The 55756-nt window shown below is 72.1% G+C and carries 54 protein-coding genes, 1 pseudogene and 2 riboswitches (1 of these 57 cut by a window edge); of the genes and pseudogenes, 35 read left to right on the forward strand and 20 right to left on the reverse strand.

Annotation, left to right across the window (positions count from 1 at the left end; all coding sequences use genetic code 11):
• From ACFYP4_RS33250 to ACFYP4_RS33260, 3 genes and pseudogenes are all read left to right on the forward strand, one after another.
• Positions 1 to 177: pseudogene (locus tag ACFYP4_RS33250) on the forward strand (cytochrome ubiquinol oxidase subunit I); the annotation flags it as partial.
• Entirely contained in the window at positions 174 to 572 is a 399-nt protein-coding gene (locus tag ACFYP4_RS33255) for a cytochrome c oxidase subunit 4 (protein WP_358853541.1), read from the forward strand. The pseudogene ACFYP4_RS33250 and the gene ACFYP4_RS33255, both read left to right, overlap by 4 nt.
• A 130-nt stretch (positions 573 to 702) precedes the next feature.
• Entirely contained in the window at positions 703 to 2058 is a 1356-nt protein-coding gene (locus tag ACFYP4_RS33260; protein ID WP_388790547.1) for an Ig-like domain-containing protein, read from the forward strand.
• Between the two features lie 115 nt (positions 2059 to 2173).
• Here ACFYP4_RS33260 and ACFYP4_RS33265 read toward each other — a convergent pair whose 3' ends face one another.
• Entirely contained in the window at positions 2174 to 2575 is a 402-nt protein-coding gene (locus tag ACFYP4_RS33265) for a hypothetical protein (protein WP_358853539.1), read from the reverse strand.
• Between the two features lie 178 nt (positions 2576 to 2753).
• Between ACFYP4_RS33265 and ACFYP4_RS33270 the strand changes: the two genes are divergently transcribed.
• From ACFYP4_RS33270 to ACFYP4_RS33295, 6 genes are all read left to right on the forward strand, one after another.
• The gene (locus ACFYP4_RS33270) at positions 2754 to 3374 is read left to right on the forward strand and encodes a heme-copper oxidase subunit III (protein WP_355781457.1); all 621 of its coding nucleotides are present in this window, start codon (positions 2754 to 2756) and stop codon (positions 3372 to 3374) included.
• 72 nt (positions 3375 to 3446) lie between these two features.
• The gene (locus tag ACFYP4_RS33275; protein ID WP_358853538.1) at positions 3447 to 4256 is read left to right on the forward strand and encodes a c-type cytochrome; all 810 of its coding nucleotides are present in this window, start codon (positions 3447 to 3449) and stop codon (positions 4254 to 4256) included.
• Positions 4253 to 5314: a Rieske 2Fe-2S domain-containing protein gene (locus ACFYP4_RS33280; protein WP_358853537.1), complete on the forward strand. Its 1062-nt coding sequence runs from the start codon at positions 4253 to 4255 to the stop codon at positions 5312 to 5314. Before ACFYP4_RS33275 ends, ACFYP4_RS33280 begins: the two co-directional genes overlap by 4 nt.
• The gene (locus tag ACFYP4_RS33285; RefSeq protein WP_358853536.1) at positions 5311 to 6942 is read left to right on the forward strand and encodes a cytochrome bc complex cytochrome b subunit; all 1632 of its coding nucleotides are present in this window, start codon (positions 5311 to 5313) and stop codon (positions 6940 to 6942) included. The genes ACFYP4_RS33280 and ACFYP4_RS33285 overlap by 4 nt, the downstream gene beginning before the upstream one ends.
• Before the next feature lie 157 nt (positions 6943 to 7099).
• Positions 7100 to 8164 carry an anthranilate phosphoribosyltransferase gene (gene trpD, locus ACFYP4_RS33290; protein ID WP_388790552.1) on the forward strand — a complete coding sequence of 355 codons (1065 nt, stop codon included), beginning with the start codon at positions 7100 to 7102 and terminating at the stop codon, positions 8162 to 8164.
• A gap of 83 nt (positions 8165 to 8247) precedes the next feature.
• Positions 8248 to 8364: riboswitch (SAM riboswitch) on the forward strand.
• Positions 8365 to 8536: 172 nt separating this feature from the next.
• Entirely contained in the window at positions 8537 to 9898 is a 1362-nt protein-coding gene (locus tag ACFYP4_RS33295) for an aminotransferase class V-fold PLP-dependent enzyme (protein ID WP_358853534.1), read from the forward strand.
• A 56-nt stretch (positions 9899 to 9954) separates the two neighbouring features.
• Here ACFYP4_RS33295 and ACFYP4_RS33300 read toward each other — a convergent pair whose 3' ends face one another.
• Together ACFYP4_RS33300 and ACFYP4_RS33305 are read right to left on the reverse strand one after the other, a co-directional pair.
• Positions 9955 to 10236 (reverse strand): Lrp/AsnC ligand binding domain-containing protein, encoded by a 282-nt coding sequence (locus ACFYP4_RS33300; RefSeq protein ID WP_355781475.1) that lies wholly within the window; start codon positions 10234 to 10236, stop codon positions 9955 to 9957.
• The gene (locus ACFYP4_RS33305) at positions 10233 to 10964 is read right to left on the reverse strand and encodes a rhomboid family intramembrane serine protease (protein WP_388790556.1); all 732 of its coding nucleotides are present in this window, start codon (positions 10962 to 10964) and stop codon (positions 10233 to 10235) included. The genes ACFYP4_RS33300 and ACFYP4_RS33305 overlap by 4 nt, the downstream gene beginning before the upstream one ends.
• A gap of 155 nt (positions 10965 to 11119) precedes the next feature.
• On the opposite strand from ACFYP4_RS33305, the gene ACFYP4_RS33310 reads away from it, so the two are divergent.
• The 5 genes from ACFYP4_RS33310 (at position 11120) to ACFYP4_RS33330 (ending at position 16724) form a co-directional block, all read left to right on the forward strand.
• Positions 11120 to 11359 (forward strand): hypothetical protein, encoded by a 240-nt coding sequence (locus tag ACFYP4_RS33310; protein WP_358853532.1) that lies wholly within the window; start codon positions 11120 to 11122, stop codon positions 11357 to 11359.
• Positions 11360 to 11430: 71 nt separating this feature from the next.
• Positions 11431 to 12780 (forward strand): NYN domain-containing protein, encoded by a 1350-nt coding sequence (locus ACFYP4_RS33315; protein ID WP_388790559.1) that lies wholly within the window; start codon positions 11431 to 11433, stop codon positions 12778 to 12780.
• A 350-nt stretch (positions 12781 to 13130) separates the two neighbouring features.
• Complete coding sequence (locus tag ACFYP4_RS33320) at positions 13131 to 14177, forward strand: NlpC/P60 family protein (protein WP_358853530.1); 1047 nt, start codon at positions 13131 to 13133, stop codon at positions 14175 to 14177.
• 236 nt (positions 14178 to 14413) lie between these two features.
• Positions 14414 to 15430, forward strand: coding sequence for an NlpC/P60 family protein (locus tag ACFYP4_RS33325; RefSeq protein WP_358853529.1), 1017 nt, complete (start codon positions 14414 to 14416; stop codon positions 15428 to 15430).
• 109 nt (positions 15431 to 15539) lie between these two features.
• Positions 15540 to 16724 carry a hypothetical protein gene (locus ACFYP4_RS33330; RefSeq protein ID WP_388790563.1) on the forward strand — a complete coding sequence of 395 codons (1185 nt, stop codon included), beginning with the start codon at positions 15540 to 15542 and terminating at the stop codon, positions 16722 to 16724.
• Positions 16725 to 16756: 32 nt separating this feature from the next.
• On the opposite strand, the gene ACFYP4_RS33335 is transcribed toward ACFYP4_RS33330, so the two are convergent.
• Positions 16757 to 17998 carry a glycosyltransferase family 87 protein gene (locus ACFYP4_RS33335; RefSeq protein WP_358853527.1) on the reverse strand — a complete coding sequence of 414 codons (1242 nt, stop codon included), beginning with the start codon at positions 17996 to 17998 and terminating at the stop codon, positions 16757 to 16759.
• A gap of 139 nt (positions 17999 to 18137) precedes the next feature.
• Between ACFYP4_RS33335 and ACFYP4_RS33340 the strand changes: the two genes are divergently transcribed.
• A complete protein-coding gene (locus tag ACFYP4_RS33340; protein WP_388790566.1) occupies positions 18138 to 19280 on the forward strand; it encodes a glycosyltransferase family 4 protein in 1143 nt (380 codons plus the stop codon).
• Positions 19281 to 19885: 605 nt separating this feature from the next.
• Here ACFYP4_RS33340 and ACFYP4_RS33345 read toward each other — a convergent pair.
• Positions 19886 to 21682: an AMP-dependent synthetase/ligase gene (locus ACFYP4_RS33345; RefSeq protein ID WP_388790569.1), complete on the reverse strand. Its 1797-nt coding sequence runs from the start codon at positions 21680 to 21682 to the stop codon at positions 19886 to 19888.
• 295 nt (positions 21683 to 21977) lie between these two features.
• Here ACFYP4_RS33345 and ACFYP4_RS33350 point away from each other — a divergent pair, with 295 nt between their 5' ends.
• The 6 genes from ACFYP4_RS33350 (at position 21978) to ACFYP4_RS33375 (ending at position 27481) form a co-directional block, all read left to right on the forward strand.
• Positions 21978 to 22775, forward strand: a complete 798-nt coding sequence (locus tag ACFYP4_RS33350; RefSeq protein WP_388790572.1) for a metallophosphoesterase — start codon at positions 21978 to 21980, stop codon at positions 22773 to 22775.
• A 118-nt stretch (positions 22776 to 22893) separates the two neighbouring features.
• Positions 22894 to 23337 (forward strand): SRPBCC family protein, encoded by a 444-nt coding sequence (locus ACFYP4_RS33355; RefSeq protein WP_388790575.1) that lies wholly within the window; start codon positions 22894 to 22896, stop codon positions 23335 to 23337.
• Between the two features lie 437 nt (positions 23338 to 23774).
• Entirely contained in the window at positions 23775 to 24944 is a 1170-nt protein-coding gene (locus ACFYP4_RS33360) for an ArsA family ATPase (RefSeq protein ID WP_388790577.1), read from the forward strand.
• 101 nt (positions 24945 to 25045) lie between these two features.
• A complete protein-coding gene (locus ACFYP4_RS33365) occupies positions 25046 to 25513 on the forward strand; it encodes a DUF5304 domain-containing protein (RefSeq protein WP_358853521.1) in 468 nt (155 codons plus the stop codon).
• A 54-nt stretch (positions 25514 to 25567) separates the two neighbouring features.
• The gene (locus ACFYP4_RS33370; RefSeq protein ID WP_358853520.1) at positions 25568 to 26521 is read left to right on the forward strand and encodes an ROK family glucokinase; all 954 of its coding nucleotides are present in this window, start codon (positions 25568 to 25570) and stop codon (positions 26519 to 26521) included.
• Between the two features lie 189 nt (positions 26522 to 26710).
• Positions 26711 to 27481, forward strand: a complete 771-nt coding sequence (locus tag ACFYP4_RS33375; protein ID WP_358853519.1) for an endonuclease/exonuclease/phosphatase family protein — start codon at positions 26711 to 26713, stop codon at positions 27479 to 27481.
• A gap of 66 nt (positions 27482 to 27547) precedes the next feature.
• Here the strand turns inward: ACFYP4_RS33375 and ACFYP4_RS33380 are convergent, their stop codons facing one another.
• Positions 27548 to 28195 carry a hypothetical protein gene (locus ACFYP4_RS33380; RefSeq protein ID WP_358853518.1) on the reverse strand — a complete coding sequence of 216 codons (648 nt, stop codon included), beginning with the start codon at positions 28193 to 28195 and terminating at the stop codon, positions 27548 to 27550.
• Positions 28188 to 28997, reverse strand: coding sequence for an alpha/beta fold hydrolase (locus ACFYP4_RS33385; RefSeq protein WP_358853517.1), 810 nt, complete (start codon positions 28995 to 28997; stop codon positions 28188 to 28190). The genes ACFYP4_RS33380 and ACFYP4_RS33385 overlap by 8 nt, the downstream gene beginning before the upstream one ends.
• Positions 28998 to 29218: 221 nt before the next feature.
• Here ACFYP4_RS33385 and ACFYP4_RS33390 point away from each other — a divergent pair, with 221 nt between their 5' ends.
• The 4 genes from ACFYP4_RS33390 to ACFYP4_RS33405 all read left to right on the forward strand — a co-directional run bounded on the left by ACFYP4_RS33390 (position 29219) and on the right by ACFYP4_RS33405 (position 33313).
• A complete protein-coding gene (locus ACFYP4_RS33390) occupies positions 29219 to 30031 on the forward strand; it encodes a lysophospholipid acyltransferase family protein (protein WP_358853516.1) in 813 nt (270 codons plus the stop codon).
• A gap of 28 nt (positions 30032 to 30059) precedes the next feature.
• Positions 30060 to 31283 (forward strand): MacS family sensor histidine kinase, encoded by a 1224-nt coding sequence (gene macS, locus ACFYP4_RS33395; protein WP_388790583.1) that lies wholly within the window; start codon positions 30060 to 30062, stop codon positions 31281 to 31283.
• A gap of 140 nt (positions 31284 to 31423) precedes the next feature.
• Positions 31424 to 32131 carry a response regulator gene (locus tag ACFYP4_RS33400; protein WP_388790586.1) on the forward strand — a complete coding sequence of 236 codons (708 nt, stop codon included), beginning with the start codon at positions 31424 to 31426 and terminating at the stop codon, positions 32129 to 32131.
• 153 nt (positions 32132 to 32284) lie between these two features.
• Entirely contained in the window at positions 32285 to 33313 is a 1029-nt protein-coding gene (locus ACFYP4_RS33405) for a 6-phosphofructokinase (protein WP_358853513.1), read from the forward strand.
• 109 nt (positions 33314 to 33422) lie between these two features.
• Here ACFYP4_RS33405 and ACFYP4_RS33410 read toward each other — a convergent pair whose 3' ends face one another.
• Complete coding sequence (locus tag ACFYP4_RS33410) at positions 33423 to 35321, reverse strand: anthranilate synthase family protein (RefSeq protein ID WP_388790589.1); 1899 nt, start codon at positions 35319 to 35321, stop codon at positions 33423 to 33425.
• 113 nt (positions 35322 to 35434) lie between these two features.
• On the reverse strand, positions 35435 to 35491 hold the full coding sequence (locus ACFYP4_RS33415) for a trp operon leader peptide (RefSeq protein WP_071528813.1): 57 nt from the start codon (positions 35489 to 35491) through the stop codon (positions 35435 to 35437).
• A 162-nt stretch (positions 35492 to 35653) separates the two neighbouring features.
• On the opposite strand from ACFYP4_RS33415, the gene ACFYP4_RS33420 reads away from it, so the two are divergent.
• The 3 genes from ACFYP4_RS33420 to ACFYP4_RS33430 all read left to right on the forward strand — a co-directional run bounded on the left by ACFYP4_RS33420 (position 35654) and on the right by ACFYP4_RS33430 (position 38737).
• On the forward strand, positions 35654 to 36817 hold the full coding sequence (locus tag ACFYP4_RS33420) for a glycoside hydrolase domain-containing protein (RefSeq protein WP_358853511.1): 1164 nt from the start codon (positions 35654 to 35656) through the stop codon (positions 36815 to 36817).
• A gap of 147 nt (positions 36818 to 36964) precedes the next feature.
• Positions 36965 to 38317, forward strand: a complete 1353-nt coding sequence (locus tag ACFYP4_RS33425) for a class II 3-deoxy-7-phosphoheptulonate synthase (RefSeq protein ID WP_358853510.1) — start codon at positions 36965 to 36967, stop codon at positions 38315 to 38317.
• Positions 38318 to 38479: 162 nt separating this feature from the next.
• Positions 38480 to 38737, forward strand: a complete 258-nt coding sequence (locus ACFYP4_RS33430) for a (2Fe-2S)-binding protein (protein ID WP_358853509.1) — start codon at positions 38480 to 38482, stop codon at positions 38735 to 38737.
• 22 nt (positions 38738 to 38759) lie between these two features.
• Here ACFYP4_RS33430 and bfr read toward each other — a convergent pair whose 3' ends face one another.
• Entirely contained in the window at positions 38760 to 39239 is a 480-nt protein-coding gene (bfr, locus tag ACFYP4_RS33435) for a bacterioferritin (RefSeq protein ID WP_358853508.1), read from the reverse strand.
• Between the two features lie 154 nt (positions 39240 to 39393).
• On the opposite strand from bfr, the gene ACFYP4_RS33440 reads away from it, so the two are divergent.
• The gene (locus ACFYP4_RS33440; RefSeq protein WP_358853507.1) at positions 39394 to 40026 is read left to right on the forward strand and encodes a sulfite oxidase-like oxidoreductase; all 633 of its coding nucleotides are present in this window, start codon (positions 39394 to 39396) and stop codon (positions 40024 to 40026) included.
• 17 nt (positions 40027 to 40043) lie between these two features.
• On the opposite strand, the gene ACFYP4_RS33445 is transcribed toward ACFYP4_RS33440, so the two are convergent.
• From ACFYP4_RS33445 to thiO, 6 genes are all read right to left on the reverse strand, one after another.
• Positions 40044 to 40550 (reverse strand): DUF4396 domain-containing protein, encoded by a 507-nt coding sequence (locus ACFYP4_RS33445; RefSeq protein ID WP_388790595.1) that lies wholly within the window; start codon positions 40548 to 40550, stop codon positions 40044 to 40046.
• Between the two features lie 69 nt (positions 40551 to 40619).
• Positions 40620 to 41498 carry a deoxyribonuclease IV gene (locus tag ACFYP4_RS33450; protein ID WP_388790599.1) on the reverse strand — a complete coding sequence of 293 codons (879 nt, stop codon included), beginning with the start codon at positions 41496 to 41498 and terminating at the stop codon, positions 40620 to 40622.
• A gap of 91 nt (positions 41499 to 41589) precedes the next feature.
• Complete coding sequence (gene pknB / locus ACFYP4_RS33455) at positions 41590 to 43518, reverse strand: Stk1 family PASTA domain-containing Ser/Thr kinase (protein WP_388790602.1); 1929 nt, start codon at positions 43516 to 43518, stop codon at positions 41590 to 41592.
• A gap of 121 nt (positions 43519 to 43639) precedes the next feature.
• Positions 43640 to 44434 carry a thiazole synthase gene (locus ACFYP4_RS33460; protein ID WP_358853503.1) on the reverse strand — a complete coding sequence of 265 codons (795 nt, stop codon included), beginning with the start codon at positions 44432 to 44434 and terminating at the stop codon, positions 43640 to 43642.
• 4 nt (positions 44435 to 44438) lie between these two features.
• On the reverse strand, positions 44439 to 44639 hold the full coding sequence (thiS, locus tag ACFYP4_RS33465) for a sulfur carrier protein ThiS (protein ID WP_388790606.1): 201 nt from the start codon (positions 44637 to 44639) through the stop codon (positions 44439 to 44441).
• A complete protein-coding gene (gene thiO, locus ACFYP4_RS33470) occupies positions 44636 to 45832 on the reverse strand; it encodes a glycine oxidase ThiO (protein ID WP_388790609.1) in 1197 nt (398 codons plus the stop codon). The genes thiS and thiO overlap by 4 nt, the downstream gene beginning before the upstream one ends.
• Positions 45830 to 45942, reverse strand: a riboswitch (TPP riboswitch). (Overlaps the previous gene by 3 nt.)
• 52 nt (positions 45943 to 45994) lie before the next feature.
• On the opposite strand from thiO, the gene ACFYP4_RS33475 reads away from it, so the two are divergent.
• The 6 genes from ACFYP4_RS33475 (at position 45995) to ACFYP4_RS33500 (ending at position 50800) form a co-directional block, all read left to right on the forward strand.
• On the forward strand, positions 45995 to 46345 hold the full coding sequence (locus tag ACFYP4_RS33475; protein ID WP_388790612.1) for a hypothetical protein: 351 nt from the start codon (positions 45995 to 45997) through the stop codon (positions 46343 to 46345).
• A 32-nt stretch (positions 46346 to 46377) separates the two neighbouring features.
• Positions 46378 to 47604, forward strand: coding sequence for an NAD(P)/FAD-dependent oxidoreductase (locus ACFYP4_RS33480; RefSeq protein ID WP_388790615.1), 1227 nt, complete (start codon positions 46378 to 46380; stop codon positions 47602 to 47604).
• An 88-nt stretch (positions 47605 to 47692) separates the two neighbouring features.
• Positions 47693 to 48064 carry an Rv2175c family DNA-binding protein gene (locus tag ACFYP4_RS33485; protein WP_358853498.1) on the forward strand — a complete coding sequence of 124 codons (372 nt, stop codon included), beginning with the start codon at positions 47693 to 47695 and terminating at the stop codon, positions 48062 to 48064.
• A 91-nt stretch (positions 48065 to 48155) separates the two neighbouring features.
• Positions 48156 to 48842 (forward strand): thiamine phosphate synthase, encoded by a 687-nt coding sequence (thiE, locus tag ACFYP4_RS33490; protein ID WP_388790618.1) that lies wholly within the window; start codon positions 48156 to 48158, stop codon positions 48840 to 48842.
• Between the two features lie 96 nt (positions 48843 to 48938).
• Complete coding sequence (gene metF / locus ACFYP4_RS33495; protein WP_358853496.1) at positions 48939 to 49895, forward strand: methylenetetrahydrofolate reductase [NAD(P)H]; 957 nt, start codon at positions 48939 to 48941, stop codon at positions 49893 to 49895.
• 23 nt (positions 49896 to 49918) lie between these two features.
• Complete coding sequence (locus ACFYP4_RS33500) at positions 49919 to 50800, forward strand: hypothetical protein (RefSeq protein WP_358853495.1); 882 nt, start codon at positions 49919 to 49921, stop codon at positions 50798 to 50800.
• 91 nt (positions 50801 to 50891) lie between these two features.
• Here ACFYP4_RS33500 and ACFYP4_RS33505 read toward each other — a convergent pair whose 3' ends face one another.
• From ACFYP4_RS33505 to ACFYP4_RS33520, 4 genes are all read right to left on the reverse strand, one after another.
• Entirely contained in the window at positions 50892 to 52394 is a 1503-nt protein-coding gene (locus tag ACFYP4_RS33505; RefSeq protein WP_358853494.1) for an NAD(P)/FAD-dependent oxidoreductase, read from the reverse strand.
• A 45-nt stretch (positions 52395 to 52439) separates the two neighbouring features.
• Positions 52440 to 53054, reverse strand: a complete 615-nt coding sequence (locus ACFYP4_RS33510) for a DUF4126 domain-containing protein (protein ID WP_358853493.1) — start codon at positions 53052 to 53054, stop codon at positions 52440 to 52442.
• Between the two features lie 362 nt (positions 53055 to 53416).
• The gene (locus ACFYP4_RS33515) at positions 53417 to 54046 is read right to left on the reverse strand and encodes a TetR/AcrR family transcriptional regulator (RefSeq protein WP_388790623.1); all 630 of its coding nucleotides are present in this window, start codon (positions 54044 to 54046) and stop codon (positions 53417 to 53419) included.
• Between the two features lie 23 nt (positions 54047 to 54069).
• A protein-coding gene (locus ACFYP4_RS33520) for a YhgE/Pip family protein (protein WP_388790626.1) crosses the window boundary here: on the reverse strand, positions 54070 to 55756 show its 3' portion. It continues 398 nt past the right edge of the window; 1687 of the gene's 2085 nt are visible here — the last part of the coding sequence; its start codon lies off the right edge, out of view — the gene reads right to left on this strand; its stop codon occupies positions 54070 to 54072.

Here is a 55756-nt window from a genome sequence, read left to right on the forward strand (position 1 = left end):
CTCGAGTGGGCGACCTCCTGCCCGCCGCCGCGGCACAACTTCCTCACCCTGCCGCGGATCCGCTCCGAATCCCCGGCGTTCGACCTGCACCACCCCGAGATCGCCGCTCTCGAGCAGCTCGGTCACGGCGGGCAGGGTGCCAGCGCCCTCGCGGGTAGCAAGGAGGCCGGCAAGTGAAGATCCAGGGCAAGATGTTCATCTGGCTCGCCGTCTTCATCCTCGTCATGGCGATCGTCTACGGCGTGTGGTCGAAGGAGCCGGCCGGTACCACGGCACTGTTCCTCGGCTTCGGCCTGAGCATCATGATCGGCTACTACCTGGCCTTCACGGCCCGGCGTGTCGACCAGCTCGCGCAGGACAACAAGGAGGCCGACGTCGCGGACGAGGCCGGCGAGGTGGGCTTCTTCAGCCCGCACAGCTGGCAGCCGCTCGCCCTCGGCATCGGTGGCGCCTTCGCCTTCATGGGCGTCGTCTTCGGCTGGTGGCTGCTCTACTTCTCGGCTCCGATCATCTTCATCGGTCTGTGGGGCTGGGTCTTCGAGTACTACCGCGGTGAGAACCGCACCCAGTAGCACGCGCCAAGCGCCCGGGAGCCCGGACACTCCGTCAGGAGGGTCCGGGCTCCCTCGTTTGCCGTACACCGTGTCCCCCGCACGGCTCACTCGCCGCGCCGTGGCCGACGGTGGTTCATAGCGTGAGGCCATGAACCACACAGTGTTCTTCCGCGGCGCAGGAGCCGGTGTCGAGAGGCCGACCGTGTTCCATCCTTCGGGCCCGCGCGCGCTCGGCCTCTCCGCGCCGCCACGCCGGCCCGTCCGTACGGCCGTGAGCTGTGCCCTGCTGGTGGCCGCCCTCGGCGCGGGTTCCGTCGCGTGCAGCGCGGACGACAGGGCGCTGTCGGCCGAGCCGTACGACGCGGCCGACCAGATCGCCTTCAACGGCCCCGCCGGCGACAGCGGGAAGGCCGACCCGGACAAGCCCCTGGAGATCACCACCAGAGGCTCCGAGGGGCGCATCACGGACGTCACGGCCGTGGACGCGACCGGCAGGTACCTGGCCGGGGAACTGGCCGCCGACGGCCGCCGCTGGCACAGCACCTCCCCGCTGGCCGCCGAGGCCCACTACACGGTCCGCGTGAGCACCGAGGACGAGGACGGCGCGCCCGGCCGCAAGATGCTCTCCTTCGACACCGGCAAGCCCACCGCGAAGAAACGCCTGGACGTCACCTTCGGGCCGAAGGCGGGCGAGTACGGCGTCGGCCAGCCCGTCACCGCCGAGCTGAGCGCCCCCGTCAAGGACAAGGCCTCCCGGGCCGTCGTCGAGCGCGCGCTCAAGGTCGACTCGACGCCCGCCGTCGAGGGCGCCTGGCACTGGGTGGACGACAAGGAGCTGCACTACCGCCCCAAGGAGTACTGGCCCGCGGACGCGGCCGTACAGGCGCACGCCAACCTCGCCGGCATCAAGATCGGTGACCGGCTCTGGGGCGGCAACGCCAAACCCCTGAGCCTCACCACGGGTGACCGGGTGGTGGCCGTGACCGACGCCGCCGCGCACTCGATGCGGGTCTACCGCAACGACGAGGAGATCAAGCAGATCCCCGTCACCACCGGCAAGCCGGGCTTCGAGACCCGCAACGGCGTCAAGGTCGTGCTCGGCAAGGAGTACTTCGTACGCATGCGCGGCACCAGCATCGGCATATCCGAGGGCAGCGCCGACTCCTACGACCTGCCGGTCTACTACGCGACCCGGGTGACCTGGAGCGGCGAGTACGTGCACGCGGCCCCCTGGTCCACCGGCTCCCAGGGCTCCGCCAACGTCAGCCACGGCTGCACCGGCATGAGCACCGCCAACGCCGAGTGGTTCTTCAAGAACTTCCGCGCCGGGGACATCGTCAAGGTCGAGAACTCAGGCGGCGACACCATGGCCCCGTTCGGCAACGGCTTCGGGGACTGGAACCTCGACTGGGAGAAGTGGCGCACCGGAAGCGCGCTGCTCGGCGGCACCCCCGACGGACCCCCGCCCGCGGACCGGGCGCGGCTGCGTCCGGAGAGTGCCTGAGGCCGCGCTCCGTGAGGGGCGCGGGGCCGAGACCGGCACCGCCCCGCCGCACGGACGACGGATCGGGCGGCCCCGGACGGCCCGCGGCCGCCGACACGCCCGGCCGGCCGGCCGGTCAGGTTCCCTGCAGGGCCCTGCGGCGCAGCAGGGAGGCCAGCGTGGCGGCGAACTCCACCGGATCGACCGGATGGGTCACCGCGGCCTCCGCACGGCTCCAGGTGGCCAGCCAGGCGTCCTGCGGGCGCCCGATCAGCACGAGGACCGGCGGGCAGTTGAAGATCTCGTCCTTGATCTGGCGGCACACACCCATCCCGCCCATCGGCACCGCCTCGCCGTCCAGCACGCAGACGTCGATCCCGCCCTTGTCCAGCTCCGTCAGGACCGCGGCGGGCGTGGCGCACTCGATGAGCTCGACCTCGGGAACGTCGCCCGCGGGCCTGCGGCCGGTGGCGAGCCGTACCTGTTCGCGGGTGTTGGAGTCGTCGCTGTAGACCAGCACCGTGGCGGTCGGCTGCATTGTTCCTCCGTGACTTCGGCGTCGTACGGGTGTGAACCGCTGCGCGGATGCTACTCCCTCGCACACCGCGTCAGCACCGGTTCGGACAGGGCTTCGATGGGCCATACGGGCTGGACACACCCCCCGGACACTCCGAACGGCACCCCCCGGGGTGAGGGCGGGATAAGCGACCGACATAATGTCGGTCGTGGCGACAGCAACGACAGTAGAAACCGGGCACGCGCACCCGTCGGTCAATCGGCCGAACCTCACCAGCGTCGGAACGATCATCTGGCTGAGTTCCGAGCTGATGTTCTTCGCGGCCCTCTTCGCGATGTACTTCACCCTGCGATCGGTGACCGGGCCGGATCACTGGAAGGAAATGGCGTCCAGCCTGAACTTCCCGTTCTCGGCGACGAACACCACGATCCTGGTGCTCTCCTCCCTGACCTGTCAGCTCGGCGTCTTCGCCGCCGAGCGCGGGGACGTGAAGAAGCTCCGGATGTGGTTCATCGTCACCTTCATCATGGGTGCGATCTTCATCGGCGGTCAGGTCTTCGAGTACACGGAGCTGGTCAAGAAGGACGGGCTCTCGCTCTCCTCCGACCCGTACGGCTCGGTGTTCTACCTGACCACCGGCTTCCACGGCCTGCACGTGACGGGCGGTCTCATCGCCTTCCTGCTGGTCCTCGGCCGCACGTACGCGGCCAGAAGGTTCACTCACGAGCAGGCAACCGCCGCCATTGTCGTGTCCTACTACTGGCACTTCGTCGATGTCGTCTGGATCGGCCTCTTCGCCACGATCTACATGATCAAGTAGTCGGCGCGCCGCAACGGCGGACCGATCCATTCCGAAGCATCGACGCAGAAGATCCTGACACCGGGGTAATCCGTGAAAAAGCTCTCCGCACGACGACGCCATCCGCTGGCGGCGGTCGTCGTCCTACTCCTCGCGCTGGCGGCCACCGGGGGGCTGTACGCCGCGTTCGCACCCGCGAGCAAGGCGCAGGCCGACGAAACCGCCCAGTCCCTCGCCATCGACGAGGGCAAGAAGCTGTACTCCGTGGGCTGCGCAAGCTGCCACGGCACCGGCGGTGTGGGAACCACAGACGGTCCCCCCCTGACCGGTGTGGGTGCCGCGGCCGTCGACTTCCAGGTCGCCACGGGCCGCATGCCGGCCCAGCAGCCCGGTGCTCAGATCCCGAAGAAGAAGAACATCTACTCGCAGGCCGAGATCGACCAGCTCGCGGCGTACATCGCCTCGCTCGGTGCGGGTCCCTCGGTGCCGACGAAGAACCAGTACAGCCCTGAGGGTGCGGACATCGCCAAGGGCGGCGAGCTCTTCCGCACCAACTGCGCGCAGTGCCACAACTTCACCGGCAAGGGTGGTGCGCTCTCGGAGGGCAAGTACGCGCCGAGCCTGGAAGACGTCGACCCGAAGCACATCTACGAGGCCATGCAGACCGGCCCGCAGAACATGCCGTCCTTCCCCGACACGACGATGTCGGAGAAGAACAAGAAGGACATCATCGCGTACCTCCACGCGGTCAACGGAGACGACACCGAGAGCCCCGGCGGCCTTGACCTGGGCGGCCTCGGGCCGGTCAGTGAAGGTTTGTTCGGCTGGATCTTCGGACTCGGCGCGCTCATCGCCGTCGCCGTCTGGGTCGCCGCTCGGACCGCAAAGGCCAAGAAGTCATGAGTAGCCAAGACATTCCAGAGAACCTGCCTGCTGAGCGGGCCACCGACGAGCAGCGCGCTGCGGTCGGCATCGCGGACGAGCAGAACCCGTTCGCGAACCCGGGGCTGCCGCCCCACGAGCACCGCGTCCAGGACATCGACGAGCGGGCCGCCAAGCGCTCCGAGCGCGTGGTCGCCATGCTGTTCACGCTGTCGATGCTGGCCACGGTCGCCTTCATCGTCTCGTTCGTGACGATCCCGGCCGACAGGTCGGTCTTCATCTGGCCCCTCGGGCACATCAGCGGACTCAACTTCGCGCTGGGCACCACGCTCGGTGTCGCGCTCTTCGCCATCGGCGCGGGCGCGGTCCACTGGGCCCGCACGCTGATGTCCGACGAGGAGGTCGCCGACGACCGCCACCCGATCGAGGCGTCGCCGGAGGTCCGCGCCAAGGTGCTGGCCGACTTCCAGCAGGGCGCCAAGGAGTCCGCGCTCGGCCGTCGCAAGCTGATCCGGAACACGATGTTCGGGGCGCTGACCCTGGTGCCGCTGTCCGGCATCGTCCTGCTGCGGGACCTGGGCCCGCTGCCCGGGGACAAGCTGCGTCACACGATGTGGTCCAAGGGCAAGCTCCTCGTCAACATGAACACGAACGAGCCGCTGCGTCCCTCGGACGTCGTCGTCGGCTCGCTGACCTTCGTCAAGCCCGAGGGCCTGGAGGAGCACAGCGAGGAGTTCCAGACCGAGATCGCCAAGGCGGCCCTGATGATCGTCCGGCTCCAGCCGGACGACATCAAGGACAAGCGCGAGCTCGAGTGGTCGCACGAGGGCATCGTGGCGTACTCGAAGATCTGCACCCACGTGGGCTGCCCGATCTCCCTGTACGAGCAGCAGACGCACCACGTCCTGTGCCCGTGCCACCAGTCCACCTTCGACCTCTCCGACGGTGCCCGAGTGATCTTCGGCCCGGCCGGTCACCCGCTGCCGCAGCTGCGCATCGGTGTGAACGATGAGGGCTACCTTCAGGCGCTCGGCGACTTCGAAGAGCCCGTCGGTCCTGCTTTCTGGGAGCGCGGATGAGTACTTCAAAGAGCGAGCGTTCGCGCGGGAAGGCCCCCGCCGGTGAGCGGGTGGCGGACTGGGCGGACGGCAGGCTGGGGATCTACTCCCTCGCCAAGTCCAACATGCGCAAGATCTTCCCGGACCACTGGTCCTTCATGCTGGGTGAGATCTGCCTCTACAGCTTCATCATCATCATCCTCACGGGTGTGTACCTGACGCTGTTCTTCCACCCGTCGATGAACGAGGTGGAGTACCACGGCAGCTACGTCCCGCTGCAGGGACAGCTGATGTCCGAGGCGTTCAACTCGACCATGCACATCTCCTTCGACGTGCGCGGCGGTCTGCTCATCCGGCAGATCCACCACTGGTCGGCGCTGGTCTTCCTGGCCGGCATGTTCGTGCACATGATGCGCGTGTTCTTCACGGGTGCGTTCCGCAAGCCGCGTGAGGTCAACTGGCTGTTCGGCTTCCTGCTGTTCGTCCTCGGCATGTTCACCGGCTTCACCGGCTACTCGCTCCCGGACGACCTGCTCTCCGGCACCGGTGTCCGCTTCATGGAGGGCGCGATCCTGTCCGTGCCCATCGTCGGCACGTACCTCTCGTTCTTCCTCTTCGGCGGCGAGTTCCCGGGCGGCGACTTCGTCGCGCGGTTCTACTCGATCCACGTCCTGCTGCTGCCGGGCATCATGCTCGGCCTGCTGGTCGCCCACCTGATCCTGGTCTTCTACCACAAGCACACGCAGTGGGCGGGCCCGGGCAAGACCGAGAAGAACGTCGTAGGCATGCCGCTGCTGCCGGTGTACATGGCCAAGGCGGGCGGCTTCTTCTTCCTGGTCTTCGGCGTCATCGCGGTCATCGCGGCCATCGCCTCGATCAACCCGATCTGGTCCATGGGCCCCTACCGGCCGGACCAGGTGTCGACCGGCGCGCAGCCCGACTGGTACATGGGCTTCTCCGAGGGCCTGATCCGCACCATGCCGGGCTGGGAGATCAACCTGTGGGGCCACACCCTCGTCCTGGGTGTCTTCGTCCCGCTGATCATCTTCCCGCTGGTGCTGGTCGTCATCGCGGTCTACCCGTTCATCGAGTCCTGGGTCACCGGCGACAAGCGCGAGCACCACATCCTGGACCGCCCGCGCAACGTCCCGACCCGTACGGCCGTGGGTGTCGCCTGGATCACCTGGTACGTCGTCATGCTGATCGGCGGTGGCAACGACCTCTTCGCCACCCACTTCCACATGTCGATCAACGCGATCACCTGGTTCGTGCGCATCGCGTTCTTCGTGGCGCCGGTCGTCGCGTTCATCATCACCAAGCGGATCTGCCTCGGTCTCCAGCGCCGGGACCGGGACAAGGTGCTGCACGGCCGCGAGTCGGGCATCATCAAGCGCCTGCCGCACGGTGAGTTCGTCGAGGTGCACGAGCCGCTCAGCCAGGAGTCGCTGCACACGCTCACCGCGCACGAGCAGTACGAGCCGGCCGAGATCGGCCCCGCGGTCGACGAGAACGGTGTCGAGCGCAAGGTCTCGGGCACGCAGAAGCTGCGCGCGAAGCTCAGCAACGCGTACTACGGGGAAGAGAACCAGATCCCCAAGCCCACGGTCGAGGAGTACAAGGAGATCACGAGCGGCCACGGCCACCACTGATCCGCACCCCGGTCACACCCTGATCGCCACGGCTGGAGCCCCGTCCATTGCATGGACGGGGCTCTTTGCCGTCCCCGGGCCTGGATAGGGTGGACCCTGTCCGTCACACGTCGTGTACGTGTCTTCTCGTCCCTTTCCACGAACCCAGGAGCGGCATATGAGTGCTGTGACCCCCGCTGGAGGCGACATCGCGGCGGGCCGTTCCTGGCCCCAGGTGCTGAACGGCCTGCTCGACGGCCGTGACCAGAGCGCGGACGAGACGGCCTGGGCGATGGACCGCATCATGCGCGGCGAGGCGACGGACGCGCAGATCGCCGGGTTCGCGGTCGCGCTGCGCGCGAAGGGCGAGACGGTCCAGGAGATCTCCGGTCTCGTCCGCACGATGTACGAGCACGCCAACGTGATCGAGGTGCCCGGCGAGACCGTCGACATCGTCGGTACGGGCGGTGACGGCGCCAAGACGGTGAACATCTCCACGATGTCCGCGATCGTCGTGGCAGGCACGGGCGCCAAGGTGGTCAAGCACGGCAACCGGGCGGCGTCGAGCGCGTCCGGCGCCTCGGACGTCCTGGAGAAGCTCGGCGTCAATCTGGAGCTGACGCCGAAGCGGGTCGCCGAGGTGGCCGAGGAGGCCGGGATCACCTTCTGCTTCGCGGTGAAGTTCCATCCGGCGCTGCGTCATGTGGCCGCCGCGCGCGGGCAGTTGGGGATCCGGACCACCTTCAACTTCCTGGGCCCGCTGACCAACCCGGCCCGGGTGAAGGCCCAGGCGGTCGGTGTGGCCGACCTCAGGATGGCGCCCATCGTCGCCGGTGTCTTCGCGGAGCGCGGTCACTCCTCGCTGGTCTTCCGCGGCGACGACGGTCTCGACGAGCTGACCACCACGGCCACGTCGAGGGTGTGGATCGTCCGCGAGGGAAAGGTCCACGAGGAGAGCTTCGACCCGCGTGACGTCGGCCTCGAACTCGTCCCCGTGGAGGCTCTGCGGGGCGCCGACGCGTCGTACAACGCGGACGTCGCCCGGCGGCTGCTGAACGGCGAGACCGGGCCCGTACGGGACGCGGTGCTGCTGAACTCGGCGGCGGCCCTGGTCGCCCTGGAGCCGGAAGACGGACCGCTCGCGGAGCGGATCCGCGCGGGGATGGCGAAGGCGGCCGAGGCCATCGACTCCGGAGCCGCCAGGCGGACCCTCGGCCGGTGGGTCGCGGCCAGCCACGCCTGAACCGGACGCGAGACGCGCGGGCGCGGTCCGGATTCTGGACCGCGCCTTGCGCGTCGACGATCTTCTGGCAAGATGCTGTACCAGGTCATGAGCGACAGCCATCAGGCCCCGGCCGGCTGTCCGGCAACCCTCCGTCCGTGGCGGGGTGCCCCGGGTGAAGACCAGGCCGTAGGCAGCGAGGTCTGCGGCAAGCGCGGACCCCTCGCCTCACCAGGGGTCCTGGTCGTCGAGGGAGCCTTCTGTGAGCAAGCGAATGCGATAGGGCGCAGCGCCCCGCCTCCGCACACCCTTTTCACTTTTCCCTGTGCCGGAGCCGCCCCCTTCGCGGGCCGTCCGCACAGCGAATCCGCCTGCTTCTCACAGGAGTTCGCCATGTCTGTCCCCACCACGGCCGCCGACCGGTCCGTTTGTGCCCCGCTGCCCGTTCTGGGCCGGGATGTCACCGTCCCGCTGGTCACCGGCGGCGAGGTCACGTACGCCGCGCTGGACTACGCGGCCAGCGCTCCTGCCCTGCAGCGGGTGTGGGACGACGTCGCCGCGTACGCCCCGTACTACGGCAGCGTGCACCGGGGCGCCGGATACCTGTCGCAGCTGTCCACCGACCTCTTCGAGAACGCCCGCAGGACCGTCGCCGAGTTCCTCGACTGCCGCACCGGCGACCAGGTCGTCTTCACCCGCTCCACCACCGACTCGCTCAACCTGCTCGCCTCCGCCCTGCCCTCCGACTGCCAGGTCTTCGTCTTCGAGACCGAGCACCACGCCTCGCTGCTGCCCTGGCGGGACGCCCGCGTGACGTACCTGAACGCCCCGCGCACCCCGGGCGAGGCCGTCGCCACGCTGGAGCGGGCGCTGGCCGGCCGCGACCCGTACGGGCCGGCCCTGGTGTGCGTCACCGGTGCCTCGAACGTCACCGGCGAGCTGTGGCCGGTGCGTGAGCTCGCCGCAGCCGCCCACGCGCACGGCGCACGCATCGTCCTCGACGCGGCCCAGCTCGCCCCGCACCACCCGGTGTCCGTGCAGGACCTGGACGTCGACTGGGTCGCCTTCTCGGGGCACAAGCTCTACGCGCCCTTCGGCTCCGGCGTCCTCGCCGGCCGTGCCGACTGGCTGACCGAGGCCGAGCCGTACCTCGCGGGCGGCGGCGCCAGCCGCAAGGTGTCACGCCGCACGGACGGCGGGGTCGACGTGGAGTGGCACGAGAGCGCGGCCCGGCACGAGGCCGGCTCGCCGAACGTGATCGGTGTCCACTCCATCGCGTCGGCCTGCAAGGCGCTGACCGAGGCCGGGTTCGACACCCTGGTGGCCCGCGAGCAGCACCTCATCGACACGGTCCGCGCGGGCCTCGCCGAGGTGTCCGAGGTGCGGGTGCTGTCGCTCTTCGGCGACGACGCCCCGCGTGTCGGCGTCATCTCGTTCGTCGTCGACGGCTGGAACAGTTCGCACTTCGCGGCCGCGCTGTCCGCCGAGTACGGCATCGGGGTGCGCGACGGACTCTTCTGCGCCCACCCCCTGGTGCGCACCCTGCTGGGCACCGACCCGCAGAGCCAGGGGGAGTGCGGGGCCCCGGAGGCCGCGCCCGGCGAGAAGTCGCTGAACGCCATCCGCGTCAGCTTCGGCGCGGGCACCCCGGACGAGCACGTCGAGCGCTTCGTCCGCGCCGTGCGGGAACTCGTGCGGGACGGCGCCCGGTGGCAGTACCGGACCGAGGACGGGCGTTGCGTCCCGGCGGTCTGAGGCCGTAGGAAAGGCTCGGCGCCCGGAGGCGGTGGGAGCGGTGCGGTGCCGGCGGATCAGGAGTCGAGGCCGATCGCGAACGCCGCCTCCAGGTCGTGCTGGGAGTACGTGCGGAACGCGACGTGGGTGTCGGTGCCCTCGACGCCCGGGATCTTGCTGATCCGGCCGGGGATGACGTCGGCCAGGTCGTCGTGCGCCTGGACGCGGACCATGGCGATCAGGTCGTACGTGCCGGTGACGGAGAAGACCTCGCTGACGCTGTCGAGGGCCGCGATCGACTCCGCGATCTCGGGGATCCGGTCCACGCTGGTCTTGATGAGCACGATCGCGGTGATCACGGCTGGTTCTCTCCCTCGGGGGCCGTCACTGGGGTTTTCACTCTAGTCCCACGGCCGAAGCGCACCCAGGCGTGGAGGAACCCGGCGAAGAAGCCCAGCAGGTGGGCCAGGTAGGCGACTCCGGGCCCCTGGTCGTCGCGACCCGCCGCCAGCCACTGCAGGACCGCCCAGAAGGGCAGCACCACCCAGGCCGGGAAGCGCAGCGGGAGGAAGAACAGGAAAGGGAGGAGACTGGTCACCCGGGCGCCGGGGAACAGGTACAGGAACGCGCCGAGGACCGCGGAGACCGCCCCCGAGGCGCCGACGAGGGACTGCGTGGACTCGGCGTTGGCGATCGCGTACCCGAGCAGGGCCAGATATCCGCAGCCCAGATAGAAGAGGGCGAACTCGACATGGCCCATGCGCTCCTCCGCCATCACCCCGAAGACGCAGAAGAAGAGCATGTTCCCCAGCAGATGGAGCCAGCTGCCGTGGATGAACAGGGCCGTCGCGGGGGTGAGCCAGGCCCGTGGTACTCCGTCGAGAAGCTCGGCCGGCACCACGCCCCAGCGGTGGAAGTAGGCCTGCTGGGCGGCGAGCAGCTCGTCCCCGGTGCCGTAGGCGGGGTTGAGTCCCGCCGCGGGGCCGATGACGAAGATCAGGCAGCAGAGGCCGATCAGTCCGTACGTCACCGGCGCCGACCGCCCCCGGCTCGTCCGGCCGACCGCCGCACTCCACTTTCCGGTCATGCGGCAAAGCATGACGTAACAGGACCGGACCGCCCGGACCGCCTCGCCGCGTGGACGCCCGAGCGTCGGAGTCCCGCCAGGCCGTAGGGTACGAGCCACACGCACCAGGAAAGCTGGCGCATCACGGACACTAGAGGGAAGGCGAAACAGCCACGATGACGGTTCCCCTGCCGACCGCCGAGACCCGATGGCGCTGCATGCTCTGCGGCAACCTCACGCGTTTCGACGTGACCCGCTCCTCGAAGGTCGTCGAGTATGTGCACCTCGACCTGGCCGGTGAGCCGAAGGTCGAGGAGCGGGAGGTGGTCAATGAGACCATCGACTCGGTGCGGTGCCGCTGGTGCAACGCGGTGGACCAGGTGGAACTCGTGGACAGGCCGGGCGCCGGCTCCTGACGATGGGGGTCCCCCCGCTCGAGCGAAGCCGAGAGCGGGGGAGGGCCCCGCGAGAAATTGGGGTGTGACGGATGGTGGAGACCACGGGCGGGGAGCCGGACGACGGCACCGCCGAGGTGCTCGACCGTCCGCTGCCCGACGGCGTGCGCCGCCGGGTCGTGCAGATCGTGTCCGACGGCTTCGGCGGGCTGACCATGACCGAACTGCCCGCGCAGCTGCGGCAGTATGCGCGGTTCGCCCCGAACCGGCGGGCCAAGTTCGCGGGCAACGCCATGGCCGCGGCGCTGGAGACGGACCCGCTGTTCAGACAGCGCATCGCCGAGAAGCTGAGAGAGGCCCAGCCGGAACTGACCGGCGCCCTCGACGCGGGCTCACCGCCCCCGGCCGCGGACCCGCTGGACGTGGGGGCCGCGGCCTACGTGTTGCGCCCCACGGGCTGGGTGAAGCTGGTGACCGCCGCGGGCGAGGAGGCCCAGCGGGCGGACGCCGAGCGCGCCGACGAGGAGAACCGGGCCGAGCTGGAGCGGCTGCGCGGGGAGCTGGCGGCGGCCCGCGGCCAGACCAGGGCCGAGACCGAGCGGCTGCGTACGGAGCTGGAGGCGGCGAGGAAGGAAGCCGAATCGCTGCACCGCAAGCTGCGCAGCGCCCTCAGTGACATCAAGCGCGGTGAGGCGGCCCTGCGCAAGGTCCAGAGCGAGACGGAGACCGCGCGCGCCGAGGCGCAGGCTCAGGTGTCGGCCGCTGAGAGCGAGAACCGGCGGCTCAAGGCGCGGCTCGGGGAGGCCGAGGCGGCCCTGGAGGCCACCCGCAGGGCGGCGCGCGAGGGCCGCAGCGTGGAGGACATGCGGGTGCGGCTGCTGCTCGACACGGTGCTGGACGCCGCTCAGGGGCTGCGGCGCGAGCTCGCCCTGCCGCCGGTGTCCCAGCGGCCCGCCGAGACCGTCGACGCCGTCGAGCCGGGGCGGATGACGCCGAAGGACATCGCCGCCCGCGCGCTGTCCGAGAACGACCCGGCGATCCTCGACCAGTTGCTCGCGCTGCCGCAGGCGCATCTGGTCGTCGACGGCTACAACGTCACCAAGACCGGCTATCCGCAGATGCCGCTGGAGAAGCAGCGGCTGCGGCTGCTCGGGCAGCTCTCGCAGCTCGCCGCGCAGACCGGCGCCGAGGTGACCTGTGTCTTCGACGGCGCCGAGCTGGCCGCGCCCGTGCTGCTCGCGCCGCCCCGCGGGGTGCGGGTGCTGTTCTCCAAGGCCGGTGTCACCGCCGACGAACTGATCCGCCAGCTGGTGCGCGCGGAGCCGGTGGGGCGGCCGGTCATCGTCGTGTCGACCGACCGCGAGGTGGCCGACGGGATCGCCAGGGCCGGCGCCCGGCCGGTGGCGTCCGTCGTACTCCTCAAGCGTTTCTCGCGCGGCTGAAGCGGAGTCAAATGCACCGCTTTCCGGGGCCGAGTCCGCGGTGGCGTCTTTCCGTGCTTACCGGATCATAGGCAACGTACGCACCATGCGTAACGTCTGGGCCGGATGCCCGAATTGGCGAAACCTTCACGCAACGTAGCGTCAAACGCGCATGACTGCACGTGAGTTGTCGGTAACGAATGCACTCGGTGACCGAGATTTTTCTTGTGAGGATTTGAACTGATCACAAGAAGGTCACTAGGGTCAGCCTCGAACCTCCGCTCGGGTGATCACTCATTGGGAGTGACGGTGGAGGGACACCGCCCGTCGGCGCATCGGCAGGCGGCTGGAGGAAGAAGGAGCTCGCCTTCGTGGCGTCCCACCGTCGACCCAAGCAGCCGAGCCGCACTCGCGTGACCGTGCTCACCACCGCTGCTGCCGCCGCAGTTGCCCTCAGCTCGCAGGCCGCGAACGCCGCGCCGAGCGAGAAGCCGAGCAAGGACGAGGTCAAGTCCAAGGTCGACAAGCTCTACGAAGACGCCGAGAAGGCCACCGAGAAGTACAACGGGGCCAAGGAGAAGCAGGACAAGCTCGAGAAGCAGATCGGCACCCTGCAGGACAACGTCGCCCGCGGCCAGGAAGAGCTCAACGACCTGCGCGACGGCCTCGGTTCGCTGGCCACCGCCCAGTACCGCTCCGGCGGCATCGACCCCTCCCTCCAGCTCTTCCTCTCCTCGGACCCGGACGACTACCTCGACAAGGCGTCCACGCTCGACCAGTTGAGCGGCCAGCAGGTCGAGTCGCTGAAGAAGATCCAGGAGAAGCAGCGCTCGCTCGCCCAGCAGCGCCAGGAAGCCTCCACCAAGCTCAAGGACCTCGCCGAGACCCGCACCGAACTCGGCAAGAAGAAGAAGGAAGTCCAGGGCAAGCTCGCCGAGGCGCAGAAGCTCCTCAACACCCTGACGGCCAAGGAGAAGGCCGCCCTCGACGCGCAGGAGACGCGCGCCACCCGCACCAGCGAGCGCAGCGCCCTCGACGCCGGCACCGACTCCGCCGCCAAGCCCGCCTCCGGCCGGGCCGGCGCCGCGTACGCCGCCGCGCAGACGAAGATCGGCTCGCCGTACGTCTACGGCGCCACCGGCCCCAGCTCCTTCGACTGCTCGGGGCTCACCTCGTGGGCCTACGCCCAGGCCGGCGTCTCCATACCGCGCACCTCGCAGGCCCAGGCCAACGCCGGTACGCGCATCTACTCGCAGAGCGACCTCCAGATCGGCGACCTGGTCATCTTCTACGGCGACCAGCACCACGTGGGTCTCTACGCCGGCAACGGCCAGGTGCTCCACGCCCCGCGCACCGGTACGGTCGTGCGCTACGAGTCGATCGGCAACATGCCCTTCCAGTTCGGCGTCCGCATCTGACGCGTTCAGTCCGGTCCGGCCCCGTCGGCCGTCCCGGAAAGCCCTCACCACACCGCCCAAACGGGCGAATCGGTGTTGCTCCCGCCGGCCCCGCGCCCCGCTGATGACCTGCGTCTGAGGCGGGGCGTCACGGTGTGTGCCCGTTGCGGTCGTTGGCCGGTGCGTAGTCGCACGGCTACTGTCTGGCGCGTTTCCCCCATTCCGGGGGTCCGTCAGCGGAGGGAGAGCGGCTACCCGTGGGGTCCCATCGTCGCCTTGCACCATCCGGGTTCGACCGGGGCGCGACCAGCGCCGCCGTCTGTGTGCTGTCCGCCGCGGCCGCGGCCCTGGGCGCCGTGCCGGCACTCGCCGAGCCCGAGGACGACACCCGGTCCGCCGTGGACCGCCTGTACGAGCAGGCCGAGCAGGCCACCGAGGCGTACAACAAGGCCGACGAGCGTGCCGACACCCTGCGCGAGCAGGTGTCCACGGTCCAGGACGAGATCGCCCGCCAGCAGGAGCGCGTCAACACCATGCGGGACGGGCTCGGTTCGCTGGCCGGAGCCCAGTACCGCTCCGGCGGCATGGACCCCTCGCTCGCCCTGCTGTTCTCCGACGACCCGGACGACTACCTCGACAAGGCCGCCGTGCTCGACCGCATCGGCGCGCGTCAGGCGGGCGAACTCAGGAGGCTGCGGACGGCCGTGCGCGACCTCGCCCAGCGGCGTGACGAGGCGAGCGGCAAGCTCGCCGAGCTGGACAGGAGCAGCAAGGCCGTCGCCCGGCACAAGAGGACCGTCGAGCGGAAGCTGAACCAGGCACGCCGGCTGCTCGACTCGCTGCCGTCCGCACAGCGCGCGGCCTACGACCGGGCCTCCCGCTCCGGACGCCCCGGCATGCCCGGCTTCGAGGGGGCGGTGCCGTCCTCGGGCCGCGCGGCCGCCGCCGTCGCCGCGGCGCGCTCCGCGCTCGGGCGCCCCTACGTGTGGGGCGCCAACGGGCCCGGCGGCTTCGACTGTTCGGGCCTGATGCAGTGGTCGTACGCGCAGGCGGGTGTCGGTCTGCCGCGCACCTCGCAGGCGCAGCGGTACGCCGGCCGGCAGGTGCCGCTCTCCCAGGCGCAGCCCGGCGACCTGGTGACCTACCGTTCCGACGCGAGCCACATCGCGATGTACATGGGCAACGGCCAGGTGATCCACGCCCCTTACCCGGGCGCGCCGGTGCGCTACGACCCGGTGGGCATGATGCCGGTCTCCTCGGTGACGCGGGTCTGACCGCCACGCGGCCCGGCCCGATGCCGCGGGCCCGGTCCGAAGGTCCGGTTCCGGCCGGGTCCCGGACAGCCGGCCCACGGCCAGGACCGGCCGCCGTACGATCGGGAACGTGGCTGGTCGTGGGCGCGTGCCGGGGGTCGTGGCGAGCTGTGTGCTGCTGCTCGTGGCCCTGGTGGGCTGCTCGGGCCGGCCGGCGCACGACACCGCCGCCGACACGGTCCAGGGTGTCCTCGACCGGCGGGCGGCCGCGGTCCTGCACCGGGACGCCGCCGCCTACCGCGCGACCGGGGCCGCCCCGGAACTGGCGAACCTGCGCGACGTCCCGCTGGCCGCCTGGTCCTACCGGCTGACCGGCTTCCACCGCACCGGCGACCGCGCCACCGCCGACGTGGACCTGAGCTACCGCGTCGAGGGCTACGACCGGGCTCCCGTCACCACCGGCCGCACCCTGCGCCTGGCCCGCGGCGAGGGGCGCTGGCGCGTCACCTCCGACAGGCCCGCGAAGAAGGCGGCCGAGCAGTTGTGGGAGCAGGGGGCCGTCAGCGTCGTACGCGGCGAGCACAGCCTCGTCCTCGGCGCGGGGCAGTCGCGGGAGACGCTGCGCCGGTTCGCGGGCCTCGCGGACCGCGCGGTGCCCGCGGTGTCGCGGACGTGGGGCACGGACTGGCCGGGGCACGTCGTCGTGCTCGTACCGAAGTCGCTTGAGGGGATGGCGGGGCTGCTCGGCGCGGCGGCGTCCGGGTACCGGGGGATCGCGGCCGTCACCACGGGCGAGGCGGGCGGACCGGCGAGGGCGCCCGCGGACCGGATCATCATCAACCCGGAGGCGTACGGCGTCCTGGGCGGCCTCGGCAGACAGGTCGTGCTCACCCACGAGACCACCCACGTCGCCAGCCGCGCCCACACCACGGCGGCCACGCCCCTGTGGCTGTCGGAGGGGTACGCCGACTGGGCCGGTTACCTCGGCAGCGGGCGGCCCGCCGCCAAGGTCGCACCGGAGCTTCAGCGCGCGGTGGCCGACGGGCGGTTGCCCGCCGCGCTGCCCGAGGACGCGGACTTCGGCTTCACCGGGGACGCGGCCAGTCTCGTGCGGGCGTACGAGGGCGGCTGGATGGCCTGCCGGCTGATCGCCGACCGCTGGGGCGAGGTCCGGCTGAACGACTTCTACCGTGCCGTCGGCGCCCACCCGCAGCGCGCCGGGGCCGTCGAGGGCGCCCTGCGGGACGTCCTGCACACGACACCCGAGGCGTTCACGGGGCGGTGGCGGGAGTACCTGCGGTCGCAGCTCGGCTGACCGGGGCGCGGCCCCCGTGTCCTGAGGTGCCCTCAGGACGAGCTCAGCGTCTCCCTGGTGCGGGTCGCCTGGCCGGGGACGGTGGGGGCCGGCTGGGAGACCGTGCCGCGCCACAGTTCCAGGGCCCCGGTGAGGGTGGCGGCCACCAGCAGGCCGTTGCGCGCGAGCAGCAGCGCGATCCCGAGGGCGTCGCTCGCGACCACGTGCGAGAACCACAGCGGGAACTCCAGGACGGTCGCCAGGGCCGCCGCCAGGACCAGCGCGGCCGGCCGGGTCATCCGGGTGCCGCGGAAGCACAGGCAGACCGCCGCGAGCCCCACCAGCCACACCATGTACTGCGGGCTGATCACCCGGCTCGTGGTGGTGAACATGAGCCCCGCCACGAAAGCGGCCTCGGCGAGGGTGTGCGCGAGGAACCGCCGGGCGCACAGCCGCCACAGCAGCATCCAGCCGAACGCGACCGCCGTGAGGAGCAGCGCCGCCCCGCTCACCAGGCCGACGTGCGCGCCGACGAACTCCACCGAGCCGTAGTTGAGCAGCACCTCGCCGTCCCAGCCGAAGTGCCGGGCGACATGGAAGACGAGGGCGCCGAGCGACTCCACCTCCGTGCCGCGGCCGCGCTGGAAGGCGAGGAAGGAGAACGCCCCGGGCATCGACACCGCGCACAGCAGGGCGAGGCCCCCGACGGTCACCGCGGCCGAGGCCCAGGCCCGCTTCGCGCTCCCCCCGGCGGCGCCCACCAGCACCAGCACCGGCCACACCTTCAGCAGCGCGCCGAGACCCGCGAGCACCCCCATCGTGCGGGGGTGGCGCACCCCGGCCAGCAGCGCGGCGACGGCCACCGCCGTCACCATCACGTCGTAGCGGGCGTACACCGTGGGGCCGAGCAGTGCGACGCCCGCCACCCACATCCAGGCCCCGCGCGGCGACTTGCCGGGACGCAGCCCCGCGTAGCGGAGCAGCGCGAACACCAGCAGATCGGCGAGGAGGGCCAGCACGAAGAAGGCCGGGGTGTAGTCGAGGAAGGGCAGCAGGGCGGGGGAGAGGACCGCGAGCGCGGCGGCGGGCGGGTACTGCCAGGTGACGTCGTCCAGCGGGAACGTCCCCGTGCGCAGCACCTCGTACCAGCCCTGGTAGATCACGGAGACGTCGCTCGTCACGTCGGGGCCGGGGAAGGTGAACACCTTGAAGACGAAGAGGAGCAGCACCAGTCTGGTCAGGCCCCAGGTCGCCGCAAGCGCGTACGGAAACCTTTCCCCCCTTGTGCCGGTCATGCCCACCTGGCCCTTGTTCGTCCGGATCGCGCGGTTTCGCGGAGTCATGATGGCCCGCGGGGCTGTGCGACGGCCATGAAGCGCGGCCGTACGGAGCTGGGAGTACGGCCGGGAGGGCGGTTGGATAGGGTCGGGCGCGATGGACAAGACCCTGATCGTGACCAACGACTTCCCGCCCCGTCCCGGCGGCATCCAGGCGTTCCTGCACAACATGGCGCTGCGGCTGGATCCCGGGCAGCTCGTGGTCTACGCGTCGACGTGGAAGCGCGGCCGCGAGGGCGCCGAGGCGACGGCCGCCTTCGACGCGGAGCAGCCCTTCACCGTCGTACGGGACCGGACGACGATGCTGCTGCCGACGCCCGCGGCAACCCGGCGGGCGGCCGGCCTGCTGCGCGAACACGGCTGTACGTCGGTGTGGTTCGGGGCGGCGGCACCGCTCGGCCTGATGGCGCCGGCGCTGCGGAAGGCGGGCGCCCGGCGGCTCGTGGCCACCACGCACGGCCACGAGGCGGGCTGGGCGCAGCTGCCCGCCGCGCGCCGGCTCCTGCGCCGGATCGGCGAGTCCACGGACACGATCACCTATCTCGGTGAGTACACGCGCTCCCGGATCGCCTCGGCGCTCACGGCCGAGGCCGCCTCACGCATGGTCCAACTGCCGCCCGGCGTCGACGAGAAGACGTTCCATCCCGGCTCGGGCGGCGACGAGGTCCGTGCCCGGCTCGGCCTCACCGACCGGCCGGTCGTCGTCTGCGTCTCCCGGCTCGTCCCGCGCAAGGGCCAGGACACGCTGATCCGCGCCCTGCCGCGCATCCTCGCCCGGGAGCCCGAGGCGGTGCTGCTCGTCGTCGGCGGCGGCCCGTACGAGAAGGAGCTGCGCCGGCTCGCGCACGACACCGGGGTGGCCGGCTCGGTCCGCTTCACCGGCGCGGTGCCCTGGTCGCAGCTGCCGGCGCACTACGGCGCCGGGGACGTCTTCGCCATGCCCTGTCGTACGCGCCGGGGCGGGCTCGACGTCGAGGGGCTCGGGATCGTGTACCTGGAGGCGTCGGCGACCGGACTGCCCGTGGTCGCCGGGGACTCGGGCGGCGCGCCCGACGCCGTGCTCGACGGGGAGACCGGCTGGGTCGTCCACGGAGACGCACCCGAGGAGGCCGCCGACCGGATCGTCGCCCTGCTGGGCGACGCGGAGCTGCGCCACCGGATGGGTGAGCGGGGCCGCGCATGGGTCGAGGAGAAGTGGCGCTGGGACCTCCTGGCGGAACACCTGAAGGAGCTCCTGTAGCCCCCGCCAGAGACGCGGCCAACGACGCGAGCGCCACGGCGTGGGGGCGCCCCGTCAGGGGCGCGGGGAACGGCGCGAGCAGCCACGACGGCGGGCCACGCGCCGGCGAGGCCTTGCCCCGACGGCGTGGGGGCGCCCGGTCAGGGGCGCGGGGAACGGCGCGAGCGGCCACGACGGCGAAGACGCGCCGACGGCGTGGGGGCGCTCCGTCAGGGGCGCGGGGAACGGCGCGAGCGGCCACGACGGCGGGTCACCCGCAGGCGAGTCCCCGCCCCCACGGCGAAGAGGCGCCCGCACGGCGTGGGTGCGCCCGGTCAGGGGCGCGGGGAACGGCGCGAGCGGCTACGACGGCGGGTCACCCGCAGGCGGGGCCTCGCCGCCACGGCGTGGGGGCGCCCGGTCAGGGGCGCGGGGAACGGCGCGAGCGGCCACGACGGCGGGCCACCCGCAGGCGAGTCCCCGCCCCCACGGCGAAGAGGCGCCCGCACGGCGAAGAGGCGCCCGCACGGCGAAGAGGCGCCCGCACGGCGAAGAGGCGCCCCCCGCCGCCCAGGGCAACGCCCCGCCGCGGACAGCGCCCCGTCACCGGGGACGTACCCCGGGCGTCAGCCCCGATAGATCGCCTCGATCTCGTCGGCGTAGTCCTTCGCCACCACGTTCCGCTTGAGCTTCAGCGACGGCGTCAGATGCCCCGACTCCTCGGTGAACTGGTACGGCAGCAGCCGGAACTTGCGCACCGACTCCGCCTTGGACACCGCCGCGTTGCCGTCGTCCACGGCGGCCTGGATCGCGCTCAGCAGATCCGGGTCCTCCCGCAGCGACACCGCCGTGGACCCCGCCGGCTTGCCGTGCTCCTGCGCCCAGCGGCCCAGGAACTCCTCGTCGACGGTGACCAGCGCGCCCACGAAGGGACGCCCGTCGCCGACCACCATGCACTCCGCGACCAGCGCGTGCGCCCGGATGCGGTCCTCGATCACGGCCGGGGCGACGTTCTTGCCGCCCGCCGTGACGATGATCTCCTTCTTGCGGCCGGTGATGCGCAGGTAGCCGTCCTCGTCGAGGGTGCCGATGTCACCGGTGTGGAACCAGCCGTCCGCCAGCGCCTCGGCGGTCGCGCCCTCGTTGTTCCAGTACTCCTTGAACAGGTGATCGCCGTGCAGCAGCACCTCACCGTCGTCCGCGATGCGCACCACGGAACCGGGCAGCGGCTGGCCGACCGTGCCGATCTTCGTGCGGTCCCACGGGTTGAACGCGGTCGCGGCACAGGACTCGGTGAGGCCGTAGCCCTCCAGGACCGTGAAGCCGATGCCGCGGAAGAAGTGGCCGAGGCGCTCGCCGAGCGGGGCGCCGCCGGAGATGGCGTACTCGCCGCGTCCGCCGAGCACCGCGCGCAGCTTGCTGTAGACGAGCTTGTCGAACGTCCGGTACTTGATCTTCAGACCGAGGGACGGGCCGGAGGGCGTGTCCAGCGCGCGGCTGTACGCGATCGCCGTGTCCGCCGCCTTGTCGAAGATTCTGCCCTTGCCGTCCGCCTGGGCCTTGGCGCGTGCCGAGTTGTACACCTTCTCGAAGACGCGCGGCACACCGAGGATCAGCGTCGGCCGGAAGGAGGCCAGCTCCTCGGTGAGGTTCTTGATGTCCGGGACGCAGCCGAGCTTGATCGGCGCCATCATCGGCGCCACCTGCACCAGGCGCCCGAAGACGTGCGCCAGCGGCAGGAAGAGCAGGACCGAGCACTCGCCCGTGCGGAACAGCGGACGCAGCCGCTCCACGATGTTGCCGCACTCCGCGAAGAAGCTGCGGTGGGTGAGGACACAGCCCTTGGGGCGCCCGGTCGTGCCGCTCGTGTAGACGATGGTCGCCGGGTCGTCCGCCTTGGCGGCCGAGCTGCGCTCCTCGACGGTCTCGTCGGAGACGTCCTTGCCCGCGCGTTCCAGTTCCTCGACGCCGCCGGCCTCGATCTGCCACACGTGCCGGAGGGCGGGCAGCCCGTCGCGCACCGACTCGACGGAGGCCGCGTGCGTGTCCAGCTCGACGATGCAGGCGGTCGCGCCCGAGTCGCCCAGGATCCACTGCACCTGCTCCGCCGAGCTGGTCTCGTACACCGGCACGGTGACCGCGCCCGCGCTCCAGATGGCGAAGTCGAGCAGCGTCCACTCGTAACGGGTGCGGGACATCAGTCCGACCCGGTCGCCGGGCTGCACGCCCGACGCGATCAGGCCCTTGGCCGCGGCCCGTACCTCGGCGAGGAAGGTGGTGGCGGTCACGTCCGTCCACGTCCCGCCCACCTTGCGGGCGACGACGGCGACATCGGGATGCTGCGCGGCGTTTCTGCGGACGATGTCGGTCAGATTGCCGTCCGCAGGGACCTCGTACAAAGCCGGAAGGCTGAACTCGCGCAAGACTGCTGCTCCTCATAGGGCGCCGGCGCCACGACTCTGTGTGATGCGACGGTGCGTCCAAGGCTCGGGCAGGTGCTCGTGGACGTCATGGTTGAAATCCTGAGCACGACTGGACGGCCCGGACGTTACCCGCCGGTATGGCCTCTCCGACAGGGGGTCCTGGTGAGATGTTCTATGCGTCACACGTGTTGGCATTCCTTGGCGCACAGTAGTCCAAGCCCTCCGGGACCAGCCAGTAACCGCAGGTCCGACCGCCTCTGTTCACGTTTGCCGCACACCCCTACGCTTGATCGTCATGGCACCCACACGAGGCGGTAACCGAAGGACGCGCGTCCATGTCGTCAGCGACGTGCATGGCAACGCGCGCGACCTGGCGAGGGCCAAAGAGGGCGCCGACGCCCTGATCTGCCTCGGTGACCTGGTGCTCTTCCTGGACTATGCCGACCACTCGCGCGGCATCTTCCCCGACCTGTTCGGCGCCGAGAACGCGGACCGCATCGTCGAGCTGCGCACCGCCCGCCGCTTCGAGGAGGCCCGGGAGTTCGGGGCCCGGCTGTGGGGCGGGATCGGCGCGGACCGGGGCGCCGCCATCGAGAAGGCGGTACGCAAGCAGTACGCCGAACTGTTCGCCGCGTTTCCGACGCCGACCTACGCCACCTACGGCAATGTCGACATGCCGGCGTTGTGGCCGGAATACGCCGGACCCGGTACGACCGTGCTCGACGGCGGGCGGGCGGAGATCGGCGGCTGGGTCTTCGGGTTCGTCGGCGGCGGCCTCAGAACCCCCATGCGCACGCCGTACGAGATCAGCGACGAGGAGTACGCGGCGAAGATCGAGGCGGTCGGTGAGGTCGACGTGCTGTGCACGCACATCCCCCCGGAGGTGCCGGAGCTGGTGTACGACACGGTGGCGCGCCGTTTCGAGCGCGGCAGCCGCGCCCTGCTGGACGCGATCCGCCGCACCCGCCCGCGCTACTCGCTCTTCGGCCACGTCCACCAGCCGCTGGTCCGCCGGATGCGCATCGGGGCGACCGAGTGCGTGAACGTCGGGCACTTCGCGGGGTCGGGCCGGCCCTGGGCGCTGGAGTGGTGAAGGGCGGCGGGCGGCCGGACGCGGTGACGGTGGGCCGGTCCGCGCGCGGTAGCCTTCACGCTGCACACACGTGCGCAGCACCCTTCCTCACCGGACCGCATCTGGAGGAGCCACCGCGATGGCGGAACACACCAGCTCGAGCATCACGATCGAGGCGGCACCGGCCGACGTCATGGCGGTGATCGCGGACTTCGCCCGCTATCCCGACTGGACCGGTGAGGTGAAGGAGGCGGAGGTGCTCGCCACGGACGCGCGGGGCCGCGCCGAGCAGGTGCGTCTGGTCATGGACGCGGGTGCCATCAAGGACGACCAGACGCTCGGGTACACCTGGACCGGCGACCACGAGGTCTCCTGGACCCTGGTCAAGTCCCAGATGCTGCGCTCGCTGGACGGCACGTACCTCCTGAAGCCGGCCGGCGCCGGTGCCACCGAGGTCACCTACCGGCTGACGGTCGACGTCAAGATCCCCATGCTCGGCATGATCAAGCGCAAGGCCGAGAAGGTCATCATCGACCGCGCGCTGGCGGGCCTGAAGAAGCGAGTGGAGTCCGGCGACAAGTAACTAGGGGGCACCTGGAGTCCGGTCCCCCCTGGACCCCGGCCGGAGTGATCAGCCCGTCCGGTCACCCCTGGACCCCGGCCGGAGTTATCCAGCCACCCATCCGGTCACTTCTGGACCCCGGCCGAAGTGATCAGCTCGCCCGGTCACCTCTGGACCCCGGCCGAAGTGATCAGCCCGTCCGGTCCCTCTGAACCCCGGCCGAAGTGATCAGCCCGTCCGGCGTTTGAGGACGAGCCCTTCGGGCGACCGACGCCCACCGGACCGAGGCCGACTCGCAAACAACCGCCAGGCAGGCAAGCCCGCCCGGTCACCCCCGGCCCCGCAGGCAAGCCCGCCCGGACGCCCCGGCCCCGCCGGGCTGAACGCGGCCCCGCCGGCAAGAACCGCCCAGGTGAGCCCGCCCCCCGGCCGGCAAGGCCCAGGTACCGTTCACCCCCATGCGCACCATCCTGATCACCGGCCAGGGCGGCACCGGCCGCACCACCGTCGCCGCGGCCACCGCGCTGAAGGCCGCCCGCGAGGGCACCCGCACCCTCGTCCTGAGCGCCGACCGCACCGACACCCTCGGCGCCGTCCTCGGCGTCCGCACCGGCGCGGAGCCCGTCGAGGCCGCACCCAACCTGGCCGCCTGGCGCCCCGACGCGGCGCAACGCTTCCGCGACGACCTCACCGCCTTCCAGGAGCGCGCCACCAGCGCCCTCGACCTCCTCGGCGCCACCCGCCTGGACGCCGAGGAAGTCACCCCGCTGCCGGGCGCCGAGGAACTCGCCCTGCTCCGCGCCCTGCGCGACGCGGCGACCTCGGGACCGTACGACCTGCTGGTGGTGGACCTCCCGCCGGTCCCGCAGGCGCTCGCCCTCCTCTCCCTCCCCGAGGAGCTGCGCCGCTATCTGCGCCGGCTGCTCCCCGCGGAACGCCAGGCGGCCCGCGCCCTGCGCCCCCTGCTCGGCCGGCTGGCCGGCGTTCCGATGCCCGCGGAGTGGCTGTACGAGACGGCCGCCCGCTGGGACGTCGAGCTGGCCACCGCGGAGGCGGTCGTCGGGGACCCCGCCACGACCGTACGGCTGGTCGCCGAACCCGGTCCGGCCGGTGCCGACGCCGTACGCGCCGCCGCCACCGCCCTCGCCCTGCGGGGCATGCGCGTCGACTCCCTGGTCGCCAACCGGGTCCTGCCCGGCGCCCCGAAGGACCCGTGGGCGGCCGCGCTCGCCGCCCAGCAGTCCAAGGCGCTGGACGAGTGGCGGGGCACGTACGCCCTCCACGAGCTCCCGCACCTCGGCCGCGACCCCCGCGGCGGCGACGACCTCACCGCGCTCGCCGTCCCCGGTGCGGGTGAATCCGGGCAGCCGGTCGAGTGGCCCGTCACCGACCACCTCACCGACGACGGGGTGCTCGTCTGGCACATCCCGCTCCCCGGCGCGATACGCGAGGAACTCGACCTGGTCCGCCGCGGCGACGAACTCGTCGTCTCCGCCGGGCAGTTCCGCAGGATCGTCCCGCTGCCGTCCGTCCTGCGCCGCTGCACGGTGGCCGGCGCGGCCCTGCGCGAGGGCGAGCTGCGCGTCCGTTTCACCCCCGATCCCGGGCTGTGGCCGCAGGGCAGGTGACCGGATCGCGGGCGCCGCCGGGACACCGGGCCGCGGACACGTGAACCGCATACCCCCGTTCGGGTAACGTCGGAGGGACGAACCGTAGTCAGGAGTCCGCCATGAGCGAAGAGCGCCCCACGTCCGACGCCGCTCAGCAGGGGGCCGACGAGGTGCGAGCCGCCGACGCCGACGCCTGGGCGAAGGCGTGCGCCGAGGACCTCGCGGCGGAGAAGGCCCGCCGCCGGTCCGGGCAGGGCACACCGCCCGGCTCCGCCGCCGAGGAACTGCGCAAACTCGTCGACGCCGTCGCCGACAAGCTGTCCGGCCTCCAGTCGCCCCTGTTCGGCACCGTCGCCTCGGGCACGGCCCAGCAGCTGGTCAGCCAGGTCGTGCAGCAGGCCAAGGCGGCGGTGGAACCGGTCATCGAGCGCAACCCGGACGTCTTCGACCATCTGGCCGCCGCCGGCTCCGAGCTGCTCGCCGCCTACCGCTCGGCAGTCGAGACACAGGAGAGCCGCTGGACCGCACGGGGCACGGACCCCCGCGAGGAGGGCCCCGGTCCCGGGGAACACATCGACCTGGACTGAGCCCCCCTCGGGTACGGTTGCCCGTAGCGGGGCTCGACCGAAACTGAGGGATTCATGGGACTCACCATCGGCGTCGACATCGGCGGCACGAAGATCGCGGCCGGCGTGGTCGACGAGGAAGGCAACATCCTCTCGACCTTCAAGGTGCCGACCCCCACCACACCGCAGGCGATCGTGGACGCCATCGCCGCGGCCGTGGACGGTGCCCGCGCGGGCCACGACATCGTGGGCGTGGGCATCGGTGCCGCCGGTTACGTCAACCGTCAGCGCTCGACCGTGTACTTCGCGCCGAACATCGACTGGCGGCAGGAGCCGCTGAAGGACGAGGTCGAGGCCCGCGTCGGCCTGCCGGTCGTCGTCGAGAACGACGCGAACGCCGCCGCCTGGGGCGAGTACAGGTTCGGTGCCGGCAAGGGGCACCGCAACGTCATCTGCATCACCCTCGGCACCGGCCTCGGCGGCGGCATCATCATCGGCAACAAACTGCGGCGCGGGCACTTCGGCGTGGCCGCCGAGTTCGGCCACATCCGGATGGTCCCGGACGGTCTGCTGTGCGGCTGCGGCAGCCAGGGCTGCTGGGAGCAGTACGCGTCCGGCCGGGCCCTCGTCCGGTACGCCAAGCAGCGGGCCAACGCGACCCCCGAGCGCGCGGAGACCCTGCTCTCGCTGGGCGACGGCACCCCCGACGGCATCGAGGGCAAGCACATCTCGATGGCCGCGCGGCAGGGCGACCCGGTGGCGGTGGACTCCTACCGCGAGCTGGCCCGCTGGGCGGGCGCCGGTCTCGCCGACCTGGCGTCCCTCTTCGACCCGTCCGCCTTCATCGTCGGCGGCGGCCTCTCGGACGAGGGCGAGCTGGTCCTCGACCCGATCCGCAAGTCGTACAAGCGGTGGCTGGTCGGCGGCAACTGGCGGCCGGTGGCCGACGTCATCGCCGCGCAGCTCGGCAACAAGGCCGGTCTCGTCGGGGCGGCGGACCTGGCCCGGGAGCCCGACCCCGTCATGTGACGCGTCGCTCCGCACAGCGCCCGCCGCTCCCCGAAAGGGGCCGGCGGGCGCTGTCGTGTGCCGGACGCGGCCCGGCACAGCGGCGGGGCGGACCGCGCGCGGCAGTGGCGCCCGGGCCCTGCGCCGGGCCTCGCGCGGCAGGTGGCGCCGGGGCCCTGCGCCGGGCCCGGCTGCCGTATCTTGATCGGCATGTCTGCGAGCACGCCGAGCGCGACCCGTCCGCTGCCCGACTCCCGTACCGACGCCGACGGTTCGGCCGTCGTCCGAGTGCTCAGCTACAACATCCGGTCGATGCGTGACGACACCGACGCGCTCGCCCGGGTGATCAGAGCCTGCGCACCCGACCTGGTCCTCGTCCAGGAGGCGCCGCGCTTCTTCCGCTGGCGCAAGAAGCTGGCCCGGCTCGCGGCGGCCTCGGGGCAGGTGGTCCTGTCGGGCGGTGCCACGGCCGCCGGTCCCGCCGTCCTGTGCAGTCTGCGCGCGACGGTCGAGCGCACCGAGGACGTGCTGCTCCCGCTCACCCCGGGTCTGCACCGGCGCGGCTTCGCGACCGCGGTGGTCCGCTTCGGCGGTGTCCGGCTCGGCGTCCTGAGCTGTCACCTCTCGCTGCAGAAGGACGAGCGGTACGAGCAGGCGGGCCTGCTCGTCGACCGTCTCGCCGGACTCGGCACCCCGCACGCCGTCGCGGGCGGCGATCTCAACGAACGTCCCGGCGGCCGGGCCTTCGAGCGTCTTGCCGACGGCCTCCGGGACTGCTGGGCGACCGCGCCCTGGGGCGGCGAGCACACCTCGACCCCGGCCGCCCCCCACCAGCGCATCGACGCGATCTTCGCGACCCCCGGCATCGAGGTCCTGGGGTGCGGCGTGCCGCTCGGCCTGCCGGGGGTGACGGAGGCGGACCTGACGGCGGCCACGGACCACCTTCCGGTGCTGGCCGCCCTCAGGATTCCCGCCGGCTGAGCCGGCGCCGGACGCGCGAAGGGCCGGGCCGGACGGTGTCAGGCCCGGCCCCGGTTTCGCGCGGTGTCAGACGACAGCGCCCCGTCCGGGGTCGTCCTCGCCCTCGTCGTCGCCCCGCATGCGCATCACCAGCGTGGCGAAGCCGCCGAGGAAGCCGCCGATGCCGAGGGTGGCGAGCCACCAGGTCATGTCCCAGCCGAGCAGGACGGCGAGGAGCAGCAGCACGGGACCGCCGAGCACCGCGAGCCAGGCGAACTTGGCCGTGGTGTCGGCCGCGGGCAGCGGGGGCGGCTCGGGCGGCACGAAGTGGCCCTCGTCGTCGTCGCCGAAGTCGTCATCGAGGGCGTCGGGGGCCTCGTAGTCGCGGGGGCCGGCGGTGACGCCGGGTGCGAAGGCGACCGAGCTGCCGAGCGGTCTCGCGGACGCAGGGGGCTCCTGCGGGCGCCGGGACGGGTCCCCCTGGTCCGGGGCTCCCGCCTCCGGGTCGCCCGGGCCGGCGTCGCCCGCGTCCGGGTCGTTCGTCTCCGGGGCGAGCAGGGCCAGGTCCTCCACGGACTTGAACGGCTTGGAGCCGGGCGGGTCCGGCGGCTCGGCACCGTATCCCGCGACGATCGCCGCCCAGGCGGCCTGCTCGTCGAAGGGCACGCTCTGCTCGTCCCCGAGCGGCGGATCCTTCTCGTCGGGCTCGCCGCGATCCGCGTCGTACTCAGCCACCGGTGGCCGTCCCTTCCTGCTGACTCACCCGACCCGCTTCGGACTCCTTGCCGACGGCGGGCGCGAGCCGGCCGATGAACGCGTAGCTCTCGTCGAAGATCCGGTCCGCGTCATGGTCCAACGTCGCGACGTGGTAGCTCTGTTCCAGCAGGATCTCGGTCACGTCCGTGGACGACACGCGGCCGAGGATGCGCGCCGAGTCCGCGGGCGGCACCACATGGTCCTGGGGGCTGTGCAGCAGCAGCATCGGCTGGGTGACCTGCGGCAGCTCGGCGTCGACGATCCGGAAGAAGTTCCGCAGCGAGTGTGCGGCGTGCAGCGGCACCTTGTCGTAGCCGATCTCCACACCCCCCTCCTTGGCGATGTCGCTGGTGAGCCCCTTGGTCGTGCGCACGACGTGCCGCAGGACCGGAAGGGCGTACGCGGAGAGTCCGTGCACCTTGTTCGCCGGGTTGACGACGACGATGCCGCTGATGTCGTCCCCGTGCCGGGCGGCCAGCCGCAGGGTCAGGGCGCCGCCCATGGACAGCCCGCAGACGAACACCCGGGTGCACCGCTCCCGCAGGGCGCGCAGCTCGCGGTCCACTTCCGCGTACCAGTCCTGCCAGCCGGTGAGCTGCATGTCCTCCCAGCGCGTGCCGTGCCCGGGCAGGAGCGGCAGCGCGACGGTGAGACCGCGCTCGGCGAGATACTCCGCCCAGGGCCGCAGGGACTGCGGGGAACCGGTGAAGCCGTGGCAGAGGAGGACGCCGATCTCTCCGCCTTCGTGGCGGTACGGCTCGGCTCCGGGAAGGACCGGCACCTTCGGTCTCCTTGTTCATGAGGGGCGGGAACGGTCATGGGGCGGGCGGGCCGAACGGAACACGGCACGACGACTGCGGCAGGACGGCCGCCCGAGGTTCGGGGCGTACTTCACCGTACGCGACCGCACTGACACCGACCAGGGTCGTCGGGGCCATTGGCAGTGCTCCGGGTTAAGGTCTCACCGACGACACAGGAGGCACTCGGTTGATCTACGGCGCAATGAAGTTTTCCATCGGAGGGCCACTGAAGCTCGCCTTCAGGCCCTGGGTGGAAGGCCTCGAGAACATTCCCGCCGAGGGCCCCGCGATTCTGGCGAGCAATCATCTGTCGTTCTCGGACTCCTTCTTCCTCCCCGCGGTCCTGGACCGCAAAGTGACCTTCATCGCGAAGGCCGAGTACTTCACGACGCCCGGCATCAAGGGGCGGATGACAGCGGCTTTCTTCAAGGGTGTGGGCCAGCTGCCGGTGGACCGCTCCGGCGGGCGCGGCGCGGGCGAGGCGGCCATCAGGAGCGGGGTCGACGTCATCGAGCGCGGTGAGCTGTTCGGGATCTACCCCGAGGGCACGCGCTCGCCCGACGGCCGTCTCTACCGGGGCAAGCCGGGCGGCCTCGCGCGCGTGGCGCTCGCCACCGGCGCCCCGGTCATCCCGGTCGCCATGATCGACACGGAGAAGATCCAGCCCCCGGGCCAGGTGATGCCCAAGCTGATGCGGCCGGGCATCCGCATCGGCAGGCCGCTGGACTTCAGCCGGTACGGCGGCATGGAGCAGGACCGCTTCGTGCTGCGCGCGCTGACCGACGAGGTCATGTACGAGATCATGAAGCTCTCCGGCCAGGAGTACGTCGACATGTACGCGACGGCCGCCAAGCGGCAGATCGCGGAGGCGGCGAAGGCGGAGAAGGAGGCCGAGAAGGCCGCCCGGGCGGCCCTCGCGCAGGCGGAGAAGGAGCGGGCCCAGGCCGCGAAGGACCTGGCGCAGCAGGAGACGGACCACAGGGAACGGGCACAGCGGGAACGGTCCGGCTCGTAGCCGCGTCCGTCGGGGTGGGGTGGGGGACATGGCCAGACGCGAGAGAGTCATGAGGATGTCGGTCGAGCAGCCGCTGTGGCGTGCGCTCACCGCGTACCGCGTCCTCACCCTGTGCTACGCGATCGGTCTCTTCGTCACCGCGTACGACGAGTTCCCCCGCCCCTGGGTCGCCGTCGCCTACTACGTGGTGCTGGCCGCGTGGACCCTCGCGACCCTGCCCCGGGTCTCCGGCGCCGCCGCCTGCACGAAGCCGTTCCTCACCGCCGACCTCACCGTCGCGCTCGTCGGCGTCCTGCTCACCCGGGTCGCCGACGACGTGTCCCGGATAGAGGCGGGCGGCCCGACCCTGCCGTCGATCTGGACCGCCGGGTCCGTCCTGGCCTTCGCGATCAAGGGCGGCTGGCGCTGGGCGGCCTTCGCGTCCACGCTGGTCGCGGTGGCCAACATCGCCGAGCGCGGCGCCCCGACCCGCGACACCGTCCACAACGTGATCCTCGTCTGGGTCGCCTCCATCGCCATCGGTTACGTCGTCGAGGTCGCCCGCGCCTCCGAGCGCACCCTCGCCCGGGCTCTGGAGATCGAGGCCGCGACCCGCGAGCGCGAGCGGCTGGCCCGTGACATCCACGACGGGGTGCTCCAGGTCCTCGCCATGGTGCAGCGGCGCGGTGCGGTGCTCGGCGGCGAGGCGGCCGAGCTGGGCCGGCTGGCGGGCGAGCAGGAGGTGGCGCTGCGCTCGCTGGTGTCGGGCGGCCTCGTACCGGTCTCCCGGGTCTCCGAGGACGCCGCCCTCGGAGCCGTCGTCCGCGCGGTCGACGAGCCGGAGGACGACACGGACGGCGACCCCGTCGACCTGCGTCCCCTGCTCGCCCGGTACGCCCGCGCGCACGTCACCCTGTCCGAGCCCGGCGCGCCCGTGCCGCTCGCCCCGGCCGCCGCCCGGGAGCTGGCCGGCGCGGTCGGCGCCGCCCTGGACAACGTCACCAGGCACGTCGGCGAGAGCGCCCGCGCCTGGATCCTGCTGGAGGACGAGCCGGACGCGGTGATCGTGACCGTGCGCGACGAGGGCCCCGGCATTCCGGAGGGGCGGCTCGCGCAGGCCGAGGGGGAGGGGCGGCTCGGGGTCGCCCTCTCGATCCGCGGCAGGCTGCGCGACATCGGCGGCACCGCCGAGCTGATCTCGGTCCCGGGGCAGGGCACGGAGGTCGAGCTGAGGGTCCCGAAGGCCGCGCGGGAGGCCGCGGAGACCCGCTGACCCGGGCGCCGGTGCCGGTGCCGGTGCCGGTGCCGGTGGCGATGCGGGTGCGGGTGCCTCCAAGAACGACGAACGAGAACGACGAACGAGAACGACGAGCAGGACGACGACAACGCGATGACGAGGACGACGGGGCAGTGATGACGGAGATGACGGGGGCCACCGAGGCCGCACAGCAGGCGGGCAAGGATCCGATCAGGGTGATGGTCGTCGACGACCACCCCATGTGGCGCGACGCGGTCGCGCGCGACCTCGCCGAGGCCGGCTTCGACGTGGTCGCCACGGCGGGCGACGGCGAGCAGGCCGTACGCCGGGCCCGGGCCGTCTCGCCGGAGGTCCTCGTCCTGGACCTGAACCTGCCCGCCAAGCCCGGCGTCCAGGTCTGCAAGGAGCTGGTGGGAGCCGATGCCGCGCTGCGCGTCCTGGTCCTGTCGGCCAGCGGCGAGCACGCGGACGTCCTGGAGGCGGTCAAGTCCGGCGCCACCGGCTATCTGGTGAAGTCGGCGTCCACGGAGGAACTGATCGACGCGGTGCGCCGTACGGCGGCCGGCGACCCGGTGTTCACCCCCGGCCTCGCGGGCCTGGTCCTCGGCGAGTACCGCAGGCTCGCCTCCGAGCCCGCGCCCGCCGCCGGGGACGAGCCCAGGGCCCCGCAGCTCACCGACCGGGAGACCGAGGTCCTGCGCCTGGTCGCCAAGGGGCTGAGCTACAAGCAGATCGCCGAGCGCCTGGTCATCTCGCACCGCACGGTGCAGAACCACGTGCAGAACACCCTGGGCAAGCTCCAGCTGCACAACCGGGTGGAGCTGGTGCGCTACGCCATAGAGCGTGGCCTCGACGACGCCTGACGCCCCGCCGGGAGCGCGAAACCCCTCCTACGAGTGAAGTGTGTAATCAACTCCCGGACATTGCACCGGAATTGACCATCCGCCCCATGCCGAAGTGACCTGGATCACTACTAGCGTGAGTCCTGTCAGGCATCCCCGGCGAAGGGACTTTCCATGCGGGTCGGAGTACTGACCGGAGGCGGCGACTGCCCCGGGCTGAACGCCGTCATCCGGGCCATCGTCCGCAAGGGCGTGCAGGAGTACGGCTACGACTTCGTCGGCTTCCGGGACGGCTGGCGAGGTCCCCTGGAGAACCGCTCCGTGCGGCTCGACATCCCGGCCGTGCGCGGCATCCTGCCCCGCGGCGGCACCATCCTCGGCTCCTCGCGCACCAACCCCCTCAAGCGGGAGGACGGTATCCGCCGGATCAAGGAGAACCTCGCCAAGCAGGAGGTCGGGGCGCTCGTCGTCATCGGCGGCGAGGACACCCTCGGGGTGGCCGGGCGTCTCAACGACGAGTACGGCATCAGCACCATCGGCGTCCCGAAGACCATCGACAACGACCTCTCCGCCACCGACTACACCTTCGGCTTCGACACCGCCGTCGGCATCGCCACCGAGGCCATCGACCGGCTGCACACCACCGCCGAGTCCCACATGCGCGTCCTCGTCTGCGAGGTGATGGGGCGGCACGCGGGCTGGATCGCCCTCCACTCCGGCCTCGCCGGCGGCGCGAACGTCATCCTGATCCCCGAGCAGCGCTTCGACGTCGACCAGGTGTGCGCCTGGGTGACCTCACGCTTCAGGGCCTCGTACGCCCCGATCGTGGTCGTCGCCGAGGGGGCCGTGCCCAAGGACGGCGACATGGTCCTCAAGGACGGCACGCTCGACTCCTTCGGGCACGTCCGGCTCTCCGGCGTCGGCGAATGGCTGGCCAAGGAGATCGAGCGACGCACCGGCAACGAGGCGAGGACCACGGTCCTCGGGCACGTCCAGCGCGGCGGCACCCCGAGCGCGTTCGACCGCTGGCTCGCCACCCGGTTCGGCCTGCACGCCATCGAGGCGGTCCGCGACGGCGACTTCGGCACGATGGTCGCCCTGCGCGGCACGGACATCGTCCGCGTCCCGATCTCGGAGGCCACGGCCAGGCTGAAGACCGTCGACCCGAAGCTGTACGAGGAGGCCGGCGTCTTCTTCGGCTGATTGCGGACCCCGCCGGCCGGGGCGCCGGTGCGCTCGCGGTCCCCGGCCCCCGCCGGCCGGGGCGCCGGTGCGCGCGCGGTCCCCGGCCGGCCGGCGCCCCGGTGGTCGCCTACACGGCGGGCCGCCGCTCGGAGAACGTCCTCGTGCCGTCGCCGGAGCCCAGCTGAGCCAGCAGCTCCCGGACGACGTCCGTACCGCGCAGTGTCAGCACCGACTCCGGGTGGAACTGCACCCCCGCGAACCCGGGACCGCGCAGGGCGTGCACCTCCCCGGTGCCGCCGCGGCCGACCTCGACCCCCCGGGCGAGGAGCGCGGCGCGGGCCTCGTCGTCGCAGCGCGCCACGAAGCTGTTGTAGAAGCCGACGGTCTCGGTGCGCCCGAACAGGTCGACGTCCGTCTGCGCGCCCTGGTACGGCACGTCCTTCCGGACGATCTCCAGGCCCAGTTCGGCGGCGATCAGCTCATGGCCGAGACACACGCCCAGCACCCCGTGCCGGTGCCCGCCGAGCACCTCGGCGGTCAGTGAACGCAGGAACCGCATCTTGGGGTCGGTCCGGTCCGAGGGGTCGCCGGGGCCGGGGCCGAGGACCACCGGGCCCGCGTGTGCGAGGACCGCCTCCCGCAGCCCGGGCTCGTCGTACCGCCGCACGCTCACCTCGAGACCGGAGGACCGCAGCAGGTGCGCCAGCATCGCCGTGAAGGTGTCCTCGCCGTCCACGACCAGCGCGTGGCCGGACAGGTCGGCGGCCCGCTCCCGCATCCGCAGCCAGAACGGCGCGAGCGCGGCCCGCCGCCCGTCGAGCGCGGCCCGCACCCGCGGATCGTCGGCCAGCCGCGGCCGTACGCCCTCGGCCGGCGGCCTGCCGGGACGCACGCCCAGCGCGGCCAGCACCCCGGCGGCCTTCGCGTGCGTCTCGGCGACCTCGCTCGCCGGATCCGAGCCGCGGACCAGCGTGGCGCCCACCGGCACGCGCAGCCGCCCGTCCGCGTCGATGTCGGCGGTCCGGATGAGGATGGGGGAGTCGAGGGTCTGCGTCCCGCCCGCGTCCCGGCCGACGAGGGCCAGCGCCCCGGCGTAGTAGCCGCGCCCGCCCACCTCGTGCCGCTCGATCACCCGGCACGCGTTCTGCACCGGCGACCCGGTGACGGTCGCCGCGAACATGGTCTCCCGCAGGACCTCGCGCACGTCCAGCGAGCTCCGGCCCCGCAGCTCGTACTCGGTGTGCGCGAGATGGGCCATCTCCTTCAGCCGCGGCCCGATCACCACACCGCCCCGGTCGCCGACGGTGCACATCATCTTCAGCTCCTCGTCGACGACCATCGAGAGCTCCTCGATCTCCTTGCCGTCGGCCAGGAAGTCCAGCAGGCCCTCGGGCGTCGGCCCCTGCGCCGGATAGCGGTAGGTCCCGCTGATCGGGTTCATCACGACGGTCCCGCCGGACATCCGGACGTGCACCTCGGGGCTGGCCCCCACCAGGGTCCGCTCCCCGGTGTGCACGACGTACGTCCAGTAGGCGCCACGCTCGCCGACCAGCAGCCGCCGGAAGAGGGCGAGGGCGTCGGCCCGGCCGAACCCCGGGATCCCGCCCTCGTAGGTCCGGCGGATGACGAAGTTCGCCCCCTCGCCCCGCCCGATCTCCTCGTCCAGCACCCGGCCGACGATGCGGGCGTACTCCTCGTCGGCGACGTCGAAGCCCCCGCCCCGGACGCGCACGTCGTGCGACGGGAGCTGCGCGAGTGCCTGTTCCAGCGGGATCCGGTACGTCTCCTCGGCGGTCAGCACCGCGAGCGGCGTCCCGTCGTCGCGCACGTCGAAGCCGCGCTCGCGGATCTGGCGGAAGGGCACCAGGGCCAGGGACGGGCGCTCGCCCACGGGGATGTCGGCCAGCCGGTCGACCACGCGCACCGGGCCGAGCAGCAGCTCCACCGTGTCGTGGTCGTGGCCGGGGGTGCGCCGGCGCAGCAGGGCGAACGGGCGGGGGTCGTCGACCAGGTCGGTCAGGTTCATCGGTCCTGTTCCTTCTCTCGGGGAGGGCGAGCTCTGCGGAGAGGAACGGCCGGGCCGGAAAACACCGAAGGCCGCCCCCCGGGCGGCCTTCGCGAAGTCGTGCGTACGCGCAGTCAGTGGGCCGCCGGATGAGCGGTCCACCACCAGTTCTGGGTCGAGTGCGCGAACATGCGCCGCACCCTACCCGACAGCCCGGCCCGGCAACAGCGTGAACCGGACCGGCGAGGGGTTCACGGACCGCTCCGCGCGGCCATGGATGGCCAGGAAACCCGACCGAGGAGAGAGCCATCCATCCACTGCGTTCACCCCAGTTCCGGCGCGGCCGTGCCCGCGTGCTCACCGTGCTCGCCGCGGCCACGGCCCTCGCCGCCGGCCCGCTCGACACCGTCCCGGCGGCGCCGCGGACCTCCGGCGACACCGTCGACGTCAGCTACCGAGGCCATGTGTTCACCGTCCCCGCCTCCTGGCGGGTCGTGGACCTGGAGAAGGACCCGGACGCCTGTGTCCGCTTCGACCGCCACGTGGTGTACCTCGGTACACCGGGCGACCGGCCGAACTGCTCCGCCGACCCGGCGGGGCGCACGGAAGCGCTGCTGGTGCAGCCGGCCGCGGACACCGGGACCGAGGTCACCGAGAACCGTACGGCCGGCACGTACCGCGCCACCGCGGACCGCATCGCCGTCACCGCCGCCTACGGGCAGGACCGCGAGCGGATCCAGGAGATCCTGCGCAGCGCCGGTCTGCCCGTCGCCTCCGCACGGGCCGAGACGCTCACCGGGGCGCCGGCCGCCCTCCCCGCCGACGCGACGTCCTTCCAGGGCAAGGGTTTCGACGCCTGCACCGCTCCGAGCCAGTCGGCCATGGACGCCTGGAAGGACACGTCCGGCTACGGGGCCGTCGGCGTCTACCTCGGCGGGATCAACCGTGCCTGCGCCCAGCCCGAGCTCACCGCGAGCTGGGTACGGACGCAGTACACCAACGGCTGGCGCTTCTTCCCGCTCTACGTCGGCCGGCAGCCCACGTCCGACGGCGGCAGCTGCGGGAGCGGCTGCGCGGCCATCACGGACCCGGTGCCGCAGGGCACGGAGGCGGCCGACGACGCGGCCCGGCAGGCGGAGGCGCTCGGGTTCGGCGGGGGAACGGTGCTCTACAACGACCTGGAGCACTACACGCGCGGCGGGACGGTGACCCAGCGCGTCCTCGCGTACCTGGAGGCCTACACCGTGCGCCTGCACGAGCTGGGCTACCGCTCCGGCGCGTACGGCAGCGCCACCTCCCTCGTCCCGGACCTCGTCGCGAACGCGGACGGCACCACCCTCCCCGACGTGATCCACTTCGCGCGCTGGAACGACTCCGCCACCACCTCCGACCCGTCGATCCCGGCGAACCTGTGGGCGGACCACCAGCGCATCCACCAGTACGCGGGCGACCGGTCCGAGACCCACGGCGGGGTGAAGATCGGCATCGACCGCAACCAGCTCGACGTGGGCCCCTGAGCCCGCGGCCTCCCGGGCGGGTCCGCCACGGCGGGCCCGCCGACGGCCGCGTGCCGCCGTCCGCGGCAGGGCACCGTCCGAGCGCCCGCCGTCTCACTTGATGAGCAGGTGGCCGGACGCCCGACACGACCCCGTAATGTTGGGGAGGTGACCGTGAACGCTAAGTCCAGCGCGAGCGCTGGCAACACCTGGCGAGACCTTCCCGCGGCGCAGCAGCCCGAGTACCCCGATGCCGAGGCTCTGCGCGATGTGATCGCGGACCTCGAGTCGTATCCGCCGCTCGTCTTCGCGGGCGAGTGCGACCAGCTGCGCGCCCGGTTGGCGTCCGTCGCCAAGGGAGAGGCGTTCCTTCTCCAGGGCGGCGACTGCGCCGAGGCCTTCGACGCGGTGTCCGCCGACCAGATCCGCAACAAGCTCAAGACCCTGCTCCAGATGGGCGCCGTGCTCACGTACGCCGCCTCGGTGCCGGTCGTGAAGATCGGCCGTATCGCCGGCCAGTACTCCAAGCCGCGCTCCAAGCCGACCGAGACCCGCGACGGTGTGACGCTCCCCACCTACCGGGGCGACTCCGTGAACGGCTTCGACTTCACCGAGGCCGCCCGCATCCCGGACCCCGAGCGCCTGAAGCGGATGTACAACGCGTCCGCCTCCACGCTCAACCTGGTGCGCGCCTTCACCACCGGTGGTTACGCCGACCTGCGCCAGGTGCACGCCTGGAACCAGGACTTCGTGAGGTCGTCCCCGTCCGGCCAGCGCTACGAGCAGCTCGCCCGGGAGATCGACCAGGCGCTGAACTTCATGCACGCCTGCGGGGCGGACCCGGAGGAGTTCAAGACCGTCGAGTTCTACGCCTCCCACGAGGCGCTGCTGCTCGACTACGAGTCGGCGCTGACCCGCGTGGACTCGCGCACGGGCCGGCTGTACGACGTCTCGGCCCACATGGTCTGGATCGGTGAGCGCACCCGTCAGCTGGACGGCGCGCACATCGAGTTCGCCTCGAGGATCCGCAACCCGATCGGCATCAAGCTCGGCCCGACGACGACGGCCGAGGAGGCGCTGCAGTACATCGAGCGCCTCGACCCGGACCGTGAGCCCGGCCGTCTCACCTTCATCGTGCGCATGGGCGCGGACAAGGTCCGCGACAAGCTGCCCGAGCTGGTGGAGAAGGTCACCGCCTCCGGCGCGGCCGTCGCCTGGATCACCGACCCGATGCACGGCAACACCTACGAGGCGGCCTCCGGTCACAAGACCCGGCGCTTCGACGACGTGCTCGACGAGGTGAAGGGCTTCTTCGAGGTCCACAAGGCGCTGGGCACCCACCCGGGCGGCATCCACGTCGAGCTCACCGGTGACGACGTCACCGAGTGCGTGGGCGGCGGCGACGAGATCTTCGTCGACGACCTGCACCAGCGCTACGAGACGGCCTGCGATCCCCGCCTGAACCGCAGCCAGTCCCTCGACCTGGCCTTCCTGGTCTCCGAGATGTACCGGGACCAGTAGCAGATCAGCAGGGTTTCGCCTGTTACGGCGGGGTGAAATGGGGCGCGGATCACATACGATCCGCGCCCTGTGCCACTTTTGCGGGGCCTCGGGCTATGGGTAAGGTTAGGTTTGCCTCACCGACCAGTCGGGACGGCATGACCCCATGGATCCCGACGGGAGGTGAGCCGCGTGTTCGTCTGCAACTGCTTCGGTGTCACCGAGGCCCAGGTGAAGCAGCACGCGCAGGCCGGTGCCTGCACCCCCCGCCAGATCGCCTCGGCCTGCAAGGCCGGCACGGACTGCGGTTCGTGCGTACGCCGCATCCAGGCCCTGCTCGGCCGCGGTGCGACCCCGCGCCCCGAGCCGGCGGACCGGGGGCGGCCGGTCCTCGCCGGCACCCTGGAGTCCGCCGCGCTGGACGAGGCCGCCGCCGCCTAGCCCCTGCGTCTCCCGCGGCGGCTCAGCCCTCCGGCTGCTCGATCAGCTGCGCGATGTAGAGCGCCTCGCCGAGTTTCTCGACCAGTTCCAGCTGGGTGTCCAGGTAGTCGATGTGGTGCTCCTCGTCCGCGAGGATCGACTCGAAGATGTTCGCGGAGGTGATGTCGCCCTTCGCGCGCATCACCTCGATCCCGCGCCTGAGACGGTCGATCGCCTCGACCTCGACCTGCCGGTCCGCCTGGAACATCTCGGTGACCGTCTGTCCCACCCGGACGTGGAAGAGCCGCTGGTAGTTCGGCAGGCCGTCAAGGAAGAGAATCCGGTCGGTGAGCAGCTCGGCGTGCTTCATCTCGTCGAACGACTCGTGCCGCGTGTACTTCGCGAGCTTCGTCCAGCCGAAGTTCTCCTGCATCTTCGCGTGCAGGAAGTACTGGTTGATCGCGGTGAGCTCGGCGGTCAGCTGCTCGTTGAGGAATTCGAGGACCTCGGGGTCGCCCTGCATCGCAGAGGCTCCTTCCAGGCGGGAAGTGGGCAGGTTGCGCCGCATCCTCGCACCGGCACCCGAGGCCGTCCAGTAAGTGCACGCTTAGTAGGAGTTGCCCGAATCGAGACAGGCCTGGTCATGTGCACCGTCCCAGGTCTGTCAGGATGGAGTCATGGGTCAGCCGGTGGAGCGTGAATCTGGAGAAGCGGCACAGCCGGACCTTCCCCCGGGGCAGCGACTGCAGCGCGGCTGGCCCGTCACGCACTACGGCCCGGTGCCCAAGTTCCGCCCCGAGCGCTGGGAGTTCCGGGTCTTCGGTGCCACCGCCGACCAGGAGAAGCGCTGCTGGACCCACGAGGAGTTCACGGCCCTGCCGTACGCCACCGTCGTGGCCGACCTGCACTGCGTGACGAAATTCAGCATGGTCGGGGCCGAATGGGGCGGCATCCCCGCGCGCACGATCCTGCGGATCGCCCCGCCGGCTCCCTCCGTCACCCATGTGATGGTCTGGGCCGAGTACGGGTTCAGCTCGAACCTGCGGCTCGACGACTTCGCGTCCGAGCGCACGATCTTCGCCACCCACAAGGACGGCGAACTGCTCACCGCGGAGCACGGCTTCCCGCTCCGCCTGGTCGTCCCGCACCTGTATGCCTGGAAGGGCCCCAAGTGGGTCCGCGGCGTGGAGTACATGACGGCCGACCGCCGCGGCTTCTGGGAGGAGCGCGGCTATCACAACGTCGGTGACCCCTGGCGCGAGCAGCGCTACTCCTACCAGGAGGAGCCCGGGGACGGCCCCGAGCTCTGACCCTCCCGGTGCGGGCGTCAGTGGTGGTACCGGTGCACCACCGCGTGGCCCTTGCCGCGGCCGATCATCCACCGGTTCACCGGTGTCGTCACCACGAAGGCGACCGCCAGCGAGATCGCCAGCGCGCCCCAGAACAGCAGGTCGTCGAGGTGGGCCTCCATGGCGCCCGGCCACAGGGCGATCACGGTGTTGTCGATCAGCTCCATCACCGCGATGGACAGCGTGTCCGCGGCCAGCGCGACCCGCAACGCTGTCCTTACGGCGACACCCGCCCCGAGGATCCCGCGCAGCGTGAGCGCGTAGCCGAAGAAGAAGGCCAGGGTGATGGCCAGGACCATCGTGGGCACGTTGCCCCAGCCGAGCGCGGTCCCGATCACCATGCCGAGCACCTCGCCGATGGCGCAGCCGGTCAGGCAGTGGAGGGTGGCCCGGGCGGCCGTCGCCCAGGTGGCCGGGGCGTGGGCGACGGTGTGGTCGTGGTCGTGGTCGTGGTGAGCGTGTCCGGTGTGCGCGTCGTGCTGCATGAGAAGCCCCCAGCGTCAGGTGTCGGTTCCCGCACCTGACAGGAACCGTATACCCCCCTGGGGTATTCCTCAACGAGGTCCGTCGTCGCGGAGTTTCTTCAGCCGCTCGATGTCCGCCGCGTGTCCCTCCTTGCCCCCGGGGGTCTCGATGACGAGAGGGACGCCCGCGGTGGCCGGGTGGGTCATCAGCGCGCGGAACGGGTCCTCGCCTATGTGGCCGGAGCCGATGTTCGCGTGGCGGTCCTTGCGGGCGCCGGCCACATCCATGGAGTCGTTGGCGTGGATCAGCCGCAGCCGGCCGGCGCCGACGGTGGAGACCAGCAGGTCGAGGGTCTGGTGCATCCCGTCCGGCCCGGTCAGGTCGTGGCCCGCCGCGAAGATGTGGCAGGTGTCGAGGCAGACGCCCAGCCGCGGATGGGCGTCGAGCGCCTCGAAGTAGGGCGCGAAGTCCCAGGTGCGGGAGCAGAGCGAGGCACCCTGGCCGGCCGTCGACTCCAGCAGCAGGTACGGGTCGTCGTCGTGGGTCAGCTCGTCGAGCAGCGGCAGCATCCGCTCCCGTACCTGCGCGAGGACCGTGGCCCGCTCGCGTCCGCCGGTGGCGCTCCCGGTGTGCACGACCACGCCGAGCGCGCCGATCTCCCGGGCCCGGCGCAGGGAGTGGCGCAGCGACAGCACCGACCGCTCGGCGGTCGCCTCCGTGTGCGAGCCGAAGTTGATCAGATACGGGGCGTGGACGTACGCCGGGACCGACTCGGCGGCGCAGGCCGCGCGGAACGCCTCGTCCTGCTTCGGGTCGCCGGCCGGGGTCGCCCAGCCGCGCGGGTTGGCGACGAAGACCTGGACGGCTTCGGCGCCCACCTCGCGCGCGTAGGCGAGGCCGACGGTGGAGAGGCCGCCCGCCACCGGGACATGGCCGCCGACGGGGTTGCGGAGCTGCTTGCTTGTCACGCCCTTCAGGGTGTCACGCGCTCCCGTGTGCTCCGGCCCCGGATGTCCCCCGGGCCGGACCGCCCCGCCCCCGGGGAGCGGCCGGCTTCGCTCAGCGGATCTCGATCGTGATCGTCGACCCCTTGGGGGCCTTGTCCCCGCCGTCCACCGACTGGTTCTCGACCGTGTCCCCGAAGAGCCCGAGGAGGCCCCGGTCCTTGTCGACCTCGAACCCGGCGTCCTCGAGCCGCTGCGTCGCCTTCTCCACGCTGTCGCCCACGACGTCCGGGACCTCGATCATCTCCGGGCCCTTGGACAGCGTCAGCGTGACCGTGTCGCCCTCGGCGAGCCGACGGCCGTCGTCCCCCTTCGGCTTCTGCTCGACGACCTCGTCCTTGTCGAACTCCGACGACGTGACCCGCCCGGCGGCGACCTCGACCTTCAGACCCGCGTCCTCCAGCTCCTCGGTCGCGTCCTCGACCGACGAACCCGTGACGTCGGGCACGTCCACCGCCCTGCCCTTGCTCACCGTGATCGCGATGGCCGACCCGGCGTGCCGCTCGGTGCCGGTGGCCGGGTCCGTACCGATCACGGCCCCCTTGGCGATGTCGTCGCTGAAGTCCCGCGTCACCATGCCGGCCGCCAGGCCCGCCGACTTCAGCCGGTCCCTGGCCTCGCTCAGCGTCTCACCCTCCAGATCGGGCACCTTCACGATCTCGGGCCCCTTGGAGATGGTCAGCGTCACCGAGTCGTTCTCCCGGATCCGCTCGCCCACCCCCGGGTCGATCCCGCTGACCGTGCCGCGCTTGACGGTGTCGCTGAAGTCGCGCTCGACCTTGTCGACGTCCAGGCCGGCCGCCTCGAGCCGGTCCCGCGCCTGCGCCTCGGTCTTCTCCAGCACGGGCGGGACCTTGGTGAACTGGCCGGAGTTGATGTACCAGACGCCCGCACCGACGCCGAGCACCAGCAGTACGGCCGCGACGATCGCGAACACGCCGCGCCGGGGCCGCGTCCCGCGCCGCGGCGGCGGGACCGGCGGACTCTCGAAGCGGCTGGTCCGGTTCAGCGCGTCCTCGTCCTCGTTCACCGGCAGCGGCCGCTGCCCGGACAGCGAGCGCGGGATCACGCTCGTCCGGTCCTCGGCGTTGTCGTGGTCCGCGGCCACGGCCTTCGGCGGTACGGCGTCCAGCTGCTCGGGGCTCAGCCCGCCCCGCGCCTCCAGCACCTGCGCGAGCATCGCCACCGCGTCGTAGGGGCGCGCCTCGGGGTTGCGGGCGGCAGCCGAGGCGACCACGTCGTCGAGGGCCGGCGGCAGCCCCGGCACGGCGGCCGACGGCGGCGGCACGTCCGCGTTCAGGTGCTGGTAGAGCACCTGGGCGGGGGAGCCGCCGGAGTGCGGCTTGTCGCCGGTGAGCATCTCGTAGAACACGACGCCGCACGCGTACACGTCGACGCGGGGGTCTGCCGTGCCGTGCTCCATCTGCTCGGGGGCGAGATAGGAGACGGTGCCGAGGACGGACCCCGTGGTGCTCGTCACCGTGTCCACGGCCCGGACGAGACCGAAGTCCGCCACCTTGACCCGGCCGTCGTCCCCTATGAGCACGTTCTCCGGCTTCATGTCGCGATGCACGAACCCCGCGCGGTGTGCGGCGCCGAGTGCGGCGAGCACCGGCTCCAGGATGTCGAGCGCGGCCCGCGGCTGCAGCGCCCCGCGCTCGCGCAGCACGTCACGCAGGGTGCACCCGGCGACGTACTCCATGGCCAGGTAGACGTACGACCCGTCCGTCCCCTGGTCGAAGACCTGCACCACGTTCGGGTGGGCGAGCCGGGCCACGGACTTGGCCTCCCGGATGAACCGCTCGACGAAGGAGCCGTCGGCGGCCAGCGTGGGGTGCATCACCTTGAGCGCGAGCACGCGGTCCAGGCGGGTGTCCAGGGCACGGTAGACCGTGGCCATCCCGCCGACCGCGATCCGCGCGTCGACGCGGTAGCGGCCGTCGAGCACCTGCCCGACAAGCGGGTCCTGAAGGGTCGTATCCACGCAGGTGAGTCTACGAGCCGCCACTGTCGGGCCCACCCGGTCCGCCCGTTCCGGGGGCGGAATGCAGCAGACCTGTGACTGTTGAGCGGCCTCGCGGACGCGAGGGTGGACGGCCCCCGCGTCAGAAGGCGGGGCGCTCGGGATCCAGCCGCGCACGCCCCTGGACCGGGGAGGACGCCTCGGCGAAGTGCCTGCGCGGGATACGGCCCGCCCGGTACGCCAGCCGCCCCGCCTCGACCGCGTGCCGCATGGCGCCGGCCATCAGCACCGGCTCCTGGGCCCGGGTCACGGCTGAGGCGAGCATCACACCCGCGCACCCCAGCTCCATGGCGAGCGCGGCGTCCGAGGCCGTACCGGCTCCCGCGTCCAGGATGACCGGCACGCGCGCGTGCTCCACGATCAGCTGGAAGTTGTGCGGGTTGCGGATCCCGAGGCCGGAGCCGATGGGCGAGCCCAGCGGCATGATCGCGGCGCAGCCGACGTCCTCCAGCCTGCGCGCCAGCACGGGGTCGTCGTTCGTGTAGGGCAGCACGGTGAAGCCGTCGTCGACCAGCGTCTCGGCGGCGTCCAGCAGCTCGATCGGATCCGGCAGCAGGGTGCGCTCGTCGGCGATGACCTCCAGCTTGACCAGGTCGGTGCCGAGGGCCTCGCGGGCCAGCCGGGCGGTCAGGACGGCCTCGCCCGCGGTGAAGCAGCCCGCCGTGTTCGGCAGGACGCGGATGCCGAGCCGGTCGAGCACGGACAGCACCGAGCCGTGGGCCCGTGGGTTCACCCGGCGCATCGCCACCGTCGTCAGTTCCGTGCCGGAGGCCGCCAGGGAGCGCTCCAGCACGTCCGGGCTGGGGGCGCCGCCGGTGCCCATGATCAGGCGGGACGAGTAGGACGTACCACCGAGGACGAAGGGGTCGTCGGCCATGGGGTCAGCCTCCTTGGACGGCGGTGAGGACTTCGACGCGGTCTCCCTCGGCGAGGGCCGTCGCGGCCCACCGGGTGCGGGGGACGACGGTCTCGTTCAGGGCGGCCGCGACCCCGGAGGGGGCCGCGGTGAGGGTCGCGACGAGCGCGTCGAGTGCGATGCCCGGGGTGACGTGCCGCGGTTCCCCGTTGACGTGGATGTTCATGCGGGCTGCTCCGTACGGGCCGTGCTGAAGCGTTCGGGGGTGAAGGGGCGTGCCTCGTCCGGGAGTTCACCGGTGGTGAGGACGTGCGCCATGGCGTCGCCGGTGACCGGCGTGAGCAGCACGCCGTTGCGGTAGTGGCCGGTGGCCAGCGACAGGCCGTCGAGCCCGGTCGGGCCGAGCAGCGGCGCGTTGTCCGGCGAGCCGGGGCGCAGTCCGGCGCGCGTCTCGGTCAGCGGCAGCTCGGTGATCCCGGGGACCAGTTCGTGCGCGTCGCGCAGCAGCTCGTACACGCCGCCCGCGGTGACCGTGGTGTCCCAGCCAAGTTCCTCGCTGGTGGCGCCCACGACCAGCTCACCGCTCTCGCGGGGCACCAGGTAGACGTGACTGCCGCGCACGACGGCGCGCACGGTCCGGCTCAGGAACGGCGCGTACCGCTCCGGTACGGTCAGCCGCAGCACCTGCCCCTTCACGGGACGCACCGGCGGCAGCAGGTCGTCGGGGACGCCCGCCAGCCGTCCGCTGAGGCTGCCCGCGGCGAGGACCACCTGGCCGGCCGCGAGGGCCGTGCCGTCGCGGGTGAGCACCCCGGCGGCCCGGCCCCGTACGACGGTCAGGTGCTCGGCCCAGGTGCGGTGGAGGACCACTCCGGCCCGCTCGCAGGCCGCGACCAGGGCGGCGGCGAGCCGGCGCGGGTCGACCTGGTGGTCCCCGTCCACCCGCAGCCCGCCGCGCACGCCCGGGGCGAGCATCGGCTCCAGACGGCGGCAGTCGCGACCGCTGAGCCACTCCGACTCCAGACCCGACCGCTGCTGGAGGGCGTGCAGTTCGCGCAGGTGCGCGCGGTCGTCGGCGTCCAGCGCGACGGCGAGTGTGCCGCACCTGCGGTAACCGGGGTCGAGGCCGGTCACCTCGGTCAGCTCGGCCACGAAGTCCGGATAGCGGCGCGCGGAGGCCAGGTTGAGGCTCAGCAGGGTCTGCTCGCCGTAGTGCAGTTCGGTGACGGCGGCCAGCATGCCCGCGGCCACCTGCGCGGCTCCGCCGCCCGGCTCGGGGTCGACGACCGCGGTGCTGAGCCCCCGCTGTGCGGCCCGCCAGGCGGTCACCAGCCCGATGATGCCGCCGCCCACGACGAGGACGTCCGGGATCCCCGCGGACCCCGGTGCGGTGGGCGCGGCGTGCGACATACGCGACATGGGCGTCCAGCCCCTCCCTTCGCCGGCATGACCCGGATCAGGTTCGTACGGTCGGAGGCCGCCCAGCCTCCCTCTCAGCCCGGTGCGTCCGGGCTCCCGCGTGTGCTTTACGTTGGCCACCCTAGCCCGTCGCCCCGGACCCCAGTAGAGGAGTTCCCCACCATGGCCCGCTCGCTCGACGGCCTCGTCCTCGCCCCGGTCGCCGACCAGGCGCCGGGCCAGGTCGGCACCCGCACCCGGTTCACCTACCACGAGCGGAACGGGGAGATCTGGGCCGAGTACTCGGGCGGGGATGTCGTACGAGGTCATCTCGTGGGTAGGCGTGAGGGTGACCGCCTCGACTTCCGGTACGTGCAGCTGAAGCACGACGGAACGACCTCTTCCGGGCACTGCGTGTCCTCGGTCGTCGAGCTGGCCGACGGACGGGTACGGCTTGAGGAGAGCTGGCAGTGGGAGTCGCAGGAGGGCAGCGGGACCAGCGTGGTGGAGGAGATCACCCCGCACACCCGATGACTGACGGGACGTCAGGTATCTATGGTGATCAGGTGAGCGAGCAGACGCGGGCCGAGGAACGCACGGAGCGGCGGGTCGTCGTCGTGGGCGCGGGCATGGCCGGGGTGCAGACCGCGGTCGCCCTGCGCGAACAGGGTTTCGCCGGCACGGTGACGCTGATCGGCGCGGAGCCGCACCAGCCGTACGACAGGCCGCCGCTGTCCAAGGCGGTGCTGCTCGGCAAGGCCGAGGGCTCCGCCTTCGACGTCGACTTCGAGGCGCTCGGCATCGGGCTGCGCCTCGGCTGCGAGGTGCTCGGAGTGCGCCCCGCGGACCACGAGCTGGACACCGCCGAAGGTCCCGTGCGGTACGACGTCCTGGTCCTCGCGACCGGAGCGGAACCGATCCGGCTGCCCGGCACGGAGGGCGTCCCCGGAGTCCATCTGCTGCGCACCCTGGACGACGCCGAGCGGCTGCGCCCGGTCCTCGCCGAGCAGCACGACATCGTGGTCGTCGGCGCGGGCTGGATCGGCGCCGAGTTCGCGACCGCGGCGCGCGAGGCCGGCTGCGCGGTGACCGTCGTCGAGGCCGCCGACCGTCCGCTGGCCGGGGCGCTGCCTCCCGAGGTCGCCGCGCCCATGGCGGCCTGGTACGCCGACAGCGGAGCCGCGCTGCGCACGCACGCGCGCGTGGAGCGCGTCGAGCCCGGCGCCGTCGTCCTCGACGACGGCTCGCGGGTGCCCGCGGGCGCGGTCGTCGTCGGCATCGGGGCCCGCCCCGCGACCGGCTGGCTCACCGGCTCCGGCATCGGGCTCGGCGCCCACGGCGAGATCGTGGCCGACGCGCACCTGCGCACCTCCGCGCCCGACGTCTACGCCGTCGGCGACTGCGCCTCCTTCCCCTCGGGTCGGTACGAGGGGCGCCTGCTGGTCCACCACTGGGACAACGCCCTCCAGGGACCGCGCACGGTGGCGGCGAACATCATCGGCGAGACCCCCGCGGTGTACGACCCAGTGCCGTACTTCTGGTCCGAGCAGTTCGGGCGCTTCGTGCAGTACGCGGGCCACCACGCGTCCGCCGACACCACCCTGTGGCGCGGCGACCCGTCGGGCGCCGCATGGACGGTGTGCTGGCTGCGCGAGGACCGCCTGGTCGCCCTGCTCGCGGTGGGCCGGCCCCGGGACCTGGCCCAGGGACGCAAACTCATCGAGGCGGGCACACCGATGGACGCGGCCGCCCTGACGGACCCGTCGAAGCCGCTGAAGACGGCCGCGGCGTAGCCGATGACGTCCCGGTCGCCCCGGCCCCCCTCCCCAGGTCGGACGGGCCCGGCTTCCGACTGTCGGTCCCAGATGGCAGGCTTGTCCCGTGACCGAGATTGACGCAAAGATCGATGCTCTCGTCCCCGACTGGCTCACCCTTCCCGACATCGCCGAGATGCTCGGCGTCGAGGTGACCCGCGTCCGGCAGCTGGTGAAGGACGGCCAGCTCATCGCCGTACGCCGTGGTGAGAACCGCGCGCTGCACGTCCCCGCCGCCTTCATCGACGGGGCCGAGCAGAAGGTCGTCAAGGGCCTGTCCGGCACCCTGACGCTCCTGCGGGACGACGGCTACAACGACGAAGAGATGCTGGAGTGGCTCTTCACCCCCGACTCCAGCCTGCCCGGCACCCCCGCGCAGGCTCTGAGCGAGAATCGCGGCACGGAGGTGAAGCGCCGCGCCCAGGCGCTCGCCGTCTGATCCGACGAAAACCTTCCGGTGTACGGACCACGGCCCGCCGGCCCGCCCGGCCGCCGCGGTCCGTACACCGCCGACCACGGGGGACCCAACGATGTCCGAGACCGGTGCCGCCGCCCGCGCACAGCTCGCCGACGCCCGCCTGTACCTGTGCACGGACGCCCGCAAGCGCCAGGGCGACCTCCCCGAGTTCCTCGACGCGGTGCTGGCGGGCGGTGTCGACCTGGTGCAGCTGCGGGACAAGAGCCTGGAGGCGGCGGAGGAGCTCGCGTACCTGGAGCTGTTCGCGGACGCCTGCCGCCGGCACGGCGCGCTGCTCTCGGTGAACGACCGGGCGGACGTGGCCCACGCGAGCCGCGCCGCGCATCCGGCCGGCGCCCGGATCCTGCACCTCGGCCAGGGCGACCTGCCGGTCCCCGCGGCCCGCGCCGTCCTCGGCGACGACATCCTGATCGGACGCTCCACGCACGCGGAGTCCGAGGCCGCGGCCGCCGCGGTCCAGGAGGGCGTCGACTACTTCTGCACGGGTCCGTGCTGGCCCACCCCCACCAAGCCGGGCCGCCACGCGCCGGGCCTCGACCTGGTCAGGTACACCGCCTCGCTGGACACCGACCGCCCCTGGTTCGCCATCGGCGGCATCGACCTGGGCAACGTGGACCAGGTCCTGGAGGCCGGCGCCCGCAGGGTCGTCGTCGTCCGGGCGATCACCGAGGCGGACGATCCGGGAGCGGCGGCCGGCGCGTTCGCGAAGCGGCTGCGGGACGTCCGGCCGCCGCGGTGACGCCCGCTGTCCGAGGGATGGACAAGAAGCCGACGAATCTGGACGAATCCCCTCTCTCCGGTTGGGTGACCGGCCTCCCCTGGCTAACCTGCGAACATGGCCCTCGGATCTGCTTCCACCAGGACTGATCGCGCACGCACCGTGCGCGACATGCTCGCGACCGGCAAGAAGACGTACTCGTTCGAGTTCTCCGCGCCGAAGACCCCCAAGGGCGAGCGGAACCTGTGGAACGCGCTCCGCCGGGTCGAGGCCGTCGCGCCCGACTTCGTCTCCGTCACCTACGGAGCCGGTGGTTCCACCCGAGCGGGCACGGTCCGGGAGACCGAACAGATCGTCGCCGACACGACACTCACCCCGGTCGCCCACCTCACCGCCGTGAACCACTCCGTCGCCGAGCTGCGCAACATCATCGGGCAGTACGCGGACGCCGGGATCCGGAACATGCTCGCGGTGCGCGGCGATCCGCCCGGCGACCCCATGGGCGAGTGGGTCCCGCACCCCCAGGGCCTCGCCTACGCGGCCGATCTCGTCCGCCTCATCAAGGAGTCCGGCGACTTCTGCGTCGGCGTCGCGGCCTTCCCCGAGATGCACCCGCGGTCCGCCGAATGGGACCTGGACGTCGCGCACTTCGTCGACAAGTGCCGCGCGGGCGCCGACTACGCGATCACGCAGATGTTCTTCCACCCCGAGTCGTACCTGCGCCTGCGCGACCGGGTCTCCGCGGCCGGCTGCGGCACCCCGGTGATCCCCGAGGTGATGCCGGTGACGAGTGTGAGGATGCTGGAACGACTGCCACAACTCAGCAACGCCTCCATCCCGGCGGAGCTGAAAGAGCGGATCCTCACAGCCAAAGACGATCCGGCGGCTGTACGCTCCATTGGCATCGAGTTCGCCACCGAGTTCTGCGCGCGACTGCTGGCCGAGGGAGTTCCCGGCCTGCACTTCATCACGCTCAACAACTCCACGGCGACACTTGAGATCTACGAGAATCTGGGCCTGCACCACCCACAGCGGGCCTGGACCGGCCGCGCCGGTGTGCGACACACTGCGTAGCGGTTACTGGGAGAGGGGCGTACATGGGCTGGACGGTCCTCTACATCGCGTTCGGGATGGTCGCACTGTGGCTGCTGGGTGAGGTGCTGCTGCAGTACAAGGCGCGGCTGCGCTGGCGGCTGCTCGCCTTCGCCGGTTTCCTCTGCGTCGTCGTCGGCGTGCTGATCCCCTCCGTGGTGGTCATCGGACTGGGCGCCGCCGCCTTCGCGGTCGGGCAGACGTACGTCACGCTGTCCTTCCGCCGCGGCTTCTCGACCGGCTGGGCCATCGGCGGCCGTCCGGGCGCCAGCAAGCGGCGCCGCGGCGAGCAGGACCGCGAGGAGCCCGCGCCGGAGGTCTCCGGTGCGGAGGCGACCGGCGTCCGGCCGTACACACGCGACGACGACTACGACCCCGACGACGTCTTCACGCCCGCGCCGCCGTCCGCCCCCGCGGCCGCCGCCGTCTACGAGCCGCAGCCGCTGCCCGACGACACCGGTTCCTACGGTGTCTACGACGAGAACGCGTACGCCGGCAACCCGCCGCAGGGCACCGGCCAGTCCCAGGACCAGCAGGCCTACGCCTACGGCAGCTACGCGGGATACGACCAGCAGCAGTACGGCTACGACACCGGACAGCAGCAGTACGCGGCCTATTCCGACCCGTACATCGGCACGCAGACCTACGGCAGCGCCTCGTACGACACCGCCGGCTACGACGGCCAGGCGTACGGGCAGCAGGGCTACGACCAGTTCCAGTACACCGGGACCTCCGCGGGCGAGACCCCGCCCGGCGGCGTCTGGGTGCCCCAGCAGCGCAACGCCGAGGACCCCTACGGCGGCGAACTGCCGCCGGAGCAGCCGTACCCCTACCAGGGCGACGGCAACGGCAGCAGCACCGGCTACGACGAGCAGTACCGGTACTGACCCCGGAGCGCCGCCGCGGTCGTCCTTGGGAAGCCCCCGGCGACCCGGCCCCCCGGGTCACCTCTGCGGGCCCCTGAGCCCCCCGGTCACCTCACTGCGAGCCCCGGAAGTCCGGCCCCTCCACGACGAGGCCGGTGACGAGCGCACCCGACATCCCCGCGTGCGGCAGCCCGCCGCCGGGGTGCGCCCAGCCGCCCACCGCGAACAGCCCCGGCAGCGCGGTGCTGTTCGACGGGTGCAGCAGCCGTCCGTCCGCCGCCGCGAGCGCCGGGGCGGGCACCGCGCCACCGGCCGCGCCGGTCGCCTCGGCGATGTCCGCGGGCGCGTGGACCTCGTGCCACAGAAGACGGCCGCGGAGCCCCGGCAGGGCACGCTCCGCGACGCCGAGCAGCCGCTCCACGTCCGGTGCGGACACCTCGAGGCCCGCCGGGACGGTCGCGGTCAGGGTCACCGCCTCGTGCTCCGCGTCCGGTGCCGACGCCGGGTCGTCCGGGCGCAGCAGCGTGAGGGTGGGGGCCGCGGCGAGCCCCGGACGGTCGCCGAAGAGCCGGTGCAACTCCTCGTCACGGTCCGCCGCGTGCACCACCGTCCGGTGGGCGGCCCCGGCCGGCCGGCCGCCTCTCAGCGCCAGCAGCACCGTCAGCCGGCTCGCCGCGCCGCGCTGCGGCGGGACGACGCCGGCACCGCCCCGCAGCGCCGTGCCCGGGGCGAGGGCTTCCAGCACACCGGGAGCGACCCCCGCCACCACCAGGTCGGCCTCGGCGACCGTGCCCGCGCTCCCGGCGAGCTCGACGCCCGCCGCCCGCCCGTCCTTCTCGACGATCCGCGCGACCTGCGCACCGAACACGAACTCGACCCTGCGGGCCAGGCACCGCTCGTACACCGCGCGGGCCAGCTCACGGACGCCACCGCGCACGTACCAGGTGCCGAAGGCGTGCTCCATGTACGGCAGGACGGCCGCCGCCGCGGGGGCGGTGCGGGGGTCGAGCCCGTACGCCAGGGCGTGGCTCTCCAGCAGGGCGGTGAGCCGCGGGTCGCGCAGCTCCCAGGCGCCGACCTCGGCGAGCGTGGCGGCCCGCCGGGTGCGCAGCAGACGCTTGTGCGGCACCGCCGGGTAGGGCTCGCGCTCGGCCAGCACCGGCCAGTTCGGCCACAGCGGCTCCTCCAGGAGGGGCCGGCGGGTGCGGTCCCACGCCTCGCGCGCCCGCACCAGGAAGTCGCCCCAGCGGGCCCCCGCGCCCGCGCCGAGCGCCTCGTCCAGGGCGCTGACGACGCCCGCGCGGGAGGCGTTCGACAGGGCGACCCGGGTGCCGTCGGCGAAGACGTGCTGCGACGACGGGTCCACCTGCACCAGCTCGGCGCACGCCTCCAGCGGCTCCTTGCCGGTCTTGACGAACAGGTCGCGGTAGACGGCGGGCACTGTCAGCAGTCCCGGCCCGAGGTCGAAGGAGAACCCGTCGCGCTCGAGACGGCGCAGCGCGCCGCCGTACGTCGCCGTGCGCTCGTACACCACCACCCGGTGGCCCGCGACGGCCAGCCGGGCGGCGGCCGCCATCGCGCCCATCCCGGCGCCGATCACCGCAATCCGTGCCATGCCAGGGACTTTATCGGCCGCCACCGACAACCCGGCGCGCGGCCGTCAGCCGGGCGGCCACACCGTCCGCGCCGCGAGCCGCCGCTCCTCCCGGCGCTGGGCCCTGCGGCGCAGAAAGCGCCGGATGCGGGAGACCAGGAAGTAGAGCACCAGCAGTCCGGCGAGCAGCAGGGCGCCGGCGATGACCGCGGCGGCCTGCGGGTGGAACATCGCGAAGGTGAGGATCCCGGCGACCCCGAGATCCTCGGCAAGGCTCACGATGATGTTGCTGAACGGCTCGGGTGAGCTGTTGATCGCCATCCGGGTGCCGGCCTTGACCGCGTGGCTCGCCAGCGCCGTCGAACCCCCGACGGCGCCCGCCGCGAGATCCGGGAGCGAACCGCTCTGTCCGGCGAGCAGGGCCCCGACCACCGCCCCCGACACGGGCCGGATCACGGTGTGCACCGAGTCCCACACCGAGTCGACGTACGGGATCTTGTCGGCGACCGCCTCGCAGAGGAAGAGCACCGCGGCGGTGATCAGGACCTCCGGGCGCTGCAGGGACTCCGGCACCTCGTCGCTCAGGCCGGTCGCGCCGAAGACGCCGAGGAGCAGCACCACCGCGTACGCGTTGATGCCGCTGGCCCAGCCGCTGGTGAAGACCAAAGGGAGTACGGACACGGACGCGATCGTATCCAGGCGGGGGCGCGGCGTCGTGGGCCCCTGTGCCCAGGACTGAGCAGGGGTACTCAGCCGACGGGATGAGTAGCCGCACGGATGGGCTGGGCCTGCGGAAACGACAGAGTGGAGGCACGGAGAGGGGCGCGGCTCCGGCACCGCCGGCACGGGGCGGCGGAACGGAGCCGGCCCTCGACCGCTCCTCCCGCCGGCACCCGGCGGGAGCGAGGTACGGGGGACCCGGTGGACGACCGCACCGGGCCCGCGGCACGGGGGAGTACGGGGGAGTACGGAAAGGCGCCGGTCCGAGGCGGTCCGCGGGGGACGCGGCCGGACCGGACCGGCGCCTTCGCGTGCCGGCCCGCTCAGCGGCTGCCGCTCACGCGCCCCTGGAGGAGCCGGGACAGCGCCGCGTGCACGTCGTCCAGGGACCGCTCCGGCTGGAACGCCTGCCAGTCCAGGGCGGCCACCAGGACCATGCCGACCAGCGCCGCCGCCGTCAGCGGGATGTCGAGTTCGCCGCTGAGCTCGCCGTTCGCCACGCCGTCGCGCAGGACGTCCTCGACGACCGCGACCGCCTGCTGCCTGACCACCATCAGGGTGGACTGCCAGGCCCGGTTGGTGCGCCACAGCTCGGCCACGTACAGCTGGGTGAACGCGGGATAGCGGTCGATGAAGACGAGCCCGGCCCTGATCATCGCGTCCAGCGCGTCGACCTTGCTGCCGCCCTCCCGCGCCGCCTTCTCGGACGCCTCCCTGAGGGACGCGGTGAGGAGCCCGACGCCGTGCCGCAGCAACTCCTCGAAGAGGACGGACTTGCTCGCGAAGTTGTAGTAGACGGTGCCCTTCGCGACTCCCGCCCGTTCGGCGATCTCGTCCACGGTGGTGGCGGAGAACCCCTGTTCGGCGATGAGGGTGACGGCCGCCTCGTAGAGTTTCTGCCGGGTCGCCTCGCGACGGCTGCTCCCGGCCCCCGTGGCACTGGTGCTTTCCATGGCCTTGATTCTCACAGGAACGGTCACAGGGTCAGCTCCGGGTGCAGCCGGTCGAGCGTCCACACCTGCTTGCGGCGGGCGGAGACGGCGGTCAGGGCGAGGGCGCCCGCGGTGAACGCCACGAGGACGGCGCACGCCTGCCAGACCGGACCGAGCCCGCCGCCCGTGATGAGCCTGCGGAGGGCGTCGACGACATGGCTCATCGGCAGGAACGGATGGATGGCGTTGAAGAACCCGGGACTGGTCTGCACGGGGTAGGTGCCGCCCGCCGAGGTCAGCTGGAGCATCAGCAGCGCGAGGACGAGGATGCGGCCCGCGGCCCCGAAGCGCGCGTTCAGCCACTGCACGATCGCCGCGAAGCACGCCGTCACCAGGAACAGGAAGCCCACCGTCCCGGCCGCCCGCACCATGTCGAGACCGACCAGCCAGTGGAGCACCGCCATCAGGGCGGCGGTCTGCAGGACGCCGAGGGCCGCGACCGGCAGCCAGCCCGCCAGGGTGATCCGCCAGGCCGGGGCGCCGGCCGCGAGCGCGCGCCGGTTGAGCGGCGGGATCAGCATGTACGCCACCATCGCGCCCACCCACAGGGAGAGCGGAATGAAGTACGGCGCGAATCCGGTGCCGTAGTTCGGCGCCTTGTGCAGGTCCCGCGAGGCGAGCTGCACCGGGTCGGACATGACCTGGGTGCGCTGGTCCCGGTCGTTCTCGTCGTAGTCGGGGATCCTGCCCGCGCCGTCGTGCAGGCCGCCCGCCAGCTTCCCGGAGCCGTCGGCCAGTTTGTACATGCCGCCGTCGAGGTCGACCGCGCCCGTCCTGAGCTTGCCGATGCCGGTGTCGAGGTCGGCGGCGCCGCTCTTGGCGGTGCCCAGACCCGTGTGCAGCGTCTTGGCGCCCTTGGCGACCTTCCCGGCCCCGCTGTTCAGTGCGTTGATCCGGGTGACGGCGTCGTCGAGGTCCTCGGAGAGGTGCGGCGAGCGCCTGGCGAGACTCCGGGCCTGCTTCTCCAGGGTGGCCAGGTTCTTGTCGAGCGTGTCGAGGCCGCCGTCCTGGTCGCTCACGAGCGTGTTCACGTCGTCGGCGACCGTCGCCACATCCGCCGCGGCCTGCTTGGCCTTCTTGAGTTCCGGACACGCCGGGTCGGGCACCACCGCGGTCTCGCAGCGCGCCCGGTGGATGCGGTCGAGGGTGTCGGAGGCGGTGCGGGCGCCCCTGGCGGCGGCCGGGGCGGTCCTCACCAGGGTGTCGAGGTTGTGGCGGACCGCGGACGCCGAGTCGGCGACCAGCCGGGCCGTGTCGCCGATCGTCTTCTCGTTGTCCTTCAGGAAGGGCCGTACGCCGGCGGCGACCCCGTTGACCTTGTCGGCGAGCGTCTGCGTGCCGTCGGCCACCCGCCGCGAGCCGTCCTCGAGGTCACCCGCTCCCTTGTTGAGCTTCCGCAGGCCCGAGGACAGCTTTCCGCTGCCCGCCTCGGCGTCCTTCAGGCCGTCGGCGAGAGCCTTGGAGCCCTTCTTGGCCTTGCCGATCCCGCCCTTGAGCCGGTCGGCCCCCTTGGCTGCCTTGACCGTCTCCCCGTGGATGTCGGAGAAGGAGATGAAGATCCGGTCGAGGAAGGACCGGGAGGCCTTCGTGGACGCCGCCGTGCGCACCTCGCTGAACACCGTCCGGGAGATCTGCCCGACGATGTAGTTGTTCGCGTCGTTCGTACGCACC

It is taken from the genome of Streptomyces sp. NPDC005551 (assembly GCF_042871785.1).
In the GTDB taxonomy this organism is placed as follows: domain Bacteria; phylum Actinomycetota; class Actinomycetes; order Streptomycetales; family Streptomycetaceae; genus Streptomyces.

Excerpts from the sequence above, each read along its gene's own strand:
- ACFYP4_RS33360 (WP_388790577.1), top strand. The coding sequence starts at position 23,775 with ATGCGCACCATCCTGATCACCGGCCAGGGCGGCACCGGCCGCACCACC.
- ACFYP4_RS33305 (WP_388790556.1), bottom strand. The coding sequence starts at position 10,964 with ATGACCGGAAAGTGGAGTGCGGCGGTCGGCCGGACGAGCCGGGGGCGG.
- ACFYP4_RS33270 (WP_355781457.1), top strand. The coding sequence starts at position 2,754 with ATGTCGGTCGTGGCGACAGCAACGACAGTAGAAACCGGGCACGCGCAC.
- ACFYP4_RS33460 (WP_358853503.1), bottom strand. The coding sequence starts at position 44,434 with ATGGCCGACGACCCCTTCGTCCTCGGTGGTACGTCCTACTCGTCCCGC.
- bfr (WP_358853508.1), bottom strand. The coding sequence starts at position 39,239 with ATGCAGGGCGACCCCGAGGTCCTCGAATTCCTCAACGAGCAGCTGACC.
- macS (WP_388790583.1), top strand. The coding sequence starts at position 30,060 with ATGGCCAGACGCGAGAGAGTCATGAGGATGTCGGTCGAGCAGCCGCTG.
- ACFYP4_RS33410 (WP_388790589.1), bottom strand. The coding sequence starts at position 35,321 with ATGAACCTGACCGACCTGGTCGACGACCCCCGCCCGTTCGCCCTGCTG.
- ACFYP4_RS33500 (WP_358853495.1), top strand. The coding sequence starts at position 49,919 with ATGGGCTGGACGGTCCTCTACATCGCGTTCGGGATGGTCGCACTGTGG.
- ACFYP4_RS33340 (WP_388790566.1), top strand. The coding sequence starts at position 18,138 with ATGGACAAGACCCTGATCGTGACCAACGACTTCCCGCCCCGTCCCGGC.
- ACFYP4_RS33265 (WP_358853539.1), bottom strand. The coding sequence starts at position 2,575 with ATGCAGCCGACCGCCACGGTGCTGGTCTACAGCGACGACTCCAACACC.
- ACFYP4_RS33515 (WP_388790623.1), bottom strand. The coding sequence starts at position 54,046 with ATGGAAAGCACCAGTGCCACGGGGGCCGGGAGCAGCCGTCGCGAGGCG.
- thiO (WP_388790609.1), bottom strand. The coding sequence starts at position 45,832 with ATGTCGCGTATGTCGCACGCCGCGCCCACCGCACCGGGGTCCGCGGGG.
- ACFYP4_RS33350 (WP_388790572.1), top strand. The coding sequence starts at position 21,978 with ATGGCACCCACACGAGGCGGTAACCGAAGGACGCGCGTCCATGTCGTC.
- trpD (WP_388790552.1), top strand. The coding sequence starts at position 7,100 with ATGAGTGCTGTGACCCCCGCTGGAGGCGACATCGCGGCGGGCCGTTCC.
- thiS (WP_388790606.1), bottom strand. The coding sequence starts at position 44,639 with ATGAACATCCACGTCAACGGGGAACCGCGGCACGTCACCCCGGGCATC.
- ACFYP4_RS33355 (WP_388790575.1), top strand. The coding sequence starts at position 22,894 with ATGGCGGAACACACCAGCTCGAGCATCACGATCGAGGCGGCACCGGCC.
- ACFYP4_RS33505 (WP_358853494.1), bottom strand. The coding sequence starts at position 52,394 with ATGGCACGGATTGCGGTGATCGGCGCCGGGATGGGCGCGATGGCGGCC.
- ACFYP4_RS33370 (WP_358853520.1), top strand. The coding sequence starts at position 25,568 with ATGGGACTCACCATCGGCGTCGACATCGGCGGCACGAAGATCGCGGCC.
- ACFYP4_RS33390 (WP_358853516.1), top strand. The coding sequence starts at position 29,219 with ATGAAGTTTTCCATCGGAGGGCCACTGAAGCTCGCCTTCAGGCCCTGG.
- ACFYP4_RS33440 (WP_358853507.1), top strand. The coding sequence starts at position 39,394 with ATGGGTCAGCCGGTGGAGCGTGAATCTGGAGAAGCGGCACAGCCGGAC.
- ACFYP4_RS33335 (WP_358853527.1), bottom strand. The coding sequence starts at position 17,998 with ATGACCGGCACAAGGGGGGAAAGGTTTCCGTACGCGCTTGCGGCGACC.
- ACFYP4_RS33475 (WP_388790612.1), top strand. The coding sequence starts at position 45,995 with ATGGCCCGCTCGCTCGACGGCCTCGTCCTCGCCCCGGTCGCCGACCAG.
- ACFYP4_RS33310 (WP_358853532.1), top strand. The coding sequence starts at position 11,120 with ATGACGGTTCCCCTGCCGACCGCCGAGACCCGATGGCGCTGCATGCTC.
- ACFYP4_RS33280 (WP_358853537.1), top strand. The coding sequence starts at position 4,253 with ATGAGTAGCCAAGACATTCCAGAGAACCTGCCTGCTGAGCGGGCCACC.
- ACFYP4_RS33445 (WP_388790595.1), bottom strand. The coding sequence starts at position 40,550 with ATGCAGCACGACGCGCACACCGGACACGCTCACCACGACCACGACCAC.
- ACFYP4_RS33405 (WP_358853513.1), top strand. The coding sequence starts at position 32,285 with ATGCGGGTCGGAGTACTGACCGGAGGCGGCGACTGCCCCGGGCTGAAC.
- ACFYP4_RS33260 (WP_388790547.1), top strand. The coding sequence starts at position 703 with ATGAACCACACAGTGTTCTTCCGCGGCGCAGGAGCCGGTGTCGAGAGG.
- metF (WP_358853496.1), top strand. The coding sequence starts at position 48,939 with ATGGCCCTCGGATCTGCTTCCACCAGGACTGATCGCGCACGCACCGTG.
- ACFYP4_RS33365 (WP_358853521.1), top strand. The coding sequence starts at position 25,046 with ATGAGCGAAGAGCGCCCCACGTCCGACGCCGCTCAGCAGGGGGCCGAC.
- ACFYP4_RS33400 (WP_388790586.1), top strand. The coding sequence starts at position 31,424 with ATGACGGAGATGACGGGGGCCACCGAGGCCGCACAGCAGGCGGGCAAG.
- thiE (WP_388790618.1), top strand. The coding sequence starts at position 48,156 with ATGTCCGAGACCGGTGCCGCCGCCCGCGCACAGCTCGCCGACGCCCGC.
- ACFYP4_RS33315 (WP_388790559.1), top strand. The coding sequence starts at position 11,431 with ATGGTGGAGACCACGGGCGGGGAGCCGGACGACGGCACCGCCGAGGTG.
- ACFYP4_RS33375 (WP_358853519.1), top strand. The coding sequence starts at position 26,711 with ATGTCTGCGAGCACGCCGAGCGCGACCCGTCCGCTGCCCGACTCCCGT.
- ACFYP4_RS33285 (WP_358853536.1), top strand. The coding sequence starts at position 5,311 with ATGAGTACTTCAAAGAGCGAGCGTTCGCGCGGGAAGGCCCCCGCCGGT.
- ACFYP4_RS33295 (WP_358853534.1), top strand. The coding sequence starts at position 8,537 with ATGTCTGTCCCCACCACGGCCGCCGACCGGTCCGTTTGTGCCCCGCTG.